The 56,067-nt window shown below is 69.4% G+C and carries 55 protein-coding genes (2 of these 55 only partly in view); 32 read left to right on the top strand and 23 right to left on the bottom strand.

All coding sequences use genetic code 11. The annotated features are described in order from the left end of the window. The 3 genes from ACFY2X_RS29960 to ACFY2X_RS29950 all read left to right on the top strand — a co-directional run. Positions 1 to 170 carry the end of an acyl-CoA dehydrogenase gene (locus tag ACFY2X_RS29960; RefSeq protein ID WP_389944530.1) on the top strand. Its footprint begins 1,654 nt before the window's first position, so only the last 170 of its 1,824 coding nucleotides appear in the window; its start codon lies beyond the left edge, outside the window; its stop codon occupies positions 168 to 170. Positions 171 to 313: 143 nt separating this feature from the next. Further along, complete coding sequence (locus ACFY2X_RS29955) at positions 314 to 1,915, top strand: sensor histidine kinase (protein WP_389944527.1); 1,602 nt, start codon at positions 314 to 316, stop codon at positions 1,913 to 1,915. Positions 1,916 to 1,945: 30 nt separating this feature from the next. Continuing rightward, on the top strand, positions 1,946 to 2,602 hold the full coding sequence (locus tag ACFY2X_RS29950) for a response regulator (protein WP_389944524.1): 657 nt from the start codon (positions 1,946 to 1,948) through the stop codon (positions 2,600 to 2,602). Here ACFY2X_RS29950 and ACFY2X_RS29945 read toward each other — a convergent pair. Beyond that, positions 2,599 to 3,249, bottom strand: coding sequence for a phosphatase PAP2 family protein (locus tag ACFY2X_RS29945; RefSeq protein ID WP_389944521.1), 651 nt, complete (start codon positions 3,247 to 3,249; stop codon positions 2,599 to 2,601). The two genes, ACFY2X_RS29950 and ACFY2X_RS29945, sit on opposite strands and share 4 nt — an antisense overlap. Positions 3,250 to 3,653: 404 nt before the next feature. Here ACFY2X_RS29945 and ACFY2X_RS29940 point away from each other — a divergent pair, with 404 nt between their 5' ends. The 5 genes from ACFY2X_RS29940 to ACFY2X_RS29920 are packed head-to-tail and all read left to right on the top strand — an operon-like array spanning position 3,654 to position 7,816. Next, positions 3,654 to 4,388: an NUDIX domain-containing protein gene (locus tag ACFY2X_RS29940; RefSeq protein ID WP_389944517.1), complete on the top strand. Its 735-nt coding sequence runs from the start codon at positions 3,654 to 3,656 to the stop codon at positions 4,386 to 4,388. Then, positions 4,385 to 5,341, top strand: a complete 957-nt coding sequence (locus ACFY2X_RS29935; protein ID WP_389944514.1) for a lipopolysaccharide kinase InaA family protein — start codon at positions 4,385 to 4,387, stop codon at positions 5,339 to 5,341. The genes ACFY2X_RS29940 and ACFY2X_RS29935 overlap by 4 nt, the downstream gene beginning before the upstream one ends. Before the next feature lie 15 nt (positions 5,342 to 5,356). Beyond that, complete coding sequence (locus tag ACFY2X_RS29930) at positions 5,357 to 6,328, top strand: hypothetical protein (RefSeq protein WP_389944511.1); 972 nt, start codon at positions 5,357 to 5,359, stop codon at positions 6,326 to 6,328. After that, complete coding sequence (locus ACFY2X_RS29925) at positions 6,325 to 7,539, top strand: adenylosuccinate synthetase (RefSeq protein ID WP_389944508.1); 1,215 nt, start codon at positions 6,325 to 6,327, stop codon at positions 7,537 to 7,539. Before ACFY2X_RS29930 ends, ACFY2X_RS29925 begins: the two co-directional genes overlap by 4 nt. A 52-nt stretch (positions 7,540 to 7,591) precedes the next feature. Beyond that, positions 7,592 to 7,816 carry a DUF6458 family protein gene (locus tag ACFY2X_RS29920; RefSeq protein ID WP_389944505.1) on the top strand — a complete coding sequence of 75 codons (225 nt, stop codon included), beginning with the start codon at positions 7,592 to 7,594 and terminating at the stop codon, positions 7,814 to 7,816. 13 nt (positions 7,817 to 7,829) lie between these two features. Here ACFY2X_RS29920 and ACFY2X_RS29915 read toward each other — a convergent pair whose 3' ends face one another. Continuing rightward, positions 7,830 to 8,123 (bottom strand): Dabb family protein, encoded by a 294-nt coding sequence (locus ACFY2X_RS29915; protein WP_389944502.1) that lies wholly within the window; start codon positions 8,121 to 8,123, stop codon positions 7,830 to 7,832. A gap of 431 nt (positions 8,124 to 8,554) precedes the next feature. On the opposite strand from ACFY2X_RS29915, the gene ACFY2X_RS29910 reads away from it, so the two are divergent. After that, positions 8,555 to 8,683: a hypothetical protein gene (locus ACFY2X_RS29910; RefSeq protein WP_389944500.1), complete on the top strand. Its 129-nt coding sequence runs from the start codon at positions 8,555 to 8,557 to the stop codon at positions 8,681 to 8,683. 448 nt (positions 8,684 to 9,131) lie between these two features. Here ACFY2X_RS29910 and ACFY2X_RS29905 read toward each other — a convergent pair whose 3' ends face one another. From ACFY2X_RS29905 to pdhA, 5 genes are all read right to left on the bottom strand, one after another. Continuing rightward, positions 9,132 to 10,850 (bottom strand): ABC transporter ATP-binding protein, encoded by a 1,719-nt coding sequence (locus ACFY2X_RS29905; RefSeq protein WP_389944497.1) that lies wholly within the window; start codon positions 10,848 to 10,850, stop codon positions 9,132 to 9,134. A 101-nt stretch (positions 10,851 to 10,951) separates the two neighbouring features. Further along, positions 10,952 to 11,083, bottom strand: a complete 132-nt coding sequence (locus tag ACFY2X_RS29900) for a hypothetical protein (RefSeq protein WP_389944494.1) — start codon at positions 11,081 to 11,083, stop codon at positions 10,952 to 10,954. A gap of 714 nt (positions 11,084 to 11,797) precedes the next feature. Further along, the gene (locus ACFY2X_RS29895; RefSeq protein ID WP_389944491.1) at positions 11,798 to 13,246 is read right to left on the bottom strand and encodes a 2-oxo acid dehydrogenase subunit E2; all 1,449 of its coding nucleotides are present in this window, start codon (positions 13,244 to 13,246) and stop codon (positions 11,798 to 11,800) included. A 15-nt stretch (positions 13,247 to 13,261) separates the two neighbouring features. Further along, positions 13,262 to 14,245, bottom strand: a complete 984-nt coding sequence (locus tag ACFY2X_RS29890; protein WP_389944488.1) for an alpha-ketoacid dehydrogenase subunit beta — start codon at positions 14,243 to 14,245, stop codon at positions 13,262 to 13,264. Then, complete coding sequence (pdhA, locus tag ACFY2X_RS29885) at positions 14,242 to 15,333, bottom strand: pyruvate dehydrogenase (acetyl-transferring) E1 component subunit alpha (RefSeq protein ID WP_389944485.1); 1,092 nt, start codon at positions 15,331 to 15,333, stop codon at positions 14,242 to 14,244. Before pdhA ends, ACFY2X_RS29890 begins: the two co-directional genes overlap by 4 nt. A gap of 287 nt (positions 15,334 to 15,620) precedes the next feature. Between pdhA and purS the strand changes: the two genes are divergently transcribed. From purS to purL, 4 genes are all read left to right on the top strand, one after another. Further along, complete coding sequence (gene purS / locus ACFY2X_RS29880; RefSeq protein WP_389944482.1) at positions 15,621 to 15,866, top strand: phosphoribosylformylglycinamidine synthase subunit PurS; 246 nt, start codon at positions 15,621 to 15,623, stop codon at positions 15,864 to 15,866. Positions 15,867 to 16,054: 188 nt separating this feature from the next. Further along, complete coding sequence (locus ACFY2X_RS29875) at positions 16,055 to 16,477, top strand: ATP-binding protein (protein WP_389944479.1); 423 nt, start codon at positions 16,055 to 16,057, stop codon at positions 16,475 to 16,477. 297 nt (positions 16,478 to 16,774) lie between these two features. Then, complete coding sequence (gene purQ, locus ACFY2X_RS29870; protein WP_389944476.1) at positions 16,775 to 17,458, top strand: phosphoribosylformylglycinamidine synthase subunit PurQ; 684 nt, start codon at positions 16,775 to 16,777, stop codon at positions 17,456 to 17,458. Between the two features lie 56 nt (positions 17,459 to 17,514). Beyond that, entirely contained in the window at positions 17,515 to 19,770 is a 2,256-nt protein-coding gene (gene purL, locus ACFY2X_RS29865; protein WP_389944473.1) for a phosphoribosylformylglycinamidine synthase subunit PurL, read from the top strand. Between the two features lie 113 nt (positions 19,771 to 19,883). Here the strand turns inward: purL and lpdA are convergent, their stop codons facing one another. Further along, entirely contained in the window at positions 19,884 to 21,269 is a 1,386-nt protein-coding gene (gene lpdA, locus ACFY2X_RS29860; RefSeq protein ID WP_389944470.1) for a dihydrolipoyl dehydrogenase, read from the bottom strand. Positions 21,270 to 21,701: 432 nt separating this feature from the next. Further along, positions 21,702 to 22,592, bottom strand: coding sequence for a hypothetical protein (locus ACFY2X_RS29855; protein ID WP_389944467.1), 891 nt, complete (start codon positions 22,590 to 22,592; stop codon positions 21,702 to 21,704). Between the two features lie 245 nt (positions 22,593 to 22,837). Between ACFY2X_RS29855 and ACFY2X_RS29850 the strand changes: the two genes are divergently transcribed. From ACFY2X_RS29850 to ACFY2X_RS29835, 4 genes are all read left to right on the top strand, one after another. Continuing rightward, positions 22,838 to 24,901 carry an adenylate/guanylate cyclase domain-containing protein gene (locus ACFY2X_RS29850; RefSeq protein WP_389944465.1) on the top strand — a complete coding sequence of 688 codons (2,064 nt, stop codon included), beginning with the start codon at positions 22,838 to 22,840 and terminating at the stop codon, positions 24,899 to 24,901. A gap of 57 nt (positions 24,902 to 24,958) precedes the next feature. Beyond that, entirely contained in the window at positions 24,959 to 25,627 is a 669-nt protein-coding gene (locus tag ACFY2X_RS29845) for a Crp/Fnr family transcriptional regulator (protein ID WP_389944462.1), read from the top strand. A 189-nt stretch (positions 25,628 to 25,816) separates the two neighbouring features. Beyond that, positions 25,817 to 27,304 (top strand): MFS transporter, encoded by a 1,488-nt coding sequence (locus tag ACFY2X_RS29840; RefSeq protein WP_389944459.1) that lies wholly within the window; start codon positions 25,817 to 25,819, stop codon positions 27,302 to 27,304. Between the two features lie 216 nt (positions 27,305 to 27,520). Then, the gene (locus ACFY2X_RS29835; RefSeq protein WP_389944456.1) at positions 27,521 to 27,913 is read left to right on the top strand and encodes a hypothetical protein; all 393 of its coding nucleotides are present in this window, start codon (positions 27,521 to 27,523) and stop codon (positions 27,911 to 27,913) included. Positions 27,914 to 27,996: 83 nt separating this feature from the next. Here the strand turns inward: ACFY2X_RS29835 and ACFY2X_RS29830 are convergent, their stop codons facing one another. Beyond that, a complete protein-coding gene (locus tag ACFY2X_RS29830; protein ID WP_389944572.1) occupies positions 27,997 to 28,659 on the bottom strand; it encodes a TetR/AcrR family transcriptional regulator in 663 nt (220 codons plus the stop codon). Positions 28,660 to 28,743: 84 nt separating this feature from the next. On the opposite strand from ACFY2X_RS29830, the gene ACFY2X_RS29825 reads away from it, so the two are divergent. Beyond that, complete coding sequence (locus ACFY2X_RS29825) at positions 28,744 to 30,195, top strand: MFS transporter (protein ID WP_389944453.1); 1,452 nt, start codon at positions 28,744 to 28,746, stop codon at positions 30,193 to 30,195. 47 nt (positions 30,196 to 30,242) lie between these two features. On the opposite strand, the gene ACFY2X_RS29820 is transcribed toward ACFY2X_RS29825, so the two are convergent. Next, positions 30,243 to 32,294, bottom strand: coding sequence for a PhoX family protein (locus tag ACFY2X_RS29820; RefSeq protein WP_389944569.1), 2,052 nt, complete (start codon positions 32,292 to 32,294; stop codon positions 30,243 to 30,245). A gap of 162 nt (positions 32,295 to 32,456) precedes the next feature. On the opposite strand from ACFY2X_RS29820, the gene ACFY2X_RS29815 reads away from it, so the two are divergent. Continuing rightward, on the top strand, positions 32,457 to 32,903 hold the full coding sequence (locus tag ACFY2X_RS29815) for a sterol carrier family protein (RefSeq protein ID WP_389944450.1): 447 nt from the start codon (positions 32,457 to 32,459) through the stop codon (positions 32,901 to 32,903). Between the two features lie 166 nt (positions 32,904 to 33,069). Here ACFY2X_RS29815 and ACFY2X_RS29810 read toward each other — a convergent pair whose 3' ends face one another. Then, on the bottom strand, positions 33,070 to 34,371 hold the full coding sequence (locus tag ACFY2X_RS29810) for a hypothetical protein (protein ID WP_389944447.1): 1,302 nt from the start codon (positions 34,369 to 34,371) through the stop codon (positions 33,070 to 33,072). 170 nt (positions 34,372 to 34,541) lie between these two features. On the opposite strand from ACFY2X_RS29810, the gene purF reads away from it, so the two are divergent. Together purF and purM are read left to right on the top strand one after the other, a co-directional pair. After that, the gene (gene purF / locus ACFY2X_RS29805) at positions 34,542 to 35,978 is read left to right on the top strand and encodes an amidophosphoribosyltransferase (protein ID WP_389944444.1); all 1,437 of its coding nucleotides are present in this window, start codon (positions 34,542 to 34,544) and stop codon (positions 35,976 to 35,978) included. After that, positions 35,975 to 37,000: a phosphoribosylformylglycinamidine cyclo-ligase gene (gene purM, locus ACFY2X_RS29800; RefSeq protein WP_389944442.1), complete on the top strand. Its 1,026-nt coding sequence runs from the start codon at positions 35,975 to 35,977 to the stop codon at positions 36,998 to 37,000. The genes purF and purM overlap by 4 nt, the downstream gene beginning before the upstream one ends. A gap of 404 nt (positions 37,001 to 37,404) precedes the next feature. Here purM and ACFY2X_RS29795 read toward each other — a convergent pair whose 3' ends face one another. Together ACFY2X_RS29795 and ACFY2X_RS29790 are read right to left on the bottom strand one after the other, a co-directional pair. Next, positions 37,405 to 37,638, bottom strand: coding sequence for a DUF3073 domain-containing protein (locus ACFY2X_RS29795; RefSeq protein WP_389944440.1), 234 nt, complete (start codon positions 37,636 to 37,638; stop codon positions 37,405 to 37,407). Positions 37,639 to 37,787: 149 nt separating this feature from the next. Next, the gene (locus ACFY2X_RS29790) at positions 37,788 to 38,891 is read right to left on the bottom strand and encodes a Glu/Leu/Phe/Val dehydrogenase (protein ID WP_389944438.1); all 1,104 of its coding nucleotides are present in this window, start codon (positions 38,889 to 38,891) and stop codon (positions 37,788 to 37,790) included. Positions 38,892 to 39,079: 188 nt separating this feature from the next. Here ACFY2X_RS29790 and ACFY2X_RS29785 point away from each other — a divergent pair, with 188 nt between their 5' ends. Next, the gene (locus ACFY2X_RS29785; protein WP_389944435.1) at positions 39,080 to 39,937 is read left to right on the top strand and encodes a hypothetical protein; all 858 of its coding nucleotides are present in this window, start codon (positions 39,080 to 39,082) and stop codon (positions 39,935 to 39,937) included. Positions 39,938 to 40,256: 319 nt separating this feature from the next. Continuing rightward, entirely contained in the window at positions 40,257 to 40,460 is a 204-nt protein-coding gene (bldC, locus tag ACFY2X_RS29780; RefSeq protein ID WP_013133571.1) for a developmental transcriptional regulator BldC, read from the top strand. Positions 40,461 to 40,617: 157 nt separating this feature from the next. Here the strand turns inward: bldC and ACFY2X_RS29775 are convergent, their stop codons facing one another. Then, positions 40,618 to 41,307 (bottom strand): TetR/AcrR family transcriptional regulator, encoded by a 690-nt coding sequence (locus ACFY2X_RS29775; RefSeq protein ID WP_389944432.1) that lies wholly within the window; start codon positions 41,305 to 41,307, stop codon positions 40,618 to 40,620. A gap of 136 nt (positions 41,308 to 41,443) precedes the next feature. Here ACFY2X_RS29775 and ACFY2X_RS29770 point away from each other — a divergent pair, with 136 nt between their 5' ends. The 4 genes from ACFY2X_RS29770 to ACFY2X_RS29755 all read left to right on the top strand — a co-directional run bounded on the left by ACFY2X_RS29770 (position 41,444) and on the right by ACFY2X_RS29755 (position 45,532). After that, entirely contained in the window at positions 41,444 to 42,529 is a 1,086-nt protein-coding gene (locus tag ACFY2X_RS29770; protein ID WP_389944429.1) for a LacI family DNA-binding transcriptional regulator, read from the top strand. 124 nt (positions 42,530 to 42,653) lie between these two features. Beyond that, the gene (locus tag ACFY2X_RS29765; protein WP_389944428.1) at positions 42,654 to 42,902 is read left to right on the top strand and encodes a hypothetical protein; all 249 of its coding nucleotides are present in this window, start codon (positions 42,654 to 42,656) and stop codon (positions 42,900 to 42,902) included. A gap of 68 nt (positions 42,903 to 42,970) precedes the next feature. Continuing rightward, positions 42,971 to 43,828 carry an N-acetylmuramoyl-L-alanine amidase gene (locus ACFY2X_RS29760; protein ID WP_389944425.1) on the top strand — a complete coding sequence of 286 codons (858 nt, stop codon included), beginning with the start codon at positions 42,971 to 42,973 and terminating at the stop codon, positions 43,826 to 43,828. 66 nt (positions 43,829 to 43,894) lie between these two features. After that, complete coding sequence (locus ACFY2X_RS29755; RefSeq protein ID WP_389944422.1) at positions 43,895 to 45,532, top strand: beta-N-acetylhexosaminidase; 1,638 nt, start codon at positions 43,895 to 43,897, stop codon at positions 45,530 to 45,532. A 59-nt stretch (positions 45,533 to 45,591) separates the two neighbouring features. Here ACFY2X_RS29755 and ACFY2X_RS29750 read toward each other — a convergent pair whose 3' ends face one another. Both ACFY2X_RS29750 and ACFY2X_RS29745 read right to left on the bottom strand, forming a co-directional pair. Continuing rightward, a complete protein-coding gene (locus ACFY2X_RS29750; protein ID WP_389944420.1) occupies positions 45,592 to 45,804 on the bottom strand; it encodes a heavy-metal-associated domain-containing protein in 213 nt (70 codons plus the stop codon). Positions 45,805 to 45,844: 40 nt separating this feature from the next. Then, a complete protein-coding gene (locus ACFY2X_RS29745; protein WP_389944418.1) occupies positions 45,845 to 46,912 on the bottom strand; it encodes a quinone-dependent dihydroorotate dehydrogenase in 1,068 nt (355 codons plus the stop codon). Positions 46,913 to 47,081: 169 nt separating this feature from the next. Between ACFY2X_RS29745 and ACFY2X_RS29740 the strand changes: the two genes are divergently transcribed. The 3 genes from ACFY2X_RS29740 (at position 47,082) to ACFY2X_RS29730 (ending at position 48,992) form a co-directional block, all read left to right on the top strand. Continuing rightward, positions 47,082 to 47,465, top strand: coding sequence for a hypothetical protein (locus ACFY2X_RS29740; protein WP_389944415.1), 384 nt, complete (start codon positions 47,082 to 47,084; stop codon positions 47,463 to 47,465). 107 nt (positions 47,466 to 47,572) lie between these two features. Next, the gene (locus ACFY2X_RS29735; RefSeq protein ID WP_389944412.1) at positions 47,573 to 48,277 is read left to right on the top strand and encodes a phosphatase PAP2 family protein; all 705 of its coding nucleotides are present in this window, start codon (positions 47,573 to 47,575) and stop codon (positions 48,275 to 48,277) included. Between the two features lie 10 nt (positions 48,278 to 48,287). Continuing rightward, positions 48,288 to 48,992: a phosphatase PAP2 family protein gene (locus ACFY2X_RS29730; protein ID WP_389944409.1), complete on the top strand. Its 705-nt coding sequence runs from the start codon at positions 48,288 to 48,290 to the stop codon at positions 48,990 to 48,992. A 309-nt stretch (positions 48,993 to 49,301) separates the two neighbouring features. Here ACFY2X_RS29730 and ACFY2X_RS29725 read toward each other — a convergent pair whose 3' ends face one another. Continuing rightward, positions 49,302 to 49,511: a hypothetical protein gene (locus tag ACFY2X_RS29725; RefSeq protein WP_389944406.1), complete on the bottom strand. Its 210-nt coding sequence runs from the start codon at positions 49,509 to 49,511 to the stop codon at positions 49,302 to 49,304. Between the two features lie 167 nt (positions 49,512 to 49,678). Here ACFY2X_RS29725 and ACFY2X_RS29720 point away from each other — a divergent pair, with 167 nt between their 5' ends. Beyond that, positions 49,679 to 50,527 (top strand): universal stress protein, encoded by an 849-nt coding sequence (locus ACFY2X_RS29720; RefSeq protein ID WP_389944403.1) that lies wholly within the window; start codon positions 49,679 to 49,681, stop codon positions 50,525 to 50,527. Here the strand turns inward: ACFY2X_RS29720 and ACFY2X_RS29715 are convergent. Next, entirely contained in the window at positions 50,484 to 52,403 is a 1,920-nt protein-coding gene (locus ACFY2X_RS29715; RefSeq protein ID WP_389944400.1) for a glycoside hydrolase family 15 protein, read from the bottom strand. The genes ACFY2X_RS29720 and ACFY2X_RS29715 overlap by 44 nt on opposite strands. A gap of 252 nt (positions 52,404 to 52,655) precedes the next feature. Here ACFY2X_RS29715 and ACFY2X_RS29710 point away from each other — a divergent pair, with 252 nt between their 5' ends. After that, positions 52,656 to 53,489: an aldo/keto reductase gene (locus ACFY2X_RS29710; RefSeq protein WP_389944397.1), complete on the top strand. Its 834-nt coding sequence runs from the start codon at positions 52,656 to 52,658 to the stop codon at positions 53,487 to 53,489. A gap of 205 nt (positions 53,490 to 53,694) precedes the next feature. Here ACFY2X_RS29710 and ACFY2X_RS29705 read toward each other — a convergent pair whose 3' ends face one another. The 4 genes from ACFY2X_RS29705 to ACFY2X_RS29690 all read right to left on the bottom strand — a co-directional run. Then, on the bottom strand, positions 53,695 to 54,069 hold the full coding sequence (locus ACFY2X_RS29705; RefSeq protein ID WP_389944394.1) for a DUF2267 domain-containing protein: 375 nt from the start codon (positions 54,067 to 54,069) through the stop codon (positions 53,695 to 53,697). A 148-nt stretch (positions 54,070 to 54,217) separates the two neighbouring features. Then, entirely contained in the window at positions 54,218 to 55,060 is an 843-nt protein-coding gene (locus ACFY2X_RS29700; protein ID WP_389944391.1) for a bifunctional 5,10-methylenetetrahydrofolate dehydrogenase/5,10-methenyltetrahydrofolate cyclohydrolase, read from the bottom strand. Continuing rightward, positions 55,057 to 55,677, bottom strand: coding sequence for a cyclodeaminase/cyclohydrolase family protein (locus ACFY2X_RS29695; protein WP_389944388.1), 621 nt, complete (start codon positions 55,675 to 55,677; stop codon positions 55,057 to 55,059). Before ACFY2X_RS29695 ends, ACFY2X_RS29700 begins: the two co-directional genes overlap by 4 nt. A gap of 166 nt (positions 55,678 to 55,843) precedes the next feature. Beyond that, positions 55,844 to 56,067 carry the final stretch of a TetR/AcrR family transcriptional regulator C-terminal ligand-binding domain-containing protein gene (locus ACFY2X_RS29690; RefSeq protein WP_389944385.1) on the bottom strand. Its footprint extends 382 nt past the window's final position, so 224 of the gene's 606 nt are visible here — the last part of the coding sequence; its start codon lies beyond the right edge, outside the window; its stop codon occupies positions 55,844 to 55,846.

Genomic DNA, 56,067 nt, shown 5'->3' with positions numbered 1-56,067 from the left:
TGGCCCTGGCCGCCCTGGGCTCCTCCAGTAACGACCAGGCCTTCTACACGGGTAAGGTGGCTGCGGCCTCGTTCTTCGCGCAGACCGTCCTGCCCCGCCTCGCCGCCGAGCGGCGCGTGCTGGCGGCCACTGGCCAGGACCTGATGGAGCTCCCCGAAGAGGCCTTCTGACCTCAGACCACCTGCTCCCGCGGCAGGCGACGGTGAGGGGCGATCCTGCTCGCAGGGTCGCCCCTCACTCATTTGCGTGCGGTGCTCATCGCGTGCGGCGCGGACCGCGCATCGCACGACAGCGCCTGGATAGCGTTGTCCGGATGAGACGAGAAGCGAGGGTGTTCAGGGACGCCCTCCTGTGGGTGGTGCTGTGCCTGCCGGTGCTGTGGGCCGGTCTCACCTCCTCCCTCGCGGACGGATACACGCGGTGGGAGGTGACCTCAGGACTGGTTCTCATCGGGGTGGCGGTGGCGCTCGGCCGCTCCCGCCCCCTGCCGGCGATGCTCGTCACCGCGGTGTTGTGGGTGGCCTCGGTGGTGTCGCGCGGCGACCCGACGGTGTTCTTCCCGGCGCTGGCCGCCATGAGCTACCTGGCGGGTGTCCGGATGGTGCGGGCCCGGCCCGCGCTCGCCGGGCTGAGCGGCGCCACCGTGACGGCCGCGGTCCTGGTTCCCCTGCTGCGATGGGACCTAGGTGCCTGGTTCTTCGCGGTCACGGGGATCCTCCTGTTCGGGGTCGTCCCGTGGCTGGCGGGACGCGCCAGGCACCAGTATCTGGCGCTGGCCCGCGCCGGCTGGGAGCGTGCCGAACAGCTGGAGCGCGAGCAGCGCATCATCGCCGAGCAGGTCCGCCTGCGGGAGCGCGCCCGCATCGCGGGAGACATGCACGATCTGCTCGGGCACGAGCTGAGCCTGATCGCCCTGCGGATCGGCGGGCTGGAGGTGGCCCCCGATCTCGGCGAGCACCACCGCGAGGCGGCCGGCGAGGCACGGGCGGCGATCACCGCCGCATCCGAACGCCTCCGGGACATCGTCGAGGTGCTGCACGACGGCTCCAGCCCCGAACCGGCGTGGGAGAGCGTCGCGGAGCTGGTTCGGCGGGCCGGGCTCGCCGGCATGCCGGTCGAGCTGCACGAAGGCGGGCAGGCCGTACGGCTTCCGCCGATGGTGGAACGGGCCGCTCGCCGCGTGGTGCAGGAGGGGCTGACCAATGCCGCCAAACACGCCGAGGGTGCCCCGGTGACCGTCCGCCTCGACCATCTTGCGGGCGAGACCGTGGTGACCGTGTCCAACGGCGTACCGCCCGCCGAACCGCTCACCGGATCACCCGCCGGATCACCCGCCGGATCACTGCCAGGCCGTACGGCCGGGGAAGATCGCGGTCCGGTCGTGGGAGGGGGTCACGGGCTGGCCGGGCTGGCCGAGCGGGTACGCCTGTGCGGCGGATTCCTCCGGTCGGGCCCGCGAAACGGCGGGTTCGAGCTGACGGCCCGGCTGCCGCACGCCGCCGGCCCCGTCCCGGCGCCTCCTGGCCCATCCCGTTCCGCCGTCCATCTGGCGGAGGCGCGGCAGCGGGCCCGCCGCACGCGCGCCACGGCCATCGCCGTGGCCCTGGCCGCCGTCGCGGGCGTGGTGGCCTTCGTGCTCGGGTTCATGACATACGACGCCGTCACCTCCGTCCTGCGGCCGGCCGACTTCGACCGGCTGCGAACGGGACAGGCACAGGTCGAGGTCGAGGCGCTGCTACCGGCCAGGACCCGGATCGACGACCCGTCGTGGCCAGAGCCGCCGGCACCCGCCGGGGTCGAGTGCCGCTACTACGGCACCCACCGCAACCCCTTCGACGAGCGGCGTCACGAGCTCTACCGGCTGTGCTTCGCCGGCGGCCGGTTGGCGAGCAAGGATTTCCTGCCCGCACCATAGGATCGGGCGGTGATTCGGGGGGAGAGCAGGTTGATCCGAGTCGTGCTGGCCGATGACGAGGCCGTGATCCGCGCCGGGGTGCGGATGATCCTGTCGGCCGATCCCGAGATCGAGGTGGTCGCCGAGGCCGCGGACGGGCGGGCGTTGATCGAGCTGGTCCGCGCGCACCGGCCGGACGTCGCGCTGGTCGACATCCGGATGCCGGAGCTCGACGGGCTCACCGCGACCGCCGAGCTCCGCAGGGTCGCGCCCGGTACGGCGGTGCTGATCATGACCACCTTCGGCAACGACGCCTACATCGCCAGGGCGCTCGGCGACGGCGCCGCCGGGTTCCTGCTCAAGACCGGGGATCCGCGCGAGTTCCTGCTGGGGGTTCGAGCGGTGGCCGAGGGTGCCGCGTACCTGTCGCCACGGGTGGCCTCGCGAGTGATCAACGAGCTCACCGGGGAGCAGCTGGCCCGGGGGGCCGCCGCCCGCGACCGGACCGGCGTGCTCACCAACCGCGAGCGGGAGGTCCTCGGCCTGGTCGGCGAGGGCCTGTCCAACGCGGAGATCGCCCGCCGTCTGCACCTGGTCGAGGGCAGCGTCAAAACCTACGTCAGCACGATTCTGGGACGGCTCGGCGTGCGCAACCGGGTGCAGGCCGCCATCATCGCCCATGAGGCCGGGCTGGTCGACCGAACCTAGTGCCGGATCTGGTGCCGGACCGGCCGACCGGACCCGGTTCCGAGTAGCAGGACCCGCAGGGGGTCGCGCTCTCGTAGCCGTCCCACCAGCGAGGTCACCGGCGAGCCCAGGGCCAGCATGGCCGATGGGGCCACGACCACGCCGATGAGCAGGCCCGCCACGACGTCGTGCGGGTAGTGAACGCCGACGAAAACCCGGGAGAAGGCTCCCGCCACGGCCAGGACCAGCACGTATGGCGCCGTGCGACGCCAGGCGACGACGAGGGCCGCCGCCGCGGCGGCGGCGAGGGTCGCGTGGTTGCTCGGCAGGGACCAGTCTCCATACTCGGGGCACCGCGCGATGGTGACGACATCGGCCAGAACCCGGCAGGGCCGGTCGATCTGCAGGAGGCTTTTGACGAGCTCGCTGGTCAGGTAGGACACCACTGTCGCGACGGGGGCGAGGAGTGCCAGCGCCATCGTCCGGTCGCTCTCGCCTCGGGCCCGCCACCACGCTCCGACGAAGATGGCCCCGAAGATCAGCAGCACGGCGTCCGTGCCGATCTCGGCCAGGTCCTGGAACCAGGCGGGGGTGCTCCGGGCGAACTCGGTGATCTCCCGGTACCACTCGGCGCTGATGTCGGGGACGTCCTCGATCTCGTTGTGCACGCTTCCTCCGTGGCGTTCCTGGCAAGTTTTACGACCTTAGGAATCCGGAGGTACGGCGGGCAGTCACCGAACGTCGCCCGTCATCGTTGACTTTCGTCAATGTCGCCGGGAGACGATGGTCAGATGGCCGACGGCCCGAAGAGCGCCCAGGGGAACATCCGGCCAGGCGGTCATGGCGGCGGGCGGCTCATGCCATCGCGGGAAGGCCCCGCCGTCCTCCGAGGGACGGCGGGGCCTGGTGTCCCGGTGTCGCCGGGCGCGAGGCTACGGTGCGGGGACCTCGCGCAGGAGGCGGTCGCCGCGGCCGCCGCGCGCTGTTTGACCCGGCCTCCAGTCTTATGGCGTTGACACGCGGGCTTTGTTCTTCTCATACTGAGATTGTCTCAAACTGAGAAGGACGAGCAATGGACGAATCCGAGTTCCTGGCGGGCTACGATCCCCGGGACTTTCCACCGGTCGCGGTGACGGTCGACGTCGTGGCGCTGACCATCCGCGAGGGCGCGTTGCACGTGCTGCTGATCAGGCGGGGCGAGCACCCCTACGCGGGGCGATGGGCCCTGCCGGGCGGGTTCATCCGGCCGGGTGAGGATCTGCCCGAGGCCGCGGCGCGCGAGCTGGCCGAGGAGACCGGGCTGGTCCCGCGCGTGCACATCGAGCAGCTCGCCAGCTACGGGACCCCCGGGCGGGATCCGCGGATGCGGGTCGTGTCGGTCTCCTACCTGGCCTTCGCTCCAGGGCTGCCCGAGCCCCGGGCGGGCACGGACGCGGCGGAGGCCGCCTGGCACCGGACCGACCGGCTCCCGGAGCTGGCGTTCGACCACGGGCGCATCCTTGAGCACGGGCTGGAGCGGGCGCGGGACAAGCTGGAATACACCCCGCTGGCCACCGCGTTCGTGGGCGAGACGTTCACCGTCTCCGAGTTGCGCGGCGTCTACGAGACGGTCTGGGGCGTGCCGCTGCACGCGGGCAACTTCCACCGCAAGATCCTGTCGGTGCCCGGATTCGTGGAGAGCACCGGGGAGACCACCGAGAGCGGCGGCGCCCGGGGCGGACCCCGCGCCAGGCTCTACCGGGCCGGTGACGCCCGCCTCCTCCACCCCGCGCTGCTGCGGCCCTCCCGGGAGGAGGAGATCAGATGACCACCACGGCCGAGGCGATCGCTCTGGTCTCCGCCGCCCGCACCCCCGCCGACCTGTTCGGCGGGGACTCCCCGCACCGGGCGTACCGGCGGCTGGCCCGGCTGCTCCATCCCGATCTCACGCCCGGACCTGAGGCCGCCGAGGCCTTCGCCAAGCTGGCGGGGCTGTGGGCGGCCCGCAACCGGCCGGCCGGGACGGTGATCACCACCGGGCGGGGAACCTACCGGATCGCGGACGTGTTCCGGCGGGGCGCCTCGGCCGTGCTGTACGACAGCGGCACAGGAACGCTGCTCAAGTTCCCGCGCAGCCATGCGAACAACGACCTCATGCGGCGCGAGGCCGACGCCCTCAGGACGATCGCGCGGGACGGCGATCCGACCCTGCTGCCCTATGTGCCCCGGCTGGTGGAGTCGTTCCGGCACCGCTCGGGCGGGGTCGAGCGGCAGGTGAACGTGATCAGCAGGGCACCGGACGGGTTCGTGAGCCTGGCGGAGATCGCGCGGCGGCGGCCGGCGCTCGATCCGAGAGACGCGGCGTGGATCTGGCGGCGGCTGCTGGTCGCGATCGGCATGGCCCACCGGGCGGGGATCGTGCACGGCGCGGTGTTCGGGCACCACGTGCTGGTCCACCCGATCGACCACGGCCTGGTGCTCGTCGACTGGTGCCAGTCGGTCCCGCTCGGCAGCCCGCTGACCGCCCTTGTCGCCCGCCACCGCGACGACTACCCGCCGGAGGTCTTCGCCATGAAACCCGCGACCGAGGCCACCGACATCCGCCTCGCCACCCGCTGCGTCGCCGCCCTCATGGGTGACGACGTCCCCACCCCGATCGGCCGGTTCGTCCGGGGAAGCCTGGCGGGCCCGCCGCGTGACGCCTGGCGGCTCCTCGCCGAACTCGACGAGCTGCTCGACGACCTCTACGGCCCCAGGAAATACCGACCCCTTCACCTCTAGATATCAGGAGCCCCCATGGGAAGCGGAATCTGGTCCACCGACGTCTACGACGCCGCCGCGAGCTACCGCGCGGCCAGCGGCGCCAGCGCCTTCGCCTACAGCGACAGCGGCGCGCACACCGTTCACGACAGCCTCAACCCGTACGGCGTGGCGGCCCGCGAGAGCCGCGACTCCCCCGAGCACCCCAACAGCCTGGCCATCGCCGTCCTGTTCGACGTGACCGGCTCCATGCGCAGCGTGCCCCGCACGCTCCAGAGCAAGCTGCCCGACCTGTTCGGCCTGCTGCTCCGCAAGGGCTATGTCGACGACCCCCAGATCCTCTTCGGCGCGATCGGCGACGCCACCTGCGACCGGGCGCCGCTACAGATCGGCCAGTTCGAGTCCGACAACCGGATGGACGACGACCTCGGCAGGATCCTGCTGGAAGGTGGAGGCGGCGGCCAGAACACCGAGTCGTACGAGCTGGCGATGTATTTCATGGCCAGGCACACCTCGATCGACTGCTTCGAGAAGCGGGGGCGCCGGGGCTACCTGTTCATCATCGGCGACGAGCTGCCCTACCCGAAGGTCAAGCGCCGCGAGGTGCACAAAGTGATCGGTGACGGCCTCGAACGGGATGTCACGACCGAGGAGATCGTCACCGAGCTGACCAGGAAGTACGACGTCTACTACATCCTCCCCGCCGGGGCGGGCAACGCCGGGAACAAGAAAGTGCTCGCCGCCTGGCGCAGGCTGCTCGGCCAGAACGTGCTGGAGCTGGACGACCTCGACGCGGTCTCCGAGACCATCGCGCTCACCGTCGGCCTCGGCGAGAACGCCATCGACTTGGAGCAGGGGCTGGACGACCTCGACGAGCTCGGCTCGGCCAACGGGATCACCGTGGGCAAGGCCCTGGCCAGGCTGGACCGGGGCGCGCTCGTGGTGTCCGGAGACCTCGGGCCCGACACCGGCGACACCGGCGACGACGGCGGCGTGATCCGGCTGTGACCGAGCATGTGATCGTGGTCGACCTCGGGTACGGCGACGCGGGGAAGGGCACGGTCGTGGACTGGCTCTGCGCCCAAGGCCCCGTCGGGGCGGTCGTCAGGTTCAACGGGGGCGGGCAGGCTGCGCACAACGTCGTCCTGCCCGACGGGCGGCACCACACGTTCGCCCAGTTCGGGTCGGGGACGTTCCGGGGAGTCCCGACCCACCTGTCCCGGTTCATGATCGTTGACCCGCTCGCGCTGGCCTCGGAGGCCGCCCACCTGGGCGGGCTGGGGGTTCCGGACCCGTTCGGCCTGCTCACCGTGGACCGGGAGGCTCTGCTCGCCACGCCGTACCACATGGCGGCGGGGCGGGCCCGGGAGCTGGCGCGCGGCGAGGACCGTCACGGGTCGTGTGGGATGGGCATCGGCGAGACGATGGCCTACGCCCTGGACCACCCGGGCCTCGCGCCGACCGCGGGCGACTGCGAGAGCCCGGCGCGGCTCGCGCGCAAGCTGCACGCGGTCCGCGAGGCGCTGAGCGTGGCCGGGCCGCCCGTGGAAGACTGCGTCGCGGCATATCGGGCGTTCGCCGAGCGGGTGACCCTCGTGGACTCCTCGTTCGTGACCGGCCTGCTGGGCAGGCAGCCGGTGGTCTTCGAGGGGGCCCAGGGCGTGCTGCTCGACGAATGGCACGGCTTCCACCCCTACACGACCTGGAGCACGACGACCTTCGCCAACGCGCTGGCCCTGCTCGACGGGGCGCCCGCCGTACGGCTGGGCGTGCTGCGCACCTACACCACCCGGCACGGTCCCGGCCCGCTGGTCACCGAAGACCCGACGCTGGAGCTTCCCGAGGCCCACAACGGAACGGGCCCCTGGCAGGGACCGTTCCGAGCCGGTCACTTCGACGCGGTGGCCCACCGCTACGCGCTGGCCGCGGCGGGCGGCGCCGACGCGCTCGCGCTCACCCATCTGGACGTGCCGGTGTCACGGATGTGCGTCTCCTACGACATCGGCGAGCTCCCGGTGGGTACGGCGGGCGACCTCGACCGGCAGGCCAGGCTGACCGAACGGCTGCTGAAGGCGCGGCCTCGCTACGTCGAGAACGTCGACGACTGGCCCCCCGCCGTGGCCGACGCCCTCGGTGTCCCGGTATGTCTGGGGTCCTTCGGGCCCACCGCGGCAGACAAGTCGCGCCTGAGTAGTGTGATCACGCCCGAGAGGGTATGAGGGATCACAGACGCTTTCTTTACCTGATCGCTATGTGTGCCCGGAGGACGTGATGGGTGTCGGGGTCAGCATCTTCTTTCTCACACTCGGTGCCATCCTCCGATTCGCCATCGAGCCGGACGTCCTCGGCGACAACGTGCACATCGACGTCATCGGCGTGATCTTCATGATCGTCGGCGGCGCCGGGATCGTGTTGAGCCTCGTGCTGGCGCCCAAGCGCGGGCAGACGTCAGAAGACCGCCTGATGCACCGCGAGAACCACCCGCCGGAGGCCTAAAGGCGACGGAGGCCTAGAAGACGAACTGCACGGCCGCCCGCGACGCCAGGATCGGCTTTATGTGCTCGGCGATGACGGCCTGGTGGACCGGGTGGTCGCGATAGACCAGGTAGTCGTCGAGAGTGTCGAAGTCCGCGACGACCGCGAAATCGTGGTTGCCCGGGTTCACGCCCGCGTCGGCGCCGACGGTGTAGGCGCGGATCTCCGAGATGACCCCCGGCAGTTTGCCGAGCTCGGTCACGACCCTGGCCTTCTGCTCGTCGGTGGCCTCTTCGGCCCAGGTGAACAGCACGACATGCCGGAACATGATCTTCCCTTCGTTCGGGTCCCCCGCCAGCGTACGGCCAAACCTCCGAGCACCCCGTCAGGAGGGGTCGGACCACACCTCGGGGAGAAAAGTACCTTTCGTCCGGAAACGTCCCGATATAGGTATTTATTTCTTATTTATCCAGATTTGTGGGCCTTTGCCAAAGTATAAGTGCTTTGCGGTGTATTGGGCGCGATCTCTCCGGCAATCTGTGATTGTCCATCAATCTCGGAGGGCGGATCCCGTCTTCTCGCGAAATCGGAGGACCGTATGAAAGCCAAGACCGCCATCTCGTTCATCGCGAGCACAATGGGCGCGGGGCTGCTCGCCGGAGCCCTCATGGCCGCACCGGCGGAAGCCACGGTCACACCCATGACGACGAACTCGGTCCCGGCCGTCCAGACCGTCGGGGCCACGAACTTCGTCACTGGATGCGGCTGCGGTTGGAGACGCCGCTGCGGCTGCGGCTGGAGACGCTGTGGCTGGGGACGCTGCGGCGGCGGCTGCGGTTGGGGACGCTGCGGCGGCTGGCGCGGTGCAAGCTGGGGCGGCTGGGGTAACGGCTGGGGTAACGGCTGGTGGTGGTAAGCCATCGGCGGTGAGCCACCGATGGCGATCCATCGGTGGTGATCACCCGCCACGGAACCGAGCACAACCGGGATGAGATTGCGTTTTCCCATCCCGGCCGGCCGGGGGTGGTCCGTGCCGGACAAGAAATCAAAGCGTTTTCCACAGCTCCGCGCCAAAGGTGAAAAACGGTTGGGTCGATCCGCCCTCCATCACGAGCCCGCTCCCTTCGGGGAGCGGGCTCTTGCGGTTCCGCCGTCCATTTCCGGCGGCGTTCGCGGGACTCCACGGCGGGCGCCAAAGGCCTTCAACAGAGCCACCGACACAAAGACTCCCGACACAGGGGCGCCGGCGTAGAGACATCGACACAGAGACCCGCGATGCCGAGACCCACGGTGCAGAGACCCACGGTGCAGAGACCCGCCGGTTTGGAACGCGCCCTCAGACCGGGCGCGGTGTCACGCCCCGGCGCCTGAAGGCCCTGACCCTCATCCGGCCGTGGCGCCGAGGGGCACCGAGCACGATCGTGTGAGCCGTCTCGGGGATGAGGCGGAGGTCGTGGGTGATGAGGATGGTCGTACGGCCGGACATGAGCCGCCGGAGAGGCTCCATGATCCGCGCGGCGGTGGACGAGTCGAGTCCGGTCATCGGCTCGTCGAGGACCAGCACGGGAGCGTCACGCAGGATCGCCCGGGCGATGGCGATCCGCTGGCGCTGCCCGCCGGACATGAGCCGGCCGCGCTGTCCGATGGGGGTGTCGTACCCCTGGGGAAGCGTGCCGATGAAGGCGTGCACGTCCGCCATGACGGCCGCCCGGACGACATCGTCCATGGTGGCGCCAGGACGGCCGTAGGCGATGTTGTCACGCACGGTTCCGGAGAAAAGCAGGTTCTCCTGCTGCAGAACGGTGATGTTGTCGCGCAGCGCCCGGTGCGGCAGGTCGCGGATGTCCACCCCGTCGAGAAGGATCTGCCCGGCGGTGGGGTCGTAGAACCGCAGCAGAAGTTTGGTGAGGGTGGATTTGCCCGCTCCGCTGGGCCCGGTGCACACGACGAGCTCACCGGGCCCGACGCTGAAGGACAGGTTCCGCAGCGTGGGGCTGGTCCTGTTCGGGTAGGTGAAGTCGACCCCCACGAAGTCGATCTGCCCGCGGCTTCGCGATGTCATGGGAGCCGCCGTGTCCCGGTCGGTCACGGCGGGCCGGGCCCGCAGGATCTCGATGACGCGGTCCGAGCCCGCCGCCGCCTCGGAGACGGTGAGCGCGATCTGCCCGAGGTTCTGGACCGCCGGATAGAGGTAGGCGAGGTAGGCGGCGAAGGCGAGCAGGCCGCCTATGGTGAGGCGGCCGGCCGCGATCTCCCAGGCGCCGAATCCGATGATGACCAGAAGGCAGATGGTCTCGATGACCTGGACGACCGGCCCGTACAGCGCCGACAGCCAGGCCTGGGCCATGTTGGCCCGTAGCCAGATGCTGCCCTCGGCGTGCAGCCGTCCGGCCTCGGTCTCCTGGCGGTTGTAGGCCTGCACGAGAGATTGGTTGGCCAGGCTCTCCTCGATGACGCTGTTCATGGCGCCGTTGCTGAGGCGCTCGCGTGCGGCGGCGCCCCTGAACTTCGACGCGAACCCCTTGGAGACGAACAGGAACACCGGGATCATCGCGAACGTCACCAGCGCGAGGTCCCATCGGATGTAGAAGGCGGCCCCGGCGAAGAAGATCACGCTGGCGATCGTCGTGAGGAGCCTGACCAGGCCGGAGCCGACCAGTTCCTCGATGGCTTCGATGTCGTCGGTGAGCCGGGCCATCAGATCACCCAGCCGGCGGTTGTCGAAGAAATCGGGGGTGAGCGTCTGGACGTGGGAGAACACCTCGTCGCGCAACCGCAGCAGGAAACGCTGCGCGCCCAGGGCCGTGGCGTAGGCGCCGGCGAAGGAGACCAGGCCCGCGACGACCGAAAGGCCGAGCCAGATGAGCGCGGGAATCCAGAACGCTCCGAGGTCCCGGCGGCTGAGAACCTCGTCCGTGATGAGCCCGAACAGCCAGATCGCACCGACCTCACAGACGGCGGCCACGATCGCGAGCGCGACACCGGCCATGAAGAGCGCGCGGACACCGCGGGTGTACGGCCAGAACCGCCGGAAGATCTCCCGGATGAGGACCACCGGCGCGATGGGAGACGGCGGGGTCCCCGGTTCCGCTCCGTTCGACGAGGGCGGCGCAAACGAAAGCCGACGGGTTACCCGTCGGCTTCCGTTGGGTTGTGTCACCACCACCAGCCGCCGCCCCAGCGGCGCCAACCACATCCGCCACCGCAGCCCCAGCGGCGCCGGCGACAACCACCCCAGCCCCAGCCCGTCTGGACGTTGCTGGCCGGGAAGACCTTGCTGAGCCTCATCGATTTCTCCCCTCGGCTGACTATCGCCACTTACTCAAACACGACATTAGCACTCATATGTGGACTAATCGCTTAAATCGGTCATGCTTGAAGATGTTTTAACCGACCGTTCCGATGGCACCCAAGCCAGGATGGGCAACCTCCTCCGGGTTTCCACCCGGCAGTCCATGGGCCGCCCGAACCGGGAGGCTCTCCTCAAAGGCCAACCCCGGGAAGCTTCAAGAAAGGGTTATCGCGGTTCAATAAAACGTCATCGACACACGTGACACACGCGACACCTCACACCCCAGGGAAGGGCATAAGTTTTCCATAAAAAGGATTAAAGTGGCGGTTGTCTAAACGAGAAGTAAATGAAAGACGATTTCCGGAGCGCCGCCGGGGAGGCGTCGGGCGACCCCAACGGCCCAGGCAGCCCCCAACGATCCGGGCGGCCTCGACGGCTCAAGCGGCCGGGCGGCCCAGAGGCCGCTTACGGATCGGCGATCCCAGGAACCGGCGCCACGGACACGGCGAGCACCCCTGAAGGGCGAACCCTGCGGGAAGCACCGCACCGCGAACGCGCGAGCCCGCTCCTCGGGAGGAGCGGGCTCGTACGTTCCGCCTGCCTGCTTCCAGGGCCAGGCTTTCGTCGTCAGATCTTCAGGGCCGATCCGATGGCCGGTTCCAGGAGCGCCGGTTTCGGAGACGTCGATCTCGGAGGCATCGGATTCGGGGTCAGCTCCAGGCGATCATGCGCAGGGGATCCTCCAGCATGGCGCCGACGTCGCGCAGGAAGAGCGAGCCGAGCTCCCCGTCCACGACCCGGTGGTCGAAGGAGAGCGCGAGCGTGCACACCTTACGCGGCACGATCTGCCCGTCCACCACCCAGGGCATGTCCCTGACCTGGCCGAAGGCCAGGATTGCCGACTCGCCCGGATTGAGGATCGGGGTTCCCGCATCCACCCCGAACACGCCCACGTTGGTGATCGTGATCGTGCCTCCGGCCATGTCGGCGGGCTGGGTGCGGCCCGCCCTGGCGGTCTCGGCGAGGGTGCCGAGGGCCTTGGCCAGCTCGGGAAGCGGCAGCGCCTGGGCGTTCTTGACGTTGGGGACGAGCAGGCCGCGCGGGGTGGCCGCGGCGATGCCCAGGTTCACGTAGTGCTTGACCACGATCTCCTGAGCGGCCTCGTCCCACGCCGAGTTGATCATCGGGTACCGGCGCGCGGCGACGAGCATCGCCTTCGCGACCAGGAGCAGCGGCGAGACCTTGACCTCGGCGAAGTCGGGCAGCTCCCGGAGCCGCCGGACCGCGTCCATGGTCTCGGTCACGTCCACCTGGAGGAACTCCGTGACGTGCGGGGCGGTGAACGCGGAGGCCACCATGGCCTGCGCCGTCGCCTTGCGCACCCCCTTGATCGGAATTCGCTCCTCACCGGCCTGTACGGCCTGCGCCACCACCACCGGCGCGCCGGCCGTACCGACCGCCGCGTGGACGTCCTCCCGGGTGATCGAGCCCTGCGGGCCGGTCCCGGTGAGCGTGGCCAGGTCGACCCCGAGATCCTTCGCCAGTTTCCGGACGGGAGGCTTGGCCAGCGCCGCGACCCGCCCCGCCGGAGTGGCCGTCTCGGCGGGCAGGCCACCGCCGGCAGCGATCGGCCCGGCCGCCTGGGGAACGAACCCGCTCTCCCGGCCGGGCACCCGGCTCTCCCGGGTGACCGGCTCGGTCTCCGGGACGAGCGGCTGGCTCTCCCGGGTGACCGGCTCGGCCTCCGGGGCGGGCGGGTGAGCGGAGCGGGCGGGCTGCGCCTTGCGGGGACGGCGTTTGGTGGCGCCCGTCTTGACGCCGTAGCCCACCAGGACGGGCTGGCGTTTCTCCTTGGGGGGCTCCGGCACCATGTCCTCGGCCAGGGCCTGCTCGCGCTCGGGGGCGGGTGCCGAAACGGGGGCCGTGCCGTCGTCCACGGCGATGATCGGCCTGCCGACCTCCACCGTCTCGCCCTCGTCGGCCATCAGGGCGGCCACCACGCCCTCGAACGGGCAGGGCAGCTCGACGACGGCCTTGGCGGTCTCGATCTCCACGATGATCTGGTTGACCTTGACCGGGTCACCGACCTTCACGTGCCACCGGACGATCTCGGCCTCGGTCAGGCCTTCGCCCACGTCGGGGAGCTTGAACTCCTTCATCGTCACCTCCCCTTCTCAGAACGCGAACGCACGGTCGACGGCGTCGAGGACCCGATCCAGGTCGGGCAGGTAGTGATCCTCCAACCTGGAAGGCGGATAGGGGGTGGACGGCCCGCCGACGCGCAGCACCGGGGCCTCCAGGTTGTAGAAGCAGCGCTCGGTGATCCGGGCGGCGATCTCGGCGCCGAAGCCGTTGTAGACCGGAGCCTCATGCACCACGACGCAGCGCCCAGTCTTGCGGGCGGATTCCACGACCCGCTCGACATCCAGCGGATTGAGCGAGCGCAGGTCCACGACCTCCAGGGAACGGCCGTCGTCTTCGGCCGCCGCCGCGGCCTCCAGGCAGGTTTTCACCATCGGCCCGTAGGCGAGCAGGGTGAGGTCCGTGCCTGACCGTACCACCCGGGCCTGGTCGAATGGCGTCCAGTCGGTGGCGGCGGAGGAGGTGTCCACCTCGGCCTTCTCCCAGTAGCGCCGCTTGGGCTCGAAGAAGACGACGGGGTCGTCACACCGGACGGCCTGCTGGATCATCGTGTAGGCGTCGACGGGATTGGAGCAGGCCACGACTCGCAGGCCCCCGGTGTGCGTGAAGTACGCCTCGGGCGACTCGCTGTGGTGTTCCACCGCGCCGATGCCGCCACCGCAGGGGATCCGCACCACGACCGGCAGCTTCACCTTCCCCAGCGAGCGCAGCGGCATCTTGGCCAGCTGGGTGATGATCTGGTCGGCGGCGGGGAAGACGAACCCGTCGAACTGGATCTCGCACACCGGCCGGTATCCCCGGAGCGCGAGGCCGATGGCGGTCCCGATGATCCCCGACTCCGCCAGCGGGGTGTCGATGACCCGCTGCTCGCCGAAGTCCTTCTGCAGCCCGTCGGTGACCCGGAACACCCCGCCGAGCTTGCCCACGTCCTCTCCCATGACGAGGACCTTGGGGTCGTCCTCCATGGCCTTGCGCATGCCCTCGTTGAGCGCCTTCGCCAGCGTGAGAGTCGTCATCCCTCGAACCCCTCCAGGTAGGCGGCGAACTGGGCGCGCTCCTCGTCCATCAGACGGTGCGGCTCCGCGTAGACGTGGTCGAAGATGGCCAGCGGTTCGGGATCGGGCAGTTCGAGGCAGCGTTTGCGCACGTCCCTGCCCAGGTCGTCGGCCTCGACGTCGATCGCGTCGAAGAACTCCTGGTCGGCGATCTGGTTCTTGAACATGTAGGCGCGGACCCGTTCGATCGGGTCCTTGAGCCTCCACGCCTCCAGCTCGCTGGCCACCCGGTAGCGGGTCGGGTCGTCGGAGGTGGTGTGAGCGCCCATCCGATAGGTGAAGGCCTCGATCATCATCGGGCCCTGCCCGGACCTGGCGTCGGCCAGCGCCTTGCGGGTCACCGCGAGGCAGGCCAGGACGTCGTTGCCGTCGACCCGGACGCCCGGGAAGCCGAAACCGCTCGCCCGGCGGTACAGCGGGATCCGGGACTGCTTCTCCAGCGGCTCGGAGATGGCCCACTGGTTGTTCTGGCAGAAGAACACCACCGGAGCGTTGAAGACCGACGCCCAGATGAACGACTCGTTCACGTCTCCCTGGGAGGTGGCGCCGTCACCGAAGTAGACGATCGTGGCAGCTTCGGCGCCGTCGCGCTGGACGCCCATGGCGTAGCCGACCGCGTGCAGGGTCTGGCTGCCGATCACGATCGTGTACAGGTGGAAGTTGTGCTCGGCCGGGTCCCAGCCACCGTGGTTGACCCCGCGGAACAGGCCGAGCAGGTTCACCGGGTCCACACCGCGGCACCAGGCCACGCCGTGCTCGCGGTAGGTCGGGAAGGCCATGTCGGCCTCGGTCAGTGCTCGGCCCGAGCCGATCTGCGCGGCCTCCTGGCCGAGCAGGGACGCCCAGATGCCCAGTTCGCCCTGGCGCTGCAGTGCCACGGCCTCCAGATCGACGCGACGGACCAGGACCAGGTCGCGATAGAGACCGCGGATCTCCTCCGGCGTCAGATCGATGTCGTAGTCGGGATGCTCGACCCGCTCTCCTTCGGGGGTGAGCAACTGGACGAGTTCCGGGGGTGCTTCCGCACCACGAGGGGCCTCGGATGTCACGTGCCGCTCCTGTGTGCTCGGGGCCGTCCGGACGGGTTCGCCATCCGTATCCGGCCGATCAGCGACGCATTCGACCCGTCTGGTGGTGGTTCGTCTGCGTTTGTGGACATCGTGGCAGAGGTCACATACCCGTGCGCAAGACCTGCCTTGGCATCCATACGCTCCCCGTTCCCGCTGAACCCCGCTTTACCCTCGCACGGCGGCCTCCCCGCCCCGGCGACGAACCGCCGGGGAAGCCCGTTACGCTTGAGACGCGAATCATCCCCGCTGCAACCAGGAGGAACACCGTGGCGCGCGTCATCGTCGACGTCATGCTGAAGCCCGAGATTCTCGACGCGCAGGGCCAGGCCATCGCCCGCGCACTGCCGCGGCTGGGTTTCTCCGGTGTCTCGGCGGTACGGCAGGGCAAGCGGTTCGAGGTGGAGATCGACGGTCCCGCCGACGAGGCCGCGCTCGCGGAGGTCCGGAAGATGGCCGAGACCCTGCTGGCCAACACCGTGATCGAGGATTACACGGTCAGCGTGGAGCCGTAGACGGTCACATATGACACGGGAAATTCCCTACGTCCGGCTAAATCACACTCCGCGTGTGTGATAATCCCACAGCTTGACCAACAGTAAATAACATTAAGGTTATTTTGCGGTTAGCCCGGATTCTGCGGGGAAATCTTGACAGGGTGACGTCTGGCCCCGGGAGGGATCCGGTGGATATCGAGTTCTCGTTGGCTCTACCGAGAGAGGCCATCGGCATTCCGATGGTCCGCAGGGCGCTGGGCGACTCCCTGCGCTCGCTCGGCGTCACCGAGGACTGCGTGTCCGACATCCTGCTCGCCGTCACCGAGGCGTGTGCCAACGCGGTGCGCCACGGTGGCCCGGCCAACCGCTACGAGGTCGAGGTGTCGATCGGCTACGGTCGCTGCGACGTCCGCATCATCGACAGGGGCCACGGCCTCATGCGGGTTCCCGAGCGCTACCCCCCGGCCGACACCGAGAACGGCCGGGGCATCCTCATCATGCAGGCCGTGGTGGACGAGATCTCCTTCGACATCGCGCCTGGCCGGGGAACGACCGTCCATCTGCGCAAGCACCTCGACTGGGACGAGGACGCCGCCTTCCTCCGCCGCCAGATGCTCGCCGCCGTATAAACAGCCGCCTAGACACCCGTGGACACTCCACGGCGCAGGCCCCGCGATCAGCGATCGCTCGGTCGTCCCGACGACGGCGTATGCCGTACGGCCACCGCCGTAAGGCCGTGCCCACGCCCGCCGCAATTGTGTGATCCTCCAAGTCATGAGCCGGTTTCGGCGTGGTGAGCTGTGTGATCGCATGACTCCGTGTGTGACCTCTCGTCCAGGAGCGGATAGCCTGGGCCCACCGCCGCAGACCAACGTCCGATGTGTGAGGCGTCGGCGCGGCGCTCGTTTGTGGAGGGGAACGCTGTCATGAGTGCTGCCCGCGTGGGCGTCGTCACTTTTCCCGGAACTCTTGACGATCAGGACGCGGCCCGTGCCGTGCGTCACGCAGGCGGCGAAGCCGTCCCGCTGTGGCACGCGGACCCCGATCTCAAGGGTGTGGACGCGGTCTTCCTGCCAGGCGGGTTCTCCTACGGGGACTACCTGCGGTGCGGGGCGATCTCCAGGTTCGCACGACTGATGGAGGAGCTGATTCCCGCCGCCAGGGCCGGGCTCCCCGTCCTGGGCACCTGCAACGGCTTCCAGATCCTCTGCGAGGCCCACCTGCTGCCCGGCGCGCTGATGCGCAACGCCGGACTGCACTACATCTGCCGCGACCAGGGCATCCGGGTGGAGAACACCGCCACCCCGTGGACCTCGGACTTCACCGAGGGCCAGGAGATCGTGCTGCCGATCAAACACGGCGAGGGCCGCTACGTCGCCGACGAGGCGACCCTGAGCGCGCTGGAGGCGGGCGGCCAGGTCGTCTTCCGCTACGTCGGGGGCAACCCCAACGGCTCCCTGAACGACATCGCGGGCATCCGCAACGAGGCGGGAAACATCGTCGGCCTCATGCCTCACCCCGAGCACGCGGTCGAGGACCTCACCGGCGCCCCGAGCACGGACGGCCGCGGGTTCTTCTCCTCGATCCTGAAGAAGCTGGTGAACCTGTGAGCGAGCGAGCCGACAAGCACAGCGATCCGGCTCCTGCCGCCGATGGAGGAAGTCATATGAGCCTGGACACCGTCAAGCGGGCCGAGGACACTCCCGACGAGCGCCAGCCGTACGCCGAGCTGGGCATGAAAACCGACGAGTACGACCGGGTCCGCGAGATCCTCGGCCGTCGGCCCACGAGCTCCGAGCTGGCCATCTACAGCGTCATGTGGAGCGAGCACTGCTCCTACAAGTCCTCCAAGGTGCACCTGCGCCAGTTCGGCACCAAGGCTCCCAAGTCCGAGGCGCTGCTCGTCGGCATGGGCGAGAACGCCGGAGTCGTGGACATCGGTGACGGCTGGGCCGCCACCTTCAAGATCGAGTCGCACAACCACCCGTCCTACGTCGAGCCGCACCAGGGCGCGGCGACCGGCGTCGGCGGGATCGTCCGCGACATCATGTCGATGGGCGCACGCCCGATCGCGGTGATGGACGCGCTGCGGTTCGGCGCGGCGGACGCCCACGACACCAGGCGGGTGCTGCCCGGCGTGGTCGAGGGCATCAGCCACTACGGCAACTGCCTGGGCCTGCCCAACATCGGCGGCGAGGTCGTCTTCGACCCCTGCTACATCGGCAACCCGCTGGTCAACGCCCTCTGCGTGGGACTGCTCCGCAAGGACCAGATCAAGCTGGCCACGGCCCCCGGCCCGGGTAACAAGGTCGTGCTGTTCGGCGCGCTGACCGGTCCCGACGGCATCGGCGGCGCGTCCGTCCTGGCCTCGGCCACGTTCGAGGACGAGTCGCACGCCAAGCGCCCCAGCGTCCAGGTCGGCGACCCGTTCATGGAGAAGCTGCTGATCGAGTGCTGCCTGGAGCTGTACCAGGCGGACGTGGTCGTCGGCATCCAGGACCTCGGCGCGGCCGGTGTCTCCTGCGCGACCACCGAGCTGGCGGCCAAGGGCACCGGCGGCATGGACGTCAAGCTGGACCTGGTCCCGCTGCGCGACCCGTCGCTGCGGCCCGAAGAGATCCTGATGAGCGAGTCGCAGGAACGCATGATGGCGGTCGTCACCCCCGACGACATCGACGCCTTCATGGCGATCTGCGCCAAGTGGGACATCCCGGCGACCGTGATCGGTGAGGTCACCGACTCCGGCCGCCTGGTGATGACCTGGTACGGCGAGACCATCGTGGACATCCCGCCGGGCACCGCGGCCGACGAGGGCCCGGTCTACGAGCGGCCCTTCCACGAGCCGATCGGCCAGGCCGCGCTGAACGCCGACGAAGCGGGCCGCCTCGACCGTCCCTCGGATCTGCGCGCGACGCTGCTCACGCTCCTCGGCTCGCCGAACCTGGCTTCCAAGGAATGGGTCACCTCCCAGTACGACCGGTATGTCCGGGGCAACACCGTGCTGGCCCAGCCCGCCGACGCCGGTCTCCTGCGGATCAGCGAGGTCATGCCGGGCGCCGAGGAGACCACCCGGGGCATCGCGCTGGCCACCGACGGCAACGGGCGCTACGCCCGCCTCGACCCCTACGCCGGAGCCCAGCTCGCTCTGGCCGAGGCCTACCGGAACGTGGCCGTGACCGGCGCCAAGCCGCTCGCCGTGACCAACTGCCTCAACTTCGGCTCCCCCGAGGACCCCGAGGTCATGTGGCAGTTCGCCGAGGCCACCCGCGGCCTGGCCGACGCCTGCAAGACCCTGGGCGTGCCGGTGACCGGCGGCAACGTGTCCTTCTACAACCAGACGGGAACCACCGCGATCCACCCGACCCCGGTCGTGGGCGTGCTGGGCGTGATCGACGACGTGGCCAAGCGGGTCAGAAGCGGCTTCACCGGCGCGGACGAGAAGGTCGTCCTGCTCGGCGATACCGACGAGGAGTTCGGCGGCTCCGAGTGGGCGCACGTGGCCCACGGCCACCTCGGCGGCCTGCCGCCCCAGGCGAGGCTGGAGGCCGAGCGCGACCTGGCGCTCGTCCTGACCGAGGCGGCCTCCCAGGGCATGCTGACCGGCTCCCACGACCTGTCCGACGGAGGCCTGGCCATCGCCCTGGCCGAGGCGTGCCTCGCGCAGGGCATCGGCTGCACGGTCTCCCTGCCGGGCGGCGAGGCGTTCGTGGGCCTGTTCAGCGAGTCGTCGGCCCGCGCGCTGGTGACCGTGAAGCCGGAGTCCTTCGACGCCTTCGCCGAGCTCTGCGCCGCCCATGACGTGCCCTGCTACGGCCTGGGCACCACCGGCGGCACCTCGCTGGTCGTCGAGGGCGTCCTCGACATTCCGGTCACCGAACTCCGGCAGACCCACGAGGTCACCCTTCCGGGCATCTTCGGCTGACCCTCCTGCCTCCGGGGGCACCGGTCATACCGGTGCCCCCGGACACAGCCCGTACCCCGACCACACGCCTCCACCAGGCGTGACACAGTCCACGGCGCCGGTACTGATCGGCCCTACATGTTGATCATGTGGCCAGCGAGCCCGTGGATGGCCTCCTTGACCGCCTCCCCGAGCGTGGGGTGGGCGTGCACGTTGCGGGCCACTTCGTTGACCGTCAGATCCCACTGCTGGGCCAGGGTCAGCTCCGGCAGCAGCTCGGTGACCTCCGGCCCGATCAGATGGGCGCCGAGCAGCTCCCCGTGCTCGCCATCACTGAGGATCTTGACGAATCCGACGGTGTCGCCCAGGCCGTGGGCCTTGCCGTTGGCGGTGAACGGGAACTTGGCCACCTTCACGTCATAGCCCAGCTCGTTGGCCTGGGCCTCGGTGAAGCCGAAGCTGGCGATCTGGGGCTGGCAGTAGGTCGCCCGCGGGATCATCACGTAGTCCAGCTCCATCGTCTCGGCGCCCCCGATGGTCTCCGCCGCGATGATCCCCATGGCCTCGGCGGCGTGCGCCAGCATCAGCTTGGCGGTCACGTCGCCGATCGCGAAGATGTGCGGCACGCTCGTGCGGCACCGGCCGTCGATGGCGATGGCGCCGCGCTCGGTCAGCGCGACCCCGGTGCGCTCCAGCCCGTAACCCTCCACCCGTGGCTCGAAGCCGATCGCCTGCAGCACCTTGTCCGCCTCCAGGACCTGCTGCTGCCCGTCGCGTGAGACCGTCACCTTCACCGTGGCGCCGGAGTCGTCGATGGCCTCCACCCGCGTCGAGGTCATCACCTCGATGCCCAGCCGCTTGTAGCGCTTGGCCAGCTCCGCCGAGACCTCCTCGTCCTCGGTGGGAACGACACGGTCGAGGAACTCCACGATCGTCACCTGGACGCCGTAGTTGTGCAGCACGTAGGCGAACTCCACCCCGATCGCGCCCGCCCCGGCGATGATGATGCTCTCGGGGAGCTTCTCGGTGAGGATCTGCTCCTCGTACGTCACCACCCGGTCGGTGACCGACGTGCCCGGCAGCAGCTTCGTGGTCGCGCCGGCGGCGATGATGCAGTGGTCGAACGTCACCCTCTCGCCGTTGACCTCCAGCGTGTTGGCGTCGACGAAGGTGCCCCGGCCGTTGTATTCGGTGATGCCGTTCTTCTTCATCAGGTAGTGCACGCCCTTGACGCGCCCGTCGGCGACCTTGCGGCTGCGCCGGAACGCCTCGCCGTAGTCGAAGGTGACCTGCCCCTCGACCCGGATGCCGAAGGTCTTGGCCTCGTGGGTGAACAGGTGGGCGAGCTCCGCGTTGCGCAGCAGCGCCTTGGAGGGGATGCATCCCACGTTCAGGCAGACGCCGCCCCAATAACGCTCTTCGACGACTGCAGTGCTCAGCCCGAGCTGGGCGGCCCGGACCGCGGCCACGTATCCCCCGGGACCCGCGCCAAGGACTACGACGTCATAGTGAGTGCTCATGAATCGGACAATATTGAATGCGGTCCCGGGGAGCCCAGGGGGGTCGCCACCCGATTCGGCCAAAACATAGTTCAGACCGGCCATATCCCCTCGCGAGCCTGAACTCAGGCGCTGCGACGCCGGGGGCGGCGCGTTGGGTGGCGCAGGTCACGCTCGCCGGCGCCCTCCGGCCGGCGCGCCACGGCGAACCGGCTACGAGGTGAGGATGCTGACGCCCACCGCGGACGCACTCGTCTGCCGCAAGTCGCGCGGCTGCCCAAGGTCCGGATGCCCGCGCGTCGCCGCGTGGTTCTCCGGCCGGTTGCAGAACCAGGCAAGGTCGGCTGCCGGGCTCGGTGACACGCTTCTCCCGGCTTCAAGGGGTGAGGCGGGGGACGCGGCGAGGCCGCGTGGTTCCCCCGCCCCTGACATGCCGGTGTCCGGGTCAGGCCGTCATACGGCGGCGCAGATCACGTAGACGGCGCCCTCAGCCTTGGTGGTTCCCTGGCCTCCGCCGTTACCGCCGGACTCGCCGGCCACGCTGGGCCCGTTGGAGTTGCTGTTCACGTCGATGGAGACCTTCCAGCCCGACGGCTTTCCTCCGCTGATCGCGGGGGCGGAGGCCGCCACGAGGACGTTGCCCTTGACCTGCGACAGGCTGTAGCCGCCACCGGTGGCGACCTTGCCGGAGCCGCAGGAGACCTCCTTGCTGCCGTCGCTGGAGAAGCTGAAGTACTCCGTCTGGTAGCTGATCTTCACGCCGCCCGTGCCGGGGTCGCCCTTCGGTCCGGCAGGACCCTGGGGGCCCTGGGGTCCGGTGTCGCCCTTCGGCCCCTGTGCGCCGTCCTTGCCGGGCTTGCCGTCCTCGCCGGGGAGGCCACGCGGGCCCTGCTCGCCCTGCGGACCCGGCTTGCCGTCCTGGCCGTCCTTACCCGGGAGACCCGGCTTGCCGTCCTGGCCGTCCTTACCCGGGAGACCCTGCTCGCCCTGGGGGCCGCGAGGGCCCTGCGGGCCGGCGGGGCCGGTCTTGCCCGCGGGGCCCTGCGGACCCTGCGGACCTTGCGGGCCCTGCGGACCGGTCCTGCCCGCAGGACCCTGCGGGCCGGCGGTGTTCACACCCTGGGGCCCGGTGTCGCCTCCCCAGGTCACCCGGATCTCCGTCGGCCTGCACACGGCCGACGGGTTGACGATCCGCGCGTAGCGCGTCTTCTTGTGCACACATGCATGGATTTCGGCACCGGCCGCCGACGCGACGGCACTGCCGCCCGCCATGAACAGGGTTCCGGCCAACACTCCGACGGTCACGACGCCGATCGTGCGTCCGCCCGGCAACTTGATAGCCACTGGGCTTCCTTTCTGCGACACCAGGGACTGGTGTGATGGGAGAAGTACGTGTAGTACACGTTTCAACCGTTCCAAACGTTGTCGCGCCACATATCACGCTTTGGCATCGGAAGCGTTACCGTCGGTAGCCTTACCGCCTCGTCCGCATGCGGGATAATCGGGTCGTTCGGAGGAGACCCCCGTCCGGTCGGGCGCGGGCGGACGCAGCAGGGAGCCTTCAGGGCTTTCAAGACACGGAGGCCACCGTGCCGGCGAACGACCTGACGAGCGCATCGACCGAGGAGACCGAGGAGCGCGCCGGGCCGAGCCCCTACCTGCCACCGGCGACCCAGCCGGTCCGCGCGGTGGTCTGGGCGATCCATCTGGTGCTGCCGCTGCTGGGGCTCTGGCTGCTGCTGGCCAACCACGAGAACCTGAACATCAAGTGGCAGGACAACCCCACCCACTTCTGGCTGATCATCGGCGTGGCGGGGATCAACCTGGCCCTGGGCGTCATGATCAGCCAGGCGTCGGCCCGCCGGGCGGACGCCCGGCTGCTGCTGGTCTCGCTGGTGTTCCTGAGCAGCGCCGGATTCTTCCTGATGCACGGCCTGGCAACGCCGCAGATCATCCTTGAGAAGGGGAGCTACGGGTTCGACCTCTCCCAGCCGTTCGGTCTCCTGGTCGCCTCGGTGTTCGCGTTCGTCTCGGCCCTGCCCCTGAACGAGCGGGCGGCCGGGGCCGTACTGAGATCACAGATCTGGCTGCGCGGCGGGCTCGTGCTGCTGCTCGCCGGCTGGGGGGCCGCCTCGCTGGTACCGGGCCTCACTCCCCTGAGCGGCAGGCCTCCGGAGCACGGCGCCGGTCTCGGCGGATTCGAGCTGGCCGGGGTCGTCCTGTACGGCCTGGCCGCCGCGATGATGTTCCAGCTGCACCGCAGGCGCCCGGCCGCCATGCTGATCAGCCTGATCACCGCCTACGCGTTGCTCGCCGAGGCGATGATCGCCGCGATGTCCCGCCACAACTGGCACCTGTCATGGTGGCTGTGGCACCTGCTGCTGACCATGGCCTTCGTGTTCGTCGCCTACAGCGCCTACCTGCAGTTCCGCCGGGAGGGCACCAGCGCGGGGCTGTTCGACTCGGTGGCGCTGTCGGCGACCGTCCAGAGGATCAGGGCCGAGTACGAAGACGCCCTGGAGGAGCTCGTCGGCCACCTCCGGCGCAGGGCGGAGACCAGGGTTCCGGTCGCGACCAGGCTGGCGGGCAAGTTCGGGCTCACCGAGAAGCAGGCGGCGGTGCTCGACCAGGCCGGTGAGGCGCTGGCCAACGAGCGGGAGCTGTCCGAACGGCTCGCCGCGCTGGTGGACACGGGAAACCAGGCTCGCGTGGGGCTGTCCGAGCGGGAGCTGCTGGCCCGATCCCTGGAGCGAGTACGGCAGGCCTACGGAGACGTGCGCATCGAACTGGTGTCGGACGGGCGGGTCACCCTGGGCTCCCGGGTCTACCAGCAGCGGCACTTCGCCGAGAACGAGCCCGTCCGGCTGGAGACGACGGTCGTCCATCCGCTCACGGTGAAGGGCCGGCTCGCCGGGGCGATAGAGGTGCCGGTGGGCGGGACCCCTCAGGGCGAGGCGCTGGCCGCCACGCTGGCGAGCCAGCTGTCCATCTCCCTGGAGAACGCCCGGCTCTACCGGGAACTGTCGACCCTGTTCCGGCAGTACATGTCACCGGATGTGGCCAACTCCCTCCTGGCCGACCCCCAGACCGCCGCGCTCGGGGGCAAACTGGTCGAGCTGACCGCGCTCTTCGCCGACCTGAAGGGCTTCACGAGCTTCTCCGAGCGGGCGGCGCCGGGTGAGATCGTCGAGATGCTGAACCGCTATCACACGGCGGCCGTGCCCGTCATTCTCGGCAACGGAGGCACGATCGTGCAGTTCGTGGGGGATGCCCTCCTGGCGCTGTTCAACGCTCCCGCCCCGCAGCAGGGGCATGCCGCCGCGGCGGCGAGGGCGGCGCTGGCCATGCAGGAGGCGGCCGAGAAGATCGCCGCCGGAACGCCGGGCTATCCCCGGTTCAGGATCGGGATCAACACCGGGCTCGCGCTGGTCGGCAACATCGGCAGTCCCGAGCTGCGCGGGTTCAACGCGATGGGTGACTGCGTGAACGTCGCCGCCCGCCTGGAGGGCATCGCCGAGCCCGGCACCGTCGTGATCGGCCAGAGCACCCTCGACCAGATCGGCCCCCGCGCCAGGGTCCGGTCTCTGGGCGAGCTCAATCTCAAGGGCAAGGAACAGCCCGTCCACGCATATGTACTCTCGGGTCTGTCGTAGAAATCCGTTTCCGGGCGAAAAACGGGCAGAGACAATCGACGTCGCCAGGAGGTGCCCATGAGTACTCCCCCCGAGCCGGGCGAGTTCGTCACATTGCTCACAGCCGACGAAGTCGCGGCGTTGCACGCGGCGGGGCGCCCCAGGCGGTGGGACCGGGGCGCGACGATCTGCACCGAGGGCGACGTCGCCGACTGGGTGCTCCTGCTGACCTCCGGCCGGGTCAAGGTCTCCTCGCACACCGCCGCCGGGACCGAGGTGGTCCTCGCGGTGCGGGGGCCGGGGGCGCTGCTCGGCGAGTTCGCCGCCCTCGACGGTCTGCCGAGGTCCGCCACGGTCACCGCGCTGGAGCCGGTAGAGGGCGTCGCGATCCGTGACTTCCCCGCCTATCTGCAGGACAACGGCCGGGTCGCGGTGCTGCTCATCCAGATGCTGATCGGCAAGATGCGCGACTCCGACCGCAAGCGGATCGAGTACGGCGCGTTCGACACCACGGGCCGGGTGGCGACCCGGCTGGTCGAGCTGGCCGAGCGGTACGGCGAGCCGGCCAACGGCGCGGTCCGGGTGGCGCTGCCGCTCTCCCAGGACGAGCTGGCCGGCTGGACCGGAGCGTCCCGCGAGGCGGTCAGCAAGGCGCTGCGCTCGCTTCGGGATCGCGGTCTGGTGGAGACGGGCCGCCGTACCGTGATCATCCATGACATGGAGGGGCTTCGCCGGCGCGCCCGCTGACGCCGCGACCGGCGAAGGCGCGTCTCCCGGCAGGCCCCGTGAGCCTCCCGAAGGCCCCTGGCGGGCGGCCGCCGACTCGACGACCGACCGGCGAAACGCGTCTTCGGGCGGCGCCCCGACCTCGGCGGGTTACTCCCGGCGATGGACCTCCATCGGGGGCGAAGTACACCGTACGTCAGACTTGGGTGCATGGTCGCGATCCCCCAAGACCCGCCCGATTCCCCCGAATACATCTCGAAACTCCGCTACGCGTGGCGGGTGTGCTCGGTCACCAGCCTCGGCTTGGTGCTGATCGGCATCTCCGGAAGCACGCTGAACGTGGCGCTCCCCGAAGTGGTCAGGCACTTCCACGCGGACGCGTTCGCCGCCGGTTGGATCCTGCTGGCGTTCCTGCTCGTCAACACCGCGAGCCTGGTGTTCTTCGGCCGGGTGGCCGACCTGCTCGGGCGCAGGGAGGTCTATCTGGCGGGATTCGCCCTCTTCACGATCGGGTCCCTGCTGGTCGGCCTCTCGCCCGGAGTGTGGTTCCTGATCGCGATGCGGGTGGTGCAGGCGGTCGGGGCGGCGATGCTCCTGGCCAACGGGACCGTGATAATCACCGACGCGTTCCCGCCCGATCGGCTCAGCCAGGGCATGGGGGTGTACATAGGCACGCTCTCGGTCGCCCAGCTCGCCGGCCCCACCCTGGGCGGTCTGATCGCCGAGACCGCGGGCTGGCAGTGGATCTTCTGGGTGAACGTGCCGGCCGGGCTGGTCGCCTTCGTCTGGGGCGCGTTCACCCTCCGCCGGGTCAGCCGGGGACCGCGCGAGCCGGTGGACGCGCTCGGCAATCTGATCGTTTTCGCCGCCCTGTCGGCCGCGCTCATCGCGCTGTCCGAGGCGGGCTCGCGGGGCCTGTCCAGCCCCGTCGTGATCGTCGGCGCCTCCGTCGCGGTGGTCCTGGTCCCGGTGCTGGTCGTCGTGGAGCGCCGGGCGTCGCACCCCGTGCTCGACGTACGGCTGTTCGGCGAACGCATGCTGGCCTTCGCCAACCTGGCCTCGTTCTGCAACGCCCTGGCCCGCGCGTCACTGATCCTGCTGGCGGCCCTCTACTTCCAGGCGGCCAGGGGCGTCGACGCGGTCACCGCGGCCTTGGGCGTGCTCCCCGTCCCGGTCGGCATGGCCATCGCCTCCCCGGTCGCGGGCTCCCTGGGCCGCCGGATCCCCCCTCACGCGCTGTCGGTCGGCGGCTCCCTGCTGAGTGCCGCCGGGCTCGGCGTCCTGCTCGTGAACACCGACCCCGCCACGCCGTACTGGATCATCGGGGTGGGGTTGTTCCTGTGCGGGTGCGGCAGCGGCGCCTTCCTCACCGGCAACACCACGCAGGTCATGGCCGCCCTGCCCGCCGGGAGCCTCGGCGTGGTGAACGGCTTCCGCCTCATGATCATGAATGCCGGGATCGTGCTCAGCGTGGCCCTCACCCTGAGCGTCCTCACCGGCTCGATCACCGCCGAACTGCGTGGCCAGGTCTACGCGGGCACGCTCTCCCGCATCTCCCCCGTCGCCGTGGAACAGCTGATGACCGGCTTCCGCAACACCTATGCCGTGCTGTTCGCCGTCGCCCTCTGCGGAGCCCTTTTCGCGGCCCTGGCCCGCTCACGTCGCGTCCCGGCCGGGGCCCCGGGGGGCGGTTCGTGACGCCGAACCGGTTCGCACAATCGCGAACCACCAAATGGAGGGCAGTGGGTAATAAGTTGGAATCAGTGGGACGCCAACGGCGAAATGGGTATGAATGACAACGGCGCAGAGAATGGCTGATCGGCACTTCGCATAAGACGGGCGGCTTTTTCGGGGGAATTGTTCATGCGTGGTCGTCAAATATTGATGCTTCTTGCCTTCTGGATGGCTATACCCGTGCTGGTTGTTCCCAGTGCCTGGGCACACACGGAGGGCGGTCTCCCCGTCGCCTCTGCGCTGTCCGGCGGCAGGGCGGCTCTGGTCACCGGCGAGCTTCCCTCGACACCTAGCGGGATATCGGCCCGGACGCTTTCCCCGCCCGCCGCCTTCCGGCCCTCGTCCGGCCTCCGGGACTCCGGGTCCGCCAACCTCGAATCCGCCGACTCCGCACCGGCCGAAGATTCCAGCCTGCCGTTCAACGGGATCGACCAGCGACTGGCCTTCCAAGTAATGACAGCGGTGGGAGCGGTGCTGCTCTGGCTCTGCCTGAACCGGCTTTCCGTCGCGCGCCGACGCCGCCACTGGAAAGTCGACAAAGTCGACCTTCGCCACCGGCGATGGGAGAAATGACCCCCGGAGCCGTCACCCGCGTGAGCGATCGGTCACGACCTCGACACCGGCGAGCGCCCGGCTCCTGAGGACTCCGTCGTCGTTCAATCGTCGCCGAGGCGAGCCGCCAAGGTTTCGATGCCGGTCATCAGGAGGTCGACGCCGAAGGTGTCGTAGAGCCCGGCCGAGGCGCCCTCACAGAGGGGGACGGCCATCTCCACGATGTGCGGGTAAACATCCGGCGGCAGCGACTGGAGGCTGACGCGCTTGACGCGCATGTTCTCGGCGGCCTCCTGCTCCGTCCTGCCGGGGCGGCGGTTCATCGGACCGGCGGCCAGGGCGATCGCACCCTGGAGCAGGTATTTGGAGATCAAACAGCTCTCCTCGTAGGTGAACCCCGCCTGCCTGGCCAGGCCGAGGGCGGTGTCCCACACCCGCAAGAAATTCGGCACGGTCATCTGGTCCACCTCCTCCAGCACGGCCGCCGCGCACGGGTAGTGCCGCAGCACCTTGACCAGGCCAGTGACGAGCTCGCGCAGTTGTTCCTGCCACGGCCTGTCACGGTCTTCGGCTATCACGAACCCTTGGACCAGGTGATCGGCCATGCCGACGAGCAGCTGCTCCTTGTTCTTGAAGTGCCAGTACAGCGCCATCGGGGTGACCCCCAGCTCCTGGGCGAGCCGCCGGATGGTCACCGCCTGAAGTCCCTCGGCCCCGCCGATCTCCAGCGCCTGTTCGACAACGGCCTCACGGGTCAGTTTTCCCATCACGCTTGACAACTATACGCCGTACAAGTTCAACTATCCACCGTACATGTACGCCGTACAAGTACAGCGTAGAGGAGTTGAGTGATGGCTGACCGCAAGTGGTGGGCGTTGGGAGCGATCTCGCTGGCCACTTTCATGACGTACCTGGACAACAACGTGATCAACGTCGCGTTGCCCACGATCCAGCGGGACCTCGGGTTGAGCATCTCGGAGCTCGAATGGATCGTGAGCGGCTACATCCTGGTCTTCGCCGGATTGATGCTGGTCGGTGGGCGCCTGGCGGACGTCTACGGACGGCGGCGGATCTTCATGATCGGCCTCGCTGTGTTCACGACGGCGTCCTTCACCGCAGGACTGGCCACGGACGGCGCGAGCCTGATCGCCGCCCGAGGAGTGCAGGGCGTCGGTGCCGCGCTCCTTACGCCCACGGCGCTCGCCCTGCTCCGCTCCGTTTTTCCTGACGCCCGGGAACGTGGGACGGCGATCGGCCTGTGGAGCGCGGTCGGCGCGCTGGCCTTGGCTCTTGGCCCGCTGACCGGCGGGTTCATCAGCGAGCGGGCGCACTGGGGGTGGATCTACCTGATCAACGCGCCTATCGGGATCGTCACCTTCGGTCTCGGGCTGTGGGCGATCAGGGTGGCCCCGCAGGACCGGGTACGGCACAGCCTGGACGTTCCCGGGCTGATGACGTCCAGCCTGACGCTGTTCGCGTTGACCTACGCGCTCATCGAGGGCGGGGGAGCCGGATGGACCTCGCCGGAGATCCTGGGCGCGTTCGGGCTCGCGGCGGTGTCGGCGGTGACGTTCACGGTGATCGAGCTCAGGAGCCGGGAGCCGATGATCGACCTGTCGCTGTTCCGGTCGCGAGTGTTCAGCGGGGGCATGCTGTCGACGGGGCTGTGGGCGTTCGGGGTGTTCGGGATCTACTTCTTCACCGCGTTGTACCTGCAGAACGCGTTGGGTTTCTCCCCTGTGGAGGCCGGGTCCTCGTTCGTGCCGATGGCGCTGCTGATGGCCGCGACCGCGGCCACCGCCCCGCGTATCAGCAGGGCCTTCGGAACCGCCCGGACCGTCGCCGCCGGGCTCCTGCTGATGGCCGTAGCGGTGCTAGGGATCTCCTTCGTCGGGGAGGGTGGCTCGTTCGGGGACTTGCTGCCATGGTTCCTGGTCTACGGTCTGGGTGGCGGGCTGCTGGTGCCGCTCACCACGGCCGTCCTGGCCACGCTTCCCCTCGACCGGACCGGGGTGGCCGCGGGCATCCTGAACGTCTCGCGAGAGGTCTTCGGCCTGCTCGGGATCACCGTCCTCGGCGCGATCCTCGGTGGCCGGCAGGCCTCGGTCCTCCGGGACGGAGCCGAGCCACTGACGGCCTTCCTTTCGGCCTACCAGTTCACCTTGGTCGTCGCCGCCGCCATCGTGCTGGTGGGCGTGCCTGTCAGCCTGTTCTCCCTGCGGGCCCCCAAGACCCCGGTGAGCGCCGAGCCCCCGACGGGTTCCGAAACCGCCGCCGAAATCCCCGCCGTACCGGCGGCGTGAGGGACGGCGAGGTGCCGCCCGCGCGTGACGCGCGGGCGGCACCGATGTCAGGAACCGATCTTCTTGCCCTGCGTGTGCCAGGCCACCACGACGGAGGGGCGAGGCTGGCTGGTGCCGCCGTCAGGCCAGTGGCTGCTGGGAGCCTCAGGGGTGGCGCCGTTGGTCTCGCCGGGGTGCTGGACGGCCACGAAGACGCTGCGCTGGTCGCGGGTGACCAGCGGGCCGCAGGTCTCGGCACCGACCGGGACGCTCAGGAACTGGCGGAGGTAACCGCGCTCGGGACCGCGGACCGGCATGGCGAACAGGCCGTCGTGGGCGCCGAGCTGGTTGCCGTCGGTGGAGATCCAGAGATTGCCGTCGGCGTCGAAGGTGACGTTGTCCGGGCAGGAGATCGGCGAGACCTTGGTCTTGTCGAACCCGCCGAAGTAGGTCGAGGGGTCGTTGGGGTCACCGCAGATCAGCGGCAGGCACCAGGCGAAGGTCGTGGCCCCGGCGTCGTTGTTACGCTCGACGATCTCCAGGACGTGGCCGTGCTTGTTCGCCGGGCGCGGGTTGGCCTCGTCCACCTGGGCCGGGGCCCGGCTGGAGTTGTTGGTCAGTGCCACGTAGACGCCGCCGGTGACCGGGTTGCGCTCCACGTCCTCGGGGCGGTCCATCTTGGTCGCGCCGACCTTGTCGGCCGCCACGCGGGTGTAGACGAGGACTTCCTGCGCGGTCATCCCGGGCACGTGCGAGACGTTACCGGTGACCAGGGGAATCCACTCGCCCGAGCCGTCGAACTGGCCGTCGGCGGGCAGCTTGCCGGAGCCGTCGATCTCCGAGGCCGGGCTGTCGCCGGTGAACTTGGCCACATACAGGGTGCCCTCGTCCAGCAGCGTCCGGTTGTGCCGGTCGAAGCCGGGGATGTAGCGCTTCTTCGAGACGAACTTGTAGATGTACTCGAAACGGGAGTCATCGCCCATGTAGGCCACGACCCGGCCGTCCCCGGCCAGGGTGGTGGTGGCACCCTCGTGGGACAGACGGCCCAGGGCGGTGCGCTTGATCGGGGTGGAGTCGGGGTCGAACGGGTCGATCTCCACGATCCAGCCGAACCGGTTGACCTCGTTCGGGTGCTTGGCGAGGTCGAACCGCTCCTCGACCCGGTCGAACCGGCGGCTGCCGCCGGGGATGCCGGTCGTGGCGCTCACGCCGTACCGGGTGAGGAAGGGCTTCTGCGCCTCGGGCACGCCGTTGCCGTTGACGAAGTACTGGTTGAAGTTCTCCTCGCCGCTCAGCACCGTGCCCCACGGGGTGGTGCCACCGGCGCAGTTGTTGAGCATGCCGACCGGCTCGACGCCCGCCGGGTCGGCGGCGGTCTTCAGCAGGTCGCTGCCCGCGGCCGGGCCGGTGAACTTCATGGGGGTCTGCACGGTGACGCGCCGGTTGTAGCGGCGGCGACCCTGCGTGACCAGCTTCCACTGGCCGGACCGGCCCACCCGCTCGATCTCGACCACCGAGCCGCCGTGCGCGGCCAGCGCGATCTTGATCTGCTCCTCGGTCGCGGCGGTGCCGTTGGTGTAGCCGCGGAACATCAGGTTCTCGTCGGTGTACTCGTGGTTCACCCAGAGCAGGCCGCGGTGGCCGCCCAGCGGGAAGAACGTCACGAAGTCGCAGTTGTAGCCGAACTGCGCGGCCTGCGCGGCGGCGGTCTGGTTCTCGAAGTCGAACGCCGGGGCGTCGGGCAGCACCGGGTCACCCCAGCGCACCACGGGCGCCGACTCGTAACCTTCGGGGACCGTCACCTTGTCGTCGGTGTTCGGCGGGACCGCGGTGAAGCGGAGGCCGCCGCGGCGACCTCCCTCGACCTCAAGGGACTCGACCTCAAGGCCCGGGTCGGCGGCGGCCGGGACGGCGGTGGTGATCCCCACGCCGACCGCGAGCGCGCCGAGGGCTCCGGCGCGCAGCACGCCACGACGGGACATCGCCTCGGCGACCACGTCGCCGAAGTACGGGTTGTCGCTGGTGTTCAGCACGTCGTGGGCGCACTGGTTGCCACAACGGAACTGGCAGGTAAGCGCGCTACGTCCACCCTTGTGAGGGCTCGTAAGCAGCGGGAGCATTCTGCGCGGCGACGGGTTCGCCACAGGGTCCTCCAAGGTTGTGCACGATCGTTCCGGCCGTGACGCTACGCGCACCAATAGAACCCACGGTGAACGACGTTTGCCCGGTTGATGAAGCATTTGTCGCAATCGGCCGGTCCGACGGGCGGGCATGATGGGGGCGTGCCACCTCACAAGCCTGATGCCGCCAAGGTCCGCGCCGCACTGGACGCCCAGCTGATCGCACTTGACGAGCCTCCCTACGACGGACCCGAAGATCTTCGGGCACTGCTGGAAGCCTGCGTGCCGGTGGTGCTGAGGGTATACGACCGGGGCCTGCGGCCGGAGCGGGAAATCGCACGCTTCGCCGTACGACATCTGCTGGACCGGCTGGCGGCGGCGGCTCCCGGCCGGACCGTCGAGGTGCGGGTCCCGCCCTACGCGGCGGTGCAGTGCGTGGAAGGCCCCCGGCACACGCGGGGAACTCCGCCGAACGTGGTGGAGACCGACGGGCGGACCTGGCTGGAGCTGGCCACCGGACGCCTGACATGGGCCGAGGCCATGGCGGCGGGGAAGATCGCGGCAAGCGGATCACGGGCCGACCTGTCGGAGCACCTGCCGCTGGGCTGAGCTCCCGCGGGCCATCCGCCGCCGGACTGCGCGACCACGAGCCATCCGCCGCCGGACTGTGCGGCCACGAGCCACTCGCCGATGCGGTGAGCACCCGCGGGCCATCCGCCGGTGCGCCAGGCGCCCGGGACCCGTGAAGGGTGTCCCGGGCGCCTGGCCGGCCGGATCACGGGGTGACCTGGACGCCGAACTTCTCCTCGATGCAGCGCTGCTGGAGCTCGGGCGGCAGGTTCACGCAGTCTCCGACCTTGTTGTAGAGCCAGGCCACGAACACCACGGCGATGATCAGGGTCAGGGCGCTCAGAACGATGCCCACCCAGGCCCGCCCGCGGTTGGAGTTCTTGGCGACCGCGACGATGCCGAGAATCAGGCCGACGATGGCCGTCAGCACGCCCAGGCCGCACGCGAAGAGCAGGAAGATGCTCACGATGCCGAGCACGAGCGCGGCGGTGCCGAGGCCGCCTCCCTCCTCTCTCCGGGACCACTGGTCGCCCGAAGGCGCGGGGTACGGCGGGGCACCCGGATACGAGGGCCCGCCCGGCGGGAACGGCGCCTGGTACGGCGGGCCCCCCGACGGGTAGGCCGAACCGCCCGGGGTCTCCGGATACGAGGGCCCGCCGGACGGCGTGGAGGGCGGTCGCTGACCGGGCTCCCCGGGCTCTCCGGGCTGACCCGTGCTCATGTGAGCTCCGCTGTAGGGGGAGGCGCGGGAGGCGTCGTCAGCGGAGGGGCCGTGGTGGGCACCGCCCGCGGGCTCGCCGTACGGGCCGCCCGGCGGCGCGCCCGTCTGGGAGCCCGCTTGGGGGCTCTCCTGGGAACCCGCCTGGGGGCCCTCGGACGGCGTCGACGGCTCGTAGCGCGAGGGCGGGGTCGCGCCCGGCGATATGTCCCGGTCGCCTTCACCGCTCACCGCCGACGCCTCCGGGGCGCTCTCCCAGCCGGGATAGGCGGCCGGGGTCGCGCCCGGCACGGTGTAGGTGTCCTGGGGCCCGGACGGGGCGGCCGGCGACTCGAAAACCGCCGTGCTCTCCGTGTCCGCCCGGGCGTCCGGGTGAGGTTCCCCCCGCACCGGTTCGGGGATCTCCGGAGCGGTCGGCACGTCCGGGTGCTCCGGCAGCGACGGCTCGCTGGGAGTGGAGATCGGCGGCCACGGCGGGGTCTCGCCGGGGACGGCGGGTTCCTCGGGTTCGGAGGGCTCCGGTCCCGCCGGCCGGTCAGGAGTCCCGGCCGGCCCCGAGATCGGGGGCGGCCACGTGGTCCGTCCGGAGACCGCCGGCGGCTCCGAACCGGGTGCCCGTGACGGCTCAGCGGGCGGTTCGCCCGAGTAGGGAGCGGCCGGTTCGCTCGGGGCGGTCGTCTCCTCGAAGACGCCGGACGACTGCTCCGGTTCGGCCTCTTCCCGCTCGGGCCGCCGGTCTCCCGGCTCCCGCCGCGGATCCGGCCTGTTCGGATCATCAGGCGTTGTCATGTCCATTCTCCCGACGCGTAGGCATGCCGGATACCTCACACTCCCCTGGGCCTTTCCGATGAAACAGGCCGACACGGCAAAAGACCGACGATTGTTCGGTCAAGGTGAAACAGGCGGCAGACCGGGACCCGAGGTGCGAGCAGCGAAGAGACCGACCTAGACTGAAGCACGTGCTGAAGGGCGACGGCCATCTGAGCCATGACCTTGACCCCCAGGACCGGCCCCCGAAAGACGCGTGCGGCGTCTTCGGTGTCTGGGCTCCTGGGGAAGAAGTCTCCAAACTCACCTACTACGGGCTGTATGCATTGCAGCACCGCGGGCAGGAGTCCGCGGGCATAGCAGTCAGCGAAGGCAGCCGCATCCTCGTCTACAAGGACATGGGCCTCGTGGCCCAGGTCTTCGACGAGTCGATCCTCGGGACCCTCCGCGGCCACCTGGCCGTCGGCCACTGCCGCTACTCGACCACCGGGTCGAGCGTCTGGGAGAACGCCCAGCCGACGCTGAGCTCGACCGAGGACGGCGGGCTGGCGCTCGCCCACAACGGAAACCTGATCAACACCCCGGAGCTGGCCCGGCGCCTGGCTCCCGGCGCGACCAGGGCCACCACCGACACCGAGGTCCTTACGTCGTTGCTGGCCCAGGACCGCAGCCAGCCCATCGACGACGCGGCCGCAGAGCTCCTTCCCCAGGTCAAGGGCGCCTACTCGCTCGTCTTCATGGACGAGAAGACGCTGTACGCGGCCCGCGACCCGCAGGGCATCCGCCCGCTGGTCCTGGGCTGGCTGGAGCGCGGCTGGGTGGTCGCCTCCGAGACCGCCGCCCTCGACATCGTGGGCGCCACGTTCGTCCGCGAGATCGAGCCCGGTGAGATGATCACCATCGACGAGCGCGGCGTGCGGTCCCGCAAGTTCGCGCTGCCCGAACCCAAGGGCTGCCTGTTCGAATACGTCTACCTGGCCCGTCCCGACACCACGATCGCCGGGCGCAGCGTGCAGAGCACCCGGGTCGAGGTCGGCCGCGTGCTGGCCCGCGAGCACCCCGTCGAGGCCGACCTGGTCATCCCGACCCCCGAGTCGGGCACCCCCGCCGCCGTCGGCTACGCCGAGGAGAGCGGGATCCCCTACGGCCAGGGCCTGGTCAAGAACTCCTACGTCGGGCGGACCTTCATCCAGCCGTCCCAGACGATCCGCCAGCTCGGCATCCGGCTCAAGCTCAACCCGCTGAAGGAAGTCGTCGCGGGCAAGCGGCTGATCGTCGTGGACGACTCGATCGTGCGCGGCAACACCCAGCGGGCGATCGTCAAGATGCTGCGCGAGGCGGGCGCCCGCGAGGTCCACGTCCGGATCTCCTCGCCTCCGGTCTCCTGGCCGTGCTTCTACGGCATCGACTTCGCCACCCGGGCCGAGCTGATCGCCGGTTCGCTCAGCGTGGAGGAGATCCGCGCCTCTCTCGGCGCCGACTCACTCGGATACATCTCGCTGGAGGGCCTGACCAAGGCGACCACGATCCCCGCCGAGCGACTCTGCCGGGCCTGCTTCGATGGTGTGTACCCGATCCCCATCGACCGTGACAACGTGGGCAAATACGTCTTGGAGGCCAAACTGTGACCAGCTACGCCGCTGCCGGCGTGGACATCGACGCGGGCGAGCGCGCCGTCGAGCTGATGAAGTCGAAGGTCGCGCGGTCGCGTCGGCCCGAGGTCGTGGACGACGCCAGCGGCTTCGCCGGCCTCTTCGACGCCTCGGCCCTGCTGAGCTACAAGCGGCCGCTGCTGACCACCTCGACCGACGGGGTCGGCACCAAGGTCATGCTGGCGCAGGCGCTCGGCAAGCACGACACGATCGGCATCGACCTGGTCGGCATGGTCGTGGACGACCTGGTGGTCTGCGGGGCCGAGCCCCTGTTCATGACCGACTACATCGCCTGCGGGAAGGTCGTCCCCGAGCGGATCGCCGAGATCGTGGGCGGCGTCGCCGAGGGCTGCCGCATGGCGGGCTGCGCCCTCATCGGCGGTGAGACGGCCGAGCACCCCGGCGCCATGGGCGCCGACGAGTACGACCTCGCGGGCGCCGCCACCGGCGTGGTGGAGGCCGAGAAGATGCTCGGCCAGGACCGGGTCCGCGAAGGCGACGTGGTGCTGGCGCTGGCCTCCTCCGGCGTGCACTCCAACGGCTATTCGCTGGTCCGGCACATCATCAAGATCGCCGGTCTCTCCCTGGAGGCCGAGTTCGCCGAGCTCGACCGGTCCCTGGGCGAGGAGCTGCTGGAGCCGACCAGGATCTACTCCCTGGACTGCCTGGAGCTGGCCCGCTCGGTCGACGTCCACGCGTACGCGCACATCACCGGGGGCGGCCTGGAGGGCAACCTGTCCCGCTCCCTGCCGCCGACGCTGGACGCGCTGCTGGACCGCTCCTCCTGGACCCCTCCGGCCGTCTTCGAGGTGCTCGCGGGGCACGGCAAGGTGGCGCAGGCCGACATGGACCGCACCTTCAATCTGGGTGTGGGCATGGCGGCGATCGTTCCCGCGGACGCCGTCGACCGGTCCCTGGCCCTGCTCAAGGAGCGCGACCTCCCGGCCTGGGTGCTCGGCGAGGTCGTCCCCGGCACCGGCCAGGCACGTTATCGCTAGCGCCCATCCCGCCGGGTCCCGTCCCGTGGGCCTCGCCCACGCCGTGAACCGCCGTGGACCGGCAAGGCACGTCATCGCCGGCGCCCATCCCGCGGGCCTCGCCCATGCCGCGAATCGCCATGGACCGGCAAGGCCGATGCCTCGCGGGACCCAGGGGGCGTCTGGCGGGTCTTCACCCACCGGGCACTCCCCGGGACGCTTCCCGGCCGCGACTCCTGGAGAGGGCGCCGGTCATCCCGCCGCCCGCCGCCTCGCCGTACGCGGAAGATCACCCGGTACGGCGAAGGTACGCCGAGTAGCGCTCCGGGCCACCGGAGCGCTGTCGGAGACCAACGCGCACGGAGAAAACACCCGGTGGCTTTTCAGCCACCGGGTGCCTTGCTCGCACTCAATCTGGAGGCCGCCTAACGGCGGCCGGACGTCCCGTCACCACGGTCGTCTCCAGAGCCGAAGTCATCGGCGTAATCGGCATACCGATCCGCCAGCTCATCGTAGGAGTCGTTGGCGTCGTCATTGTGGTTGGAGTCAGCTCTGACTCCGAGCTCGTCGCGAAGACGCTCAAGATCAGTGCCACCGCTGTTGTACTTCAGCTGGCGAGCAACCTTGACCTGCTTGGCCTTTGCTCGGCCGCGCCCCATTGGCTCGACCCCCTCGTGTGGGGTCGTGCCCGACCCCTCGTCGCTAACGCACCGCGCACTGACGCCACCTGACTAAGGCGTCAGCTCTCGTTCGACTACAACCGTACCTGTTTTACGCCCGGCTCGGTACGCCGTATGGGCGTGAGGGGCTAGTGGCCCAGCCAAATGCCCCTAATTCGCCCGACTTCCGACATTCTGCGTTCCGCTAGCCTATCGGCTGCGACGGCCGGCGGTATGCCATCCTCCGCCGCCGCGGCGAAGATCTTGAGAGTCGTGTCATAGATCTGGGTCGCCTTTGCCTTCGCCCTGTCCATGTTGAACCCCTGGATCTCGTCGGCGACCTGGATGACGCCGCCGGAGTTGACCACGTAGTCGGGCGCGTAGAGGATGCCCCGGTCGGCGAGCTCCTTCTCCACTCCCGGGTGGGCCAGCTGGTTGTTGGCTCCACCACAGACGATCGTGGCGCGCAGCCGGGCGACGGTGTCGTCGTCCAGCGCCCCGCCGAGCGCGCACGGCGCGTAGACGTCGATGTCGGCCCCGGTGAGTTCCAGCTGGTCGGCGACGACCTCCACCTGGGGGTGCCGCTGCCGGACCCGCTCGACGGCCTGCTCGCTGACGTCGCAGATCACGACCTCCGCGCCGTCCTCGACGAGGTGGTCCACCAGGCGGTGGCCCACCTTGCCCACGCCCTCGACACCGACCCGCCTGCCGCGGAGCGTCGACACGCCGTGGAGGTGCTCGGCCGCGGCCCGCATGCCCTGGAACACGCCGAAGGCGGTCAGGATCGAGGAGTCGCCGGCCCCGCCCTGGGCCGGCGTGCGGCCGGTCACGTAGGAGCTCTCGCGGGCCACGATGTCCATGTCCTCGCTGTAGGTGCCCACGTCGCACGCGGTGTAGTAACGGCCCCCGAGGGACTGCACGAACCGGCCGTAGGCGCGCAGCAGCGCCTCGCTCTTGTCCTTCGCCGGATCGCCGATGATGACGGCCTTGCCGCCACCGAGGTCGAGCCCGGCCAGAGCGTTCTTGTAGGCCATCGCCCGTGAGAGGTTGAGCACGTCGGCCAGCGCGGCCTGCTCGCTCTCGTAGGGATAGAACCTGGTGCCGCCCAGGCTCGGGCCGAGGGCGGTGTTGTAGATCGCGATGATCGCGTGGAGGCCGCTGCGCTCGTCGGAGCAGAAGATGACCTGCTCGTGCTTCGCCTGGCCGCTTGCGGGGCTTGTGTCCTTGTGAGACAGCCCGAAGACGTCGGTCACTGTGGTGACTCCCGGTCGTCCGGTCCGCCGCTCCTTCGCGGCGGAAATCGCTCTCAGCGTATCCATAACCTCCGGTGAACGATGAGGGAAACCTCGCCTTCTCACCAGGCGAGACATGACAAGCGACGCCATGGCTCAGAGCGGGTCGATACCGGACAACAGCAGGTCCTTCATGACACGATGCGGTCGTGCTGCCCTATGCCGCTTACCTCCGCGTCTACGAACCACTGGCCGCGTTCACCCCGTCTGAACGCGACTCATGGGCCGCTTACGCCGAAGCGACCGACCGCCCTCGCCGCGCGAGCGCGCTCCACGCCGAGCACGGCGAGGCAGTCCGCCGCCTCCTGGGGGTCCCGCCCTCCCCGGCCCCCGCCCAGGAGAGCCCCAACGCCTATCTCAGGCGCGTAGAGGAGGTGCTCTACGTTTGCCCCTGGCAGAGCAGACTGAGGTCGTGGCTGGCCTTCTCACGCTTCCGGGGGGCGACTCCGGTGAGGTTGATGGAGCAGTTCGTGCCGATCTCGATCGCCGAGCAGACGGCCGACGACTTCGACAGGTTCAAGCGCCGGAGCGGCTCGGCCGCCCTGCGCACCCACATCCGAACCTCGACATGGCATGTTCCGACCTCATGGTTCATCCCCTTCGACGGGAACGAGCGCTGGCTGGTGCTCGACGGCGACCGGGGGCCGGGGGGCACGACCACCATGCGTAACCTTCTCTACGTCACGTCCATGGCCCAGGCCCGCCGCCGCAGCGCCCGCGCCCTGCAGATCATCCGCAAGTATGTGGGCCAGGTCGCGGTGACCGCCGAGGTCGAGGAGGTCGCACGCTGGCTGGAGGAGTTCCACCCGCACTCGCTGGTGGAGCTCGACTACGGCGGCATCGTCCATCTCATGGACGACGAGAAGCTCCAGGCCGACCAGTCCGTCGCCGAGCTCTCGGCAGCCCTGACGGGTCTGGAAACCGGCGAGGAAGAGTTGGCCTTCGCCATGTATCAGCGGGTGATTCTCCGCTGGAGATCAATACAACTTCTCGAATCAGCAAACTGAGTCGCAAATCATCCCTCTGACCTGCATAAGTAGTTCGGTCGATGACCGGCGACACGTCTACGAACTGAGTAGTTTGCCGTTTTCACTGCGATACCACGAAACGTGTCGCTAGAATCACCGAGCGTGACAACAACAGGTGCACAAGAGAGATGAGCCACGCAAAGGCTCGCCAATCGCTCTACGTGGCTGTATGGTCACATCGGGTGATGCCGCATATGGTCCGAACAGCCGCACGCAAGGGGCCATAGGGGGACATCCGTGAGAAGCGTCAAATCGCAGGATCGCTGTCGCCGGTCCACATGGAGGAGAGGCCGCACAAATGTCAGCTCGTACACCCGAGGCGGAGCCGTTGCTCACCCCGGCAGAGGTCGCAACCATGTTCCGCGTCGATCCCAAGACCGTTACGCGGTGGGCGAAGGCGGGCAAGTTGACGTCCATCCGCACGCTGGGCGGACACCGCCGCTACCGGGAGACCGAGGTTCGCGCGCTGCTCGCGGGGATTCCGCAACAGCGCTCCGAGTAAGACGGGGGCCGTCACGGACCTAGGGGGAACCAGGCGCGCGCTCACCGTGTGAGCGCGCAGGCCACACGGGTTGTTTGTGGGGAGCGGCGTCGCCCGCCCGGCGCCGCCCCGGCAGAGCCCCGTACGGCTCCCGCCGAGACCTTCCCGACCTGGCCGGCTACGCCATCTGGTTGCGGTCCAGATTCTCCAGTAGCCGCTGAACTCGCGGATCATGATTCGCCGCCACCCCGAGCAGGGCCACCATGTGGTCGACGAGCATACGCTCAAGGGCCGGACGCTCGATGTCCCTGTGCTCCAGCCAGTCAAGGCCGGCCGTCTCCACGGACGCGATCCACGAGCGCAGGGTGGCGCGAAGCACCGGGATCGGCTCCTCGACCTGCATCTGCCTCATGAGGAGGTGGAAGAGACGGTGCCGGACGTTGTCGACGATCTCGCCGATCTCGCCGCTGCGGTTGGCCGGACCGCCTTTGAGGAGGGCGGCGAAGCCCGCCGCGTGCTCCTCGACGAAGTCGAAGTAGCGCGTCAGACCCCAGGCGAGCTCGTCGAGCGGGTCACCGCCGCCGACCGGTTGGAGCCGCGCCTCCAACTGGGCCGCCGCACTCTTCAACGCGGCGACATAGAGCTCCTGCTTGCCACCGAAGTAGTGGTAGACCAGGGCTCGCGACGCCCCCGCCGCCGAGGCCACGTCGTCGATGGACACGTCTTCGGCCTCACGCGTGCTGAACAGCTCCAGGGCCGCCGCCATGAGTTCCTCACGGCGCCGGTCCACACTGAGCCTGCGCCGCGCCGGTCGCGCGCCCTCCGCCACAGGCTTGTCCTGCTTGGCGGCTCCGGATGTCGAACCCACAGTCCGCACACTATCGGAGTCGATACCCGGCGGCGCTGACGGCAAGATCGGAGCTCCATCGGGCGGAAGCCGTACCCCATTCCGAACTCGATCGTTTTGAGTGACAGGTGCCCATCCACCATCACGGGGGAGAGCCATGTCAGGACCACCGGTCAACATCACCGTCACCCGAGCCCGCGAGTTCGCCGATCCCGTCTCGTCAGACGGCGGCGGACCACGTCCACGGCCCACGATCCGGAACGTGGCCGAGCGAGCCGGTGTCTCCAAATCACTGGTCTCGCTTGTACTACGCGGATCACCGCACGTCAGCGAGCATCGCAGGCAAGCCGTGTTACAGGCGGCCAGAGAACTCGGCTACCGGCCCAACGCGGTCGCGCGCAGCCTGGTCGAAGGCCGCACCCACCTGGTCGGGGCGCTCGTCGCCGACCTGCACAACCCGTTCTACGCCGAGTTCCTGGACGGCCTGCAGGAGAGCCTGCACGGCGACGGGCTCCGGCTGCTCATCGGCAACAGCCAATGGGAACCGGCCTTCGAGGACGAGGCGGTCGAGGCGTTCCTCGAACTGCGAGTGGACGGACTCGTCCTCCTCGGCATCGCGCCCACCAGCGAGACGCTCGTCGAGGCCACCGGTTACACGCCGACCGTCGTGGTGGGCGAGCGCGACATCAACCTCGGCGGCGTGGACATCGTCGTGGACGACGACCAGCTCGGTGCCCGGCTGGCCATCGACCACCTCGTGGAACTCGGCCACCACCGGATCGCCCACATCGAGGGCTCCCGCTTCTCCTCCGGCCGGTTCCGGTGCGAGGGCTATCTCGTCGCGATGCGCAGGCACGCGCTGGCGCCGTACATCATGGTCGAGCAGGGCGACTCCACGGAGGAGGGCGGGGCGCAGGCCGCGCACAAGCTGCTCACCCGCGACCCCCGGCCCACCGCGATCTTCGCCGCCAACGACGCCGTCGCCATGGGCGTGCTCTCCGCGGCGGCCGAGCTGGGCCTGCGCGTGCCCCAGGATCTCTCCGTGGTCGGGTACGACAACACCCACCTCGCCGGAACCCGGCCGATCTCGCTGACCACCGTCGAGCAACCCCGCCGGGCCATGGGCCGCTCGGCCGCGGCCCTGCTCAGCGACCGGATCGGCGACCCCAGCAAGGCCTCACGTCTGCGCCAGGTCAACCCGCAGCTGATCGTAAGGCGTAGCACGGGCCCCGTGCCTCGGTAAAAGGGCCTGCCTGGAGCGTTACATCACGCCCAGGCAGGCTCCAAGATCTCGTCAAAACCGGGTCAACCTCCGAAGTGGCGGTGAGCCCCTGGTGTTCACTCTGGCATTGACGAGGGGGGTAACAATGCGTGATCCAGAACTGGTGTCATGCGCCCAGCGCGCGGCCGCCGAGCTTGAGCGGGCGTGGGTACATTGGCGGGCCGCCCGAGGCCGGAACGGGGATGCCGGCGCCGAGTCCGTGGCGAGCTACGTGGCCCATTCGATCGACCATCCGTGGGGGCGCCCACGCGTCGTCCTGGGACTGGACGCGGAGGACGCCCGGGAACTCGCCTCGCTCCTGCAGAAGCAGGAAGTAGGGGAACACGTCTGGTGATAACGGCTTAGTCACGACGTCGGGCCACGTAAGTTGGATGGTTGACGATTCCTTCGAGGGGGACGAGCGTGACCAGCAAAACACTCGGGGCGGCCCTTGTTCTGTGCGGCCTGGGCGCCGCGGCCTGCGGTGGCACCGCCGGTGCGAGCCCGGCACGGGACAGCGGGCCGGTCTCCCACGAGGTGACCTCGGCGGCCGGAAGCGTCCGCGACGCGAGCCTGGCGGCCACGGGCACCCCGGCCCCGGCGGCCGGGAGCACCAAGGCCCAGCCGCTGAGCGGCAAGGTCGTGGTCATCGACCCGGGCCACAACGGACTCAACGGTAAGCACCCCGAGGTCGTCAACAAGCAGGTCAACGTCCTGACCAAGTGGAAGCCCTGCGACACCACCGGGACGGAGACCCCAGGCGGCTACAGCGAGGCGGCTTTCAGCTGGGACGTCTCCCAGCGCATGGCCAAGATCCTCAGGGATCGGGGCGCGACGGTGAAGCTGACCCGGAAGAACAACTCCGGCGTCGGCCCGTGCATCACCGAGCGGGCGGCCATCGGCAACGAGGCCAAGGCCGACGCGGTCATCTCGGTTCACGGCGACGGGTCGGGTTCCGCCAACCACGGTTTCCATGTGATCATGCCGAAGAAGATCAACGGCCCGGTGGACCCGGTGGTCGGCGCGTCCAGGAAGCTCGGCCTGGCCGTCCGCGAGGCCTACAAGGCCGGCACGGGCCTGCCGTACTCCACCTACATCGGCAGCAAGGCCCTGGACTTCCGCGATGACCTGGGCGGCCTGAACCTCTCCACGGTCCCCAAGGTCTTCATCGAGTGCGGCAACATGAAGAACCCGGGCGAGGCGGCCAAGTTCCAGGACCCGGCGTTCCGGCAGAAGGTCGCGCTGTCCCTGGCCAACGGCATGCAGAACTACCTCAAGTAGTGACGCCCGGTCCCGGGCGGGTTCCGTGCGGAACCCGCCCGGGACCGGTTTGGCATGATCTAAGGCATGGCCCATCTCCTGCCGCGTCCGGCCGTTTTCGAGCCTGCGGACGGCTCTTTCGAACTCTCCTCCGGCACCTCCGTCTCCGGTCCCGCCGAGCTGGTCGACGCGGTACGGCTGGCGCTCGCCGTGCTCGACCTGCGGCCCGCGGAGTCGGGAACGGTCCGGGTGGAGCGGGACGCGTCGCTGGGAGCGGAGGCATACGCGTTCGAGGTGACGGCCGAAGGCGTGCGGATCGCGGCCGGAGACCGGGCGGGGGCGTTCTACGCGGGTCAGACCCTGCGGCAGCTGCTTCCCGACGAGGCGTTCCGGGCGGTCGCCCGGGACGGTTGGGCCGTCACGGCGGGCCGGGTGGAGGACGCGCCCCGGTTCTCCTGGCGCGGGGTCCACCTGGACGTGGCACGGCACTTCCTGCCCAAGCGCGAGGTGCTCCGGATGGTCGACATCATGGCGGCGCACAAGCTGAACCGGCTCCACCTGCATCTGGTGGACGACCAGGGGTGGCGGGTCGAGAGCCGTTTCGCCCCCCGGCTGCACGAGGTGGGCTCGCACCGGCCGCGCACGATCACCAGCTACTACGGGGAGGAGCCGGCCTTCGACGAGGTGCCGCACGGCGGGTACTACACGCTGGACGACCTCGCGGAGATCTCCGCCTACGCCCGGGCCAGGGCCGTGACGATCGTGCCGGAGATCGACGTGCCCGGGCACGCCTCGGCCGTTCTCGCCGCCTACCCGTCGCTCGACGCGCGGGCCACGGGCGGCCGGAAACCCGAGCCCTTCCCCGTGCTGGACCGGTGGGGCATCTCCCCCGCGATCCTGTCTCCGCTCCCCCCGACGATCGACTTCCTGACCGCGGTGATCGACGAGATTCTCGGCGCGCTCGGCGAGACCCCGTACGTGCACGTCGGCGGGGACGAGTGCGTGCTCGACGACTGGGCGGCCGCACCGGAGATCGTCGCGTTCCAGGAGGAACTCGGACTGGAGAGCCTGAGCGGCCTGCACGCCTGGTTCCTGCGCCGGCTGGCGGACGTGCTGGCCGAGCGGGGCAGCCGGGCCGTCGTGTGGGACGAGGCGTTCGTCAGCGGCACGCTTCGGGACGACACGATCGTGATGCCGTGGCGGGGGCGGGAGGTGGCTCGGCGCGCCGCCGAGGCCGGGCACGACGTGGTGCAGACGCCGGTCTTCCCGCTGTACTTCGACTACGCCGAGGCCGCGTCGGAGCGGGAGCCGATCGCCATTGGCGACACGATCACCGTGTCGGACGTCGCGGCCTTCGACCCGGCCCCGGAGTCATGGACGGCCGGGCAGCGGGAGCGTGTGCTGGGGGCGCAGTTCCAGTTGTGGAGCGAGCGCCTGCCCGACGGCCGTGCGGTGGACTACCGGGCCTGGCCACGAGGCTGCGCGCTGGCCGAGGTCGCCTGGTCCGGCTCGGCCGGCTCCGGGTTCGGGGAACGCCTCGAAGGTCATCTGGGCCGCCTGGACGCGATGGGGGTTGAATATCGCCCGCTGACCGGCCCGCACCCCTGGCAGCTCGGCGGGGCCGGCCGCCGCCGCCACCGCCCGGGGGTCGTCAGGGTCGACAAGGCCATGAAGCACCTCGAAGAGATGACCCACGCCGGGGAATCGACCCGCCCCAGCCTCTGACCCCGGCCGACGGCGCCCCGGTCGGCGGATGGTGACAACCGGGGCGCGGCTTCAGGGGATCAGCCGGCCACCTCGTAGCCGGCCTCCTTGATGGCGGCGCGGATGGCCGCGTCATCGAGGTCGTCGGGAGAGCCGCCAGAGACGACCACCCGGCCGCTCTCCAGGTCGACGTCCACTCCGGTGACGCCGGAGACCTCGCCGACCTCCTCCTTGACCGAGCTGACGCAATGGCCGCAGGTCATTCCGGTAACGGTGTATGTGATCACGCTCATCGCGCCTCCAATATCCGGTGTTACCCGCAGAGGGTATTGCTCAGGTCGCGGTGCGACCGATGATTTCGCGGAGATCGCTGACGCGATGACGGCGGAGACGGCGGGCGAGCTCGCGATGGATCCGGTGGGCCCAGAGGGGACCCTCGTAGATCATCGCACTGTAGCCCTGGACCAGGGTGGCTCCGGCGAGCAGGCGCTCCCAGACGTCGTCCACGTCCTCGACACCGCCGACGGAGACGAGCACCAGGCCGTCGCCCACCCGGCCGCGCAGTCTGCGCAGCACCTCAAGCGAACGGGCCTTCAGCGGGCGCCCGGACAGGCCGCCGGTCTCCGTGCTGGAGACGCCCTCGCGGCTGATCGTGGTGTTGGTGGCGATGATGCCGTCAAGACCGAGCTCAAGGGCCAGGTCGGCGACCGCGTCCACATCTGCGTCCGCCAGGTCAGGGGCGATCTTGACCAGCAGCGGGGTGCGCTTGGGAGTGCTGTCGGCGACTTCCTTGACCGCCCGGAGCAGCGGGCGCAGCAGCTCGACGGCCTGCAGGTCGCGCAGGCCAGGGGTGTTCGGCGAGCTCACGTTGACGACCAGGTAGTCGGCCAGCGGAGCCAGCTGCTTGGCACTGGCCACGTAGTCGTGGACGGCCTCGGACTCGGGAACGACCTTGGTCTTGCCGATGTTGACGCCGACGATCGCCGGGACGCCGCGGGCCCTGCCCAGGACCCGGGCCGCGGCGCTCGCGCCGGCGTTGTTGAAGCCCATCCGGTTGATGATCGCCCGCTCGCGGGGCAGGCGGAACAATCGGGGTCTGGCGTTGCCAGGCTGGGCGTGCGCGGTGATCGTGCCCACCTCGACATGGCTGAAGCCGAGCGCGGACATGGCCTCCACACAGCCGGCGTCCTTGTCGAAGCCCGCCGCCAGCCCGAACGGGCCGGGGAAGTGCACGCCGAACGCCTGCACGCGCAGAGCGGGGTCACGCGGCGCGAGACGACGGTGAACAAGCCGCTTGACCACGGGCGTCACCGAGAGGAGGCGAAGCGCGTTGATCGTCAGATGGTGCACATCTTCCGGATCGAAGCGGCTGAGGACCTGCGTGAACACGAATCGATACATCACCGATCAGGTTAGTGCCCCGGCGGGGTGCTACTCGCGCCGGCCGTACCGTCAGGCTGCCGGATCAGCGGAGACCGGCGGACACGGGGCGGGACGATCGGCTGGAGCCATATATCACCGTCAATAGATCCTTAAGCGTTTCGCAAGCCGGAAACGACAGGCTGAGGGCATGAGCATCATGTCGCGTTCGGCCACCGTCCGTCGGCGCCGCACCCTGGCGCACACCGTGCTCCGCGATCTGAAGGAGACCGGCAGCACCACCGTGCCGCCCTGGTGGGAGCCCGAGATCCAGCAGGAGTTCGGTGGCCTGGACGGATTCCTGGCCGAGCTGAGCCGCCAGTGGTGGACGGCGTACGCCGCGCATCTGGACGCCCTGATCGAGCTCGGTCTCGACGACCCCTCCCAGGCGTGGACCGACGTCACCGAGCAGATGCCGCACCTGCGGGCCGTGCTCGACTCCTACTCCGACGAGTCCGCCCTCGCCGAGGCCGAGCGGCGTCACTGCGACGTGCTGCGCTGGACCACCCGGCGTGAGGCGCGCCACGCTGCCTGAGGTTTTACCCGCCGTGTAAGACATATCCGCCCGTCGTTGGGTAGCCCCCAACGATGGCCAGGGCACTCGACCACAGAAATCGCCAAGACTCGGACCACCGCCTGGGGATGCGGCTCACGTTCGCGGTGGGGGCCGTCGCGTTGTTCTCCGTGCCGTTCATCCTGCTGCTGGTGTTCGTGGTCTCCTCCTTCGCGCCGCTGAACGGCTTCGACGAGAGTACGGCCCGGCGGCTGCACGCATATGCCCTGGCCAATCCCGGCTACGCGGACTTCCTCAAGGTGGCGACCGAGGTGTTCGGGCCGTGGACATGGCGTGGGCTGGTGGTGGCGGTGACCGCCTGGTTGTGGTGCCGGGGCGCGCGGCGCCTGGCGATCTGGGGAGTCGTCACGATCACCGTCAGCGGCCTGCTGAACCTGGCGGTCAAGGATCTCGTCGATCGGGCGCGTCCCGCCCTGCCCGATCCGGTGTCGTGGGCGCCGGGCGCCTCGTTTCCCTCCGGGCACGCGATGGCCGCGGCGACAGGCGCGTGCGTTCTCGCCCTCGTCCTGCTGCCCTCGCTGAAGAGCAGGGCTTCCCGGGTCGCGACCTGGATCGCCGCGGCGGCCGTCACGGTCTTCGTCGCCTACACCCGGGTGGCGCTCGGCGTCCACTGGCTCAGTGACGCGGTGGCGGGGATCACCCTGGGCTTCGTGGTGGTCGCGGGGACCACCACCGGGTTCGAAAGGTGGCGGCGGGAAGAGGGCCGCAAACCGGTCGAACCGTACATGGAAGGCATCGAACCCGAAGCGTTCCGAAAGACGAGTTCGGGGTAGCTGGCGCGTCATGCCGAAAGTGCTGATCGACTTCAGGGGTGTGACGCGCCTCATCCTGCTGCCCCTCGCCGGCATGGCCGCCCTGACGGTCGGCATCGGACTGCTGATCACCAAGGTTCTGCAGACCACCACCATCGCCGCGAACGACCAGGGGGTCAACGAGCGGCTGGCCCGGGACCGGACGACGCTCTGGACCTCCGTCACGGACGTGGTGTCCAACATGTCCGACACTCCGGTGATCATCGCGGGCACCGCGTTGCTCTTCGTCGTCTTCCGGCTGGCGTTCAGGCGCTGGAACGAGTCGATCTTCCTTGCTCTGGCGGTGTTCTCCCAGTCGGCCATCTTCCTGCTGGCGACCGTCTTCGCCGAGCGGAAGCGGCCCACGGTCTCACATCTGGACCCCGCGCCCCCCACGTCCAGCTTTCCCTCGGGGCACACCAGCGCCGCGGTCGCCTTCTACTGCGGCATCGCCCTGGTGCTGACCCTCCACACCCACCGCCACAAGATCCTCAACGTGCTCTGGTGGCTGATCGGCCTGAGCGTCCCCGTGGGCATCGCCTACTCGCGGATGTATCGCGGCATGCATCATCTGAGCGACGTGGGCTGGGGCTTCCTGCTCGGCCTGGTCTGCGTCGCGGTGGCCGCCAACGCCCTGCTGGCGCGACGGCCCTTGGCCGGCACGGAGCCCGTGGTGAAGGAAAAGCTCGGGGCGTAGGAACCGCGTCTCCGCGGCCCCCGCCGCGACCGGTTCCTCCACAGCTTTCCGGGGTGGTTCACACCATGGAAGACCGTACGAACATATGCCCGCCAGTTACTATACGTGCTAGAATAATTACTCTATGCTACGAAGTACGATAGAAGTCCCGATAGGGGATTGAGTTCTCCTCTTTAGGGCACGAGCAGCCAGCCGGCCGGACTTACCATCGTTCGACGGCTACCCTCAGGAAGGAAGCCGGCCAATGGAACGCCAGCCCTTTGTCTGTCATACCTGCACGGGTGTTCTTCTAACCAGCGACTCTCGCGACTACACGCCGCAGCGGGGACGCCTGATCGTAACCAACGGATACTGCACCTGCCCGCCCGCCGTACAGACCCCCGTGGAGCCCAGCGCGCACAGGCAGCCGCAGGCCGAGCAGGCACCCTCCGACAAGACCGTGATGGCGGGCACCTGACGGCGCCCGGCAGAGCGGCTCCCGGCCGTGGCGCGGTCCAGGCAGACCAGGTGATCGGACACACCTCCATGATCATGCAGCCACTCCCGGGCCACGCCTCCGATTCCTGACACCTCCCCCAACCCCCACCGAAGGTTTCTCCCACGGGGGAAAGTCTTATGGCATGGCGCTCGCCATAGCGGACGAATAAGACAAATATGGAGGTAAGGGGCATAGGGAAGGGGGCGCCATGCAAGCAAGCGGTGACGCACGGCCGGTGGTCGTCGGATACGACGGTTCGACTGCGAGCGGACGGGCTCTTCGCTGGGGCATCGACGAAGCGCGCATGCGATTCGTTTCACTGATCGTTTGCCACGCCTGGCATTTGCCCTATCCCATGCCGCCCGTGAGCCTCGAAGCGATGGAAACCGTGAAGCGCATGGGCCAGCACGTGCTCGACAGGGGGGTAAGTCTGGCACGCGGGCTGGCTCCCCGGTTGGAGGTGCGCGAGGAGCTGATGACGGGGTCGCCGACCGCCGCCCTGATGAGCGAGTCGTCCCTTGCGGAGCTGGTCGCGGTCGGTCAGCGCGGGGTGGGCGGCTTCGAGGAGTTGCAGATCGGCTCGACCGCGATACAGCTCGCCTCGCACGCGCACTGTCCCGTGGCCGTCGTCAAGGAGCCCACCAGCCCGAGAACGGATCGCGTCGTGGTCGGTGTGGACGGCGCGAATCCTGAGCGGGCGGAGCTGGGGGTGGCCTTCGAGGAGGCGCGGCTGCGGCGGGCGTCGCTGCTGGCGGTCTGCCTCTGCCCCGCCGGCACGGACGACACACGGCGGCTGGCCGCCCACTTCCACGCCACCGTTGGGGCGTGGGAGGAGAAATATCCCATGGTGGCCGTGGAAACCGCCGTCGAGACGAGACCTCACGCGACGGTGCTCTACCAGGCGGCCGACCGCGCGGACCTGGTGGTGATCGGTGACCGCGGTCAGGACGACCCGGTCGAGCTGCCACTCGGCCTGATCTGCCAGGCGCTGCTGCGCGGAGCGCCGTGCACGGTCATCGTTGTCCCGTCGCGGGCATTCTCCACGTCCTCTCGATGAGCTGGCCGCGTTCGGCCCGGATGATGTGGATGACCGCGTTGATGAGGGCCAGGTGGGTGAAGGCCTGGGGGAAGTTACCCAGATGGCGCCCGCTGACGGGGTCGATCTCCTCGGCGTAGAGGCCTAGCGAGCTGGCGAATGAGAGGACCTTCTCGCAGAGCCTGCGGGCGCGGATGTGCTCCCCGATCTCCGTCAGCGCCGAGACGAGCCAGAACGAGCAGATCGTGAAGGTCCCTTCCTCGCTGGACAGGCCGTCGTCGGTCTCCTTCGTCCGATAGCGCAGGACCAGATCGTCGACGGTCAGATCGTCGGCGATGGCAAGGACGGTGTTGCGAACCCTCGGGTCACTGGGCGGCAGGAAGCGCACCAGCGGGATGAGCAGGAGGGACGCGTCAAGGGCGTCGCTGTCGTAGTCCTGTTTGAAGATCCCCTGCTCGCTGACGCCGTTGGCGCACACGTCGGCGTGGATCTCGTCGGCGATCCTCTGCCAGCGCTCGGCCAGTTTCAGGTCTTCGCGGAGCCGGGCGAGCCGCGCCCCCCGGTCGACCGCCACCCAGCACATGACCTTCGACGAGGTGAAGTGCTTGGGCTCGCCACGCACCTCCCATATGCCCCGGTCGGGCTCCCGCCAGTATTTGATGGTGCACTCGACCTGGCGCTTCAGCACGGGCCAGATCCGTTCGTCCAGGTGATCCCGGGATCGGGTGTGGATGTAGAAGGATTCGAGGACCGCTCCCCAGACGTCGTTCTGGCGATGCTTGTAGGCGGCGTTGCCGACCCGGACAGGCCTGGACCCCTCGTAGCCGGACAGGTCATCGAGAATGTGCTCCTTCAGGTCGCGCTCGCCGTCGACGCCGTACATGACCTGGAGCTCCGGGTCTCTCTCAGCGACGTCGGCGATGAAGAAGAAGAAGTCGTCGGCCTCCCAGTCGAACCCGAGGGTGTACAGGCCCCAGAGGGCGAAGGTGGAGTCGCGGATCCAGCTGTAGCGGTAGTCCCAGTTCCGGTCCCCGCCCGGTGTCTCGGGCAGAGAGGTGGTCGCCGCCGCGATCAGCGCGCCGGTCGGGGCGAAGGTCAGGCCCTTGAGGGTGAGGGCGCTGCGTTCCAGGAAGCTGCGCCAGGGATGGTCGGGGAAGTTTCCTCGGGCAAGCCAGTGCTGCCAGTGGTGGGCCGTCCACACGAGCCGGTTGTACGCCTCCGCGAAGGTGTAGGGCGGCTCGTGAACGGTCCATGACAGCGCGCAGAAGCGCGTGTCTCCCTCTCGCAGCAGGGTGCGTGCCTTCGCCCGCGCCTTTTCGAAGCCCAGCCGCAGGTCAGTGGTGAGCTTGAGTTCCAGGGTCTCCCCGTCCGCACGGGCGACGCCCTGGTGATAGCCCCGGTCCGTGTAGTCCCATTGGGCCGGTTTACGGCCGTAGTCGAACACCGGCTCACAGTCGAGCGTGACCTGCACTTCTCCGCTGACGCAACGCACCGTGCGCAGCAGCACGTGGCTGGCGTCGTAGTCGGTCGGTGCCCTCCTGTGCGTGTGGGAGAGCTCGTCCTCGTGATGCCACGGCCCCATGAGCAGCAGATCTCGCACGATGATCCAGCCGGTCGGCGTACCCCAGCTCGTCTCCAGCACCATGGTGCCCGGCAGGTACCGGCGCGCGGCCGGCACCGTGAGGTCGGCGGGGCCGAGCCGGAATCCCCCGGCGTCCCGGTCCAAGATGGCGGCGAACACGCTGGGCGAATCCATCCGGGGCAGGCACAGCCACTCGACGTTCCCGCTCGACGCGACCAGAGCGGTGGCCTCGCAGTCGGACAAGAAGCCGTAGTCCCCGATAGGTGGAAAAGGAGAGGAGCCGGAGAACATGCCTCTCGGTGGATCCATCGTCATGCGTTGACCTGCCTTCCCCGGATCTCGTCCAGGCAAACTCGCCGAGGGCGCGAGCGGCGGCCGGGGAGCATCCCCGCACACCGGCGAAACGGACTTCAGAGCATGATGCGACGGCAGAAGCGTGGACCTCCGTGGCCCGACGATCCGTGCCCGGTAAGACCGGCGACGATCGTCATATGACCACTCTAGGCACGAAGCCGCAGGTAAGGAAGGCGTAGCCTGGCAGAAAGCCGGCCTGCAGGGAGGTCCGCGATGCAGATGATCAAGCTTCCGTCCGGCGACGAAGTCTTGGCCCTCGGCATGGGAACCTGGCACATGGGCGAGATCCCCTCATTCAGGCAAGAGGAGATCGCGGCGCTGCGCCTGGGATTGAAACTGGGCGTGACACTGATCGACACCGCCGAGATGTACGGTTTCGGCAAGACCGAGGAGCTTGTCGGCGAAGCGATCACCGGCCACCGCGACCAGGTTTTCCTGATCAGCAAGGTGATGCCCCAGCACGCGACGTTCGACGGCACTATCTCCGCCTGCGAGGGCAGCCTGCGGCGTCTCGGAACCGACCGGATCGATCTCTACATGTTGCACTGGCGAGAGTCCGTACCGTTGGAGGTCACTCTGGCGGCCTTCGAGGAACTGGTGCAGCAGGGGAAGATCCGCAGCTGGGGCGTGAGCAACTTCGACGTGCCGGACATGGAGGAGCTCGCAACCCTTCCCGGCGGGAAGGCCGTGCAGACCGACCAGGTGCTCTACAACCTCATGCGGCGCGGCATCGAATACGACCTGCTGCCCTGGTGCCGTGAACGCGACGTCCCGATCATGGCCTACATGCCGATCGAGCAGGGCCGGATGCTCACCAATGGCACGCTCATAGACGTGGCGATCCGGCATGACGCGACCCCGGCCCAGGTCGCACTCGCCTGGGTGATACGGCACGGGGACGTCATCGTCATTCCCACGGAGGGAAAGCGGGAACACATCGAGCAGGATCGGGCGGCACTCTCGCTCCAGCTCACCGCAGAAGATCTCAACATGCTGGACGCGACTTTCCCGCCGCCGCTGGGCAAACGACCGCTTGAGGTGTTTTGACACCCCGGCGAGCGTTCCGCCTCCCGGCACCCCCGGCGGACGTCCCGCCTCCCCGGCACCCCACACGAACGTCCCCGGCGAGCGTCCCGCCTCCCCGGCACCCCACACGGACGTCCCCGGCGAGCGTTCCGCGCCCCCGTGCTTCCCTCACCTCGGACTGTCTCGGCGTACGGCCTCATCAGGCCCTCTTCATCAGGGCCTCTCCTCAGGTGGGGGACGTGGCCATCTCCTGGAACTCGCCCGGAAGCTGTGACATGACATGGTCGAAGACCTCGTCGGTGAGCGTCTCGCGCAACGTCGTCAGAACGGCCCGGACCCCGTTGGTGGCCTCCTGCTCGGTCAGCCCGGTGCGCCTGCTCACCCCCATGACGAGATCATGAAGCCCGAACTGTTCGCCCCTTCCCTCTATGCGAACCGATTCCCGCAGGGAGTCCGGCAGTTGCGCCGCGAGGTGATGAGCCTCTCCCTGGCTCAGCCGTTCTCCCAGCTTCTCCAACGTCGCGCGGGTGACATCCGCCGCTTCCTCGCGCGACAGGACCGCACGCTCCGCCACCGTCCGGACGAACTCCTTGTACCCCACAGCGGTCTCCTCCCCCTTGACCGGTTAGCCTTCCCGGTCGGTGCGGGAAACGAACGTCCGGAGCCGGTTCAGGAAGCATCCGTGGGTGTCTCATGGGCAGGCGTCCGCCGTACCACGGTGGCGGGGACGGACGACTGCTCCCGGCCGGTCAGCGGGTCGCGGCCTGCACGGTGTGCCGCAGGAGCAGCGCGGTGGTCACCGGCCCCACGCCACCGGGCACAGGGGTGATCGCCGCCGCCCGTTCGAGCGCCGACGACGCGTCCACGTCGCCGACCAGATCACCGCTGTCGGTGGGATTGGTGCCCACGTCCACGACGACCGCGCCCGGCTTGACGTGCTCACCGGTGATCAGCCCGGCGCGCCCCACCGCGGCGACGAGGACATCGCCCTGAGCGGTGACGGCCGCCAGATCGCGGGTGCGGGAGTGGCAGATCGTCACCGTCGCGTGGCGGTCCAGCAACAGGTGGGCCGCGGGTTTGCCCACGACCGTGGATCGGCCCACCACGACGGCGTGACGACCGTGCAGATCAACCTTGTGGTGGTCGAGGATCGCCACCACCGCCTCGGCCGTGGCCGGGGCGAACGCGGTGAGCCCGGCGGCCAGGCGCCCGAGGCTGAGCGGGTTGGCGCCGTCGACGTCCTTGTCCGGGGAGATCGCCGAGGCCAGGTCCTCCAGTGCGGCACCACCCGGCAACGGCGTCTGCAGGATGATGCCGTGCGTCCGCTCGTCGGCGCTCAGCTCGGCCAGGGTCGTCCGGATCGCGTCCGCTGACGCGTCCGCCCCCAGATCGACGATGTCGCAGACGATGCCGACCTTCTCCGCCGCCCTGGCTATCGAGCGGACGTACCAGGCACTCGACTCGTCGGCGGTGGCGACGACGACGGCCAGCTTCGGCTGCGTCCCGGCCGCGGCCAGTTTCGCCGCCCTGTCCGCGGTCTCGGCGCGGATCTCCGCCGCGAGCTCCTTGCCCGACATGATGCTCGCGCTCACCTGGCGATCTCCTTGCGCACCGCCGCCGTCACCTGGTCGGCGCGGGCCGCGATGTCGTCGACCTTGGCCGTCCCGGCGACGAGTTCACCCCGGATCCGCTCGTCCTTGATCCCGCCGAGGTTGATCTCGACGTTGACCCGGGCGGTCGTCGCCGCGGCCCGGGCCGCCTCCGCGGCGGCGGCCACATCGGTGATGACGTTGCGGTTGCCGATCGGCAGCAGCCGCTCGGCGAGCTCCACCACCAGACCCGCGACCTCGATGACCCGCACAGGAGGCCTGGCCGCGTCGACGAGAGCCGTCGCGATGGCCTCCGACCGGGCCGCCTTCTCCTCCTCGGTGGCCTTGGGAAGCCTGTAGGCGTCGGTGACGGCGGTGAACGCCGCCGCGTCGTCTTCGGCCAGCTGGAGGGCACCGCCCCGGAGCTCGTCGGCCCTGGCGAGAATCAGGTTGACCGCCGTCTCGTGCTGGGCGTATTTCTCGCCGGTGCTGTAGCGGGCGACCATGCCCACCAGAGCCGCGGCCTGTGCGGCGTGCAGGGCCGCCGATGCGCCCCCGCCCGGCGCCGGCACGCGGTCGGCCAGCCGTTCCAAGAAGTCGCTGATCTTCTCATCACGCATGAGCGCTCGTCCTCCGGCTCGGTGAAGGTCCCGGCACCTGTCGGAATCCTCCCACAGCCGGTTTCACGCAAGGCGTCGACCCGCTGCCCCCCGCCCCGAACCGGCTGCTCCCCCGAGCCGCCGACCACCCGGATGAGGAAGAGCCCATCGGCCACGCCGACCGCCGTCACGGCGTCGGAGGCATCTGGCGGCGCCTGTTCTCGGTCAGGGCGAGCAGCCTGTCGACCAGCGCCCGCGCGTGCTCGACGCCGACCGGCCGGTTGAAGAAGGACAGGTGGAAATAGAGCGGCGCCTGAACGATCTCCATCAGTTCCAGCAGGGTGGGCGGGTTCTCCCCGCGGTCCCTGGCGCGATCGAGCATGGCCTGGATCTGTACGCCCCGCTCAAGAA

Origin of the sequence: Streptosporangium sp. NPDC000396 (genome assembly GCF_042898655.1) — a bacterium.
GTDB lineage: Bacteria > Actinomycetota > Actinomycetes > Streptosporangiales > Streptosporangiaceae > Streptosporangium.
This window is presented reverse-complemented; position numbering and strand designations above follow the sequence as displayed.

Bases quoted from the DNA above. Each gene is read 5' to 3' on its own strand.
- lpdA (WP_389944470.1), bottom strand. From the start codon at position 21,269: ATGAGCACTCACTATGACGTCGTAGTCCTTGGCGCGGGTCCCGGGGGA.
- ACFY2X_RS29930 (WP_389944511.1), top strand. From the start codon at position 5,357: ATGGGAAGCGGAATCTGGTCCACCGACGTCTACGACGCCGCCGCGAGC.
- ACFY2X_RS29920 (WP_389944505.1), top strand. From the start codon at position 7,592: ATGGGTGTCGGGGTCAGCATCTTCTTTCTCACACTCGGTGCCATCCTC.
- purQ (WP_389944476.1), top strand. From the start codon at position 16,775: ATGAGTGCTGCCCGCGTGGGCGTCGTCACTTTTCCCGGAACTCTTGAC.
- ACFY2X_RS29765 (WP_389944428.1), top strand. From the start codon at position 42,654: ATGCGTGATCCAGAACTGGTGTCATGCGCCCAGCGCGCGGCCGCCGAG.
- ACFY2X_RS29940 (WP_389944517.1), top strand. From the start codon at position 3,654: ATGGACGAATCCGAGTTCCTGGCGGGCTACGATCCCCGGGACTTTCCA.
- ACFY2X_RS29745 (WP_389944418.1), bottom strand. From the start codon at position 46,912: ATGTATCGATTCGTGTTCACGCAGGTCCTCAGCCGCTTCGATCCGGAA.
- purL (WP_389944473.1), top strand. From the start codon at position 17,515: ATGAGCCTGGACACCGTCAAGCGGGCCGAGGACACTCCCGACGAGCGC.
- ACFY2X_RS29740 (WP_389944415.1), top strand. From the start codon at position 47,082: ATGAGCATCATGTCGCGTTCGGCCACCGTCCGTCGGCGCCGCACCCTG.
- ACFY2X_RS29735 (WP_389944412.1), top strand. From the start codon at position 47,573: ATGCGGCTCACGTTCGCGGTGGGGGCCGTCGCGTTGTTCTCCGTGCCG.
- ACFY2X_RS29890 (WP_389944488.1), bottom strand. From the start codon at position 14,245: ATGACGACTCTCACGCTGGCGAAGGCGCTCAACGAGGGCATGCGCAAG.
- ACFY2X_RS29810 (WP_389944447.1), bottom strand. From the start codon at position 34,371: ATGACAACGCCTGATGATCCGAACAGGCCGGATCCGCGGCGGGAGCCG.
- ACFY2X_RS29900 (WP_389944494.1), bottom strand. From the start codon at position 11,083: ATGAGGCTCAGCAAGGTCTTCCCGGCCAGCAACGTCCAGACGGGCTGG.
- ACFY2X_RS29955 (WP_389944527.1), top strand. From the start codon at position 314: ATGAGACGAGAAGCGAGGGTGTTCAGGGACGCCCTCCTGTGGGTGGTG.
- ACFY2X_RS29820 (WP_389944569.1), bottom strand. From the start codon at position 32,294: ATGCTCCCGCTGCTTACGAGCCCTCACAAGGGTGGACGTAGCGCGCTT.
- ACFY2X_RS29910 (WP_389944500.1), top strand. From the start codon at position 8,555: ATGCGGCTGCGGTTGGAGACGCCGCTGCGGCTGCGGCTGGAGACGCTG.
- ACFY2X_RS29825 (WP_389944453.1), top strand. From the start codon at position 28,744: ATGGCTGACCGCAAGTGGTGGGCGTTGGGAGCGATCTCGCTGGCCACT.
- ACFY2X_RS29695 (WP_389944388.1), bottom strand. From the start codon at position 55,677: ATGCGTGATGAGAAGATCAGCGACTTCTTGGAACGGCTGGCCGACCGC.
- bldC (WP_013133571.1), top strand. From the start codon at position 40,257: ATGTCAGCTCGTACACCCGAGGCGGAGCCGTTGCTCACCCCGGCAGAG.
- ACFY2X_RS29830 (WP_389944572.1), bottom strand. From the start codon at position 28,659: ATGGGAAAACTGACCCGTGAGGCCGTTGTCGAACAGGCGCTGGAGATC.
- ACFY2X_RS29935 (WP_389944514.1), top strand. From the start codon at position 4,385: ATGACCACCACGGCCGAGGCGATCGCTCTGGTCTCCGCCGCCCGCACC.
- ACFY2X_RS29840 (WP_389944459.1), top strand. From the start codon at position 25,817: ATGGTCGCGATCCCCCAAGACCCGCCCGATTCCCCCGAATACATCTCG.
- ACFY2X_RS29750 (WP_389944420.1), bottom strand. From the start codon at position 45,804: ATGAGCGTGATCACATACACCGTTACCGGAATGACCTGCGGCCATTGC.
- ACFY2X_RS29710 (WP_389944397.1), top strand. From the start codon at position 52,656: ATGCAGATGATCAAGCTTCCGTCCGGCGACGAAGTCTTGGCCCTCGGC.
- ACFY2X_RS29770 (WP_389944429.1), top strand. From the start codon at position 41,444: ATGTCAGGACCACCGGTCAACATCACCGTCACCCGAGCCCGCGAGTTC.
- ACFY2X_RS29715 (WP_389944400.1), bottom strand. From the start codon at position 52,403: ATGACGATGGATCCACCGAGAGGCATGTTCTCCGGCTCCTCTCCTTTT.
- ACFY2X_RS29730 (WP_389944409.1), top strand. From the start codon at position 48,288: ATGCCGAAAGTGCTGATCGACTTCAGGGGTGTGACGCGCCTCATCCTG.
- ACFY2X_RS29720 (WP_389944403.1), top strand. From the start codon at position 49,679: ATGCAAGCAAGCGGTGACGCACGGCCGGTGGTCGTCGGATACGACGGT.
- ACFY2X_RS29795 (WP_389944440.1), bottom strand. From the start codon at position 37,638: ATGGGGCGCGGCCGAGCAAAGGCCAAGCAGGTCAAGGTTGCTCGCCAG.
- ACFY2X_RS29915 (WP_389944502.1), bottom strand. From the start codon at position 8,123: ATGTTCCGGCATGTCGTGCTGTTCACCTGGGCCGAAGAGGCCACCGAC.
- ACFY2X_RS29895 (WP_389944491.1), bottom strand. From the start codon at position 13,246: ATGAAGGAGTTCAAGCTCCCCGACGTGGGCGAAGGCCTGACCGAGGCC.
- ACFY2X_RS29845 (WP_389944462.1), top strand. From the start codon at position 24,959: ATGAGTACTCCCCCCGAGCCGGGCGAGTTCGTCACATTGCTCACAGCC.
- ACFY2X_RS29755 (WP_389944422.1), top strand. From the start codon at position 43,895: ATGGCCCATCTCCTGCCGCGTCCGGCCGTTTTCGAGCCTGCGGACGGC.